Source organism: Luteimonas huabeiensis HB2 (assembly GCF_000559025.1).
Lineage (GTDB): Bacteria > Pseudomonadota > Gammaproteobacteria > Xanthomonadales > Xanthomonadaceae > Luteimonas > Luteimonas huabeiensis.
Window position 1 is genome coordinate 54,912 of the sequence record NZ_JAAN01000019.1, and the last position, 56,725, is coordinate 111,636.

General features: G+C 65.5%; 49 protein-coding genes and 1 pseudogene (2 of these 50 only partly in view). 11 read left to right on the top strand and 39 right to left on the bottom strand.

Annotated elements, in window-relative coordinates; translation table 11 throughout:
• From Z164_RS0107280 to Z164_RS0107390, 24 genes and pseudogenes are all read right to left on the bottom strand, one after another.
• On the bottom strand, window positions 1-639 hold the 5' portion of the coding sequence (locus tag Z164_RS0107280; RefSeq protein WP_043689563.1) for a LysR family transcriptional regulator. Its footprint begins 252 nt before the window's first position; the window shows 639 of its 891 coding nt (coding positions 1-639); it begins with the start codon at window positions 637-639; its stop codon lies beyond the left edge, outside the window.
• A gap of 190 nt (window positions 640-829) precedes the next feature.
• Window positions 830-2,350, bottom strand: a complete 1,521-nt coding sequence (locus tag Z164_RS0107285; RefSeq protein ID WP_024890049.1) for a thymidine phosphorylase — start codon at window positions 2,348-2,350, stop codon at window positions 830-832.
• Window positions 2,347-3,705, bottom strand: a complete 1,359-nt coding sequence (locus tag Z164_RS0107290) for an MBL fold metallo-hydrolase (RefSeq protein ID WP_024890050.1) — start codon at window positions 3,703-3,705, stop codon at window positions 2,347-2,349. The genes Z164_RS0107285 and Z164_RS0107290 overlap by 4 nt, the downstream gene beginning before the upstream one ends.
• Window positions 3,706-3,761: 56 nt before the next feature.
• Window positions 3,762-6,104 (bottom strand): phosphoketolase family protein, encoded by a 2,343-nt coding sequence (locus Z164_RS0107295; RefSeq protein WP_024890051.1) that lies wholly within the window; start codon window positions 6,102-6,104, stop codon window positions 3,762-3,764.
• Window positions 6,104-7,042 (bottom strand): ribose-phosphate pyrophosphokinase, encoded by a 939-nt coding sequence (locus tag Z164_RS0107300; RefSeq protein WP_236621769.1) that lies wholly within the window; start codon window positions 7,040-7,042, stop codon window positions 6,104-6,106. Before Z164_RS0107300 ends, Z164_RS0107295 begins: the two co-directional genes overlap by 1 nt.
• A gap of 37 nt (window positions 7,043-7,079) precedes the next feature.
• A complete protein-coding gene (gene gltS, locus Z164_RS0107305) occupies window positions 7,080-8,285 on the bottom strand; it encodes a sodium/glutamate symporter (RefSeq protein ID WP_024890053.1) in 1,206 nt (401 codons plus the stop codon).
• Window positions 8,285-9,304 (bottom strand): lipid A deacylase LpxR family protein, encoded by a 1,020-nt coding sequence (locus Z164_RS0107310; protein ID WP_052338384.1) that lies wholly within the window; start codon window positions 9,302-9,304, stop codon window positions 8,285-8,287. The genes gltS and Z164_RS0107310 overlap by 1 nt, the downstream gene beginning before the upstream one ends.
• An 82-nt stretch (window positions 9,305-9,386) precedes the next feature.
• Window positions 9,387-9,869: a universal stress protein gene (locus tag Z164_RS0107315; protein WP_024890055.1), complete on the bottom strand. Its 483-nt coding sequence runs from the start codon at window positions 9,867-9,869 to the stop codon at window positions 9,387-9,389.
• Window positions 9,870-10,214: 345 nt separating this feature from the next.
• A complete protein-coding gene (locus tag Z164_RS23300) occupies window positions 10,215-11,165 on the bottom strand; it encodes a PHA/PHB synthase family protein (protein WP_236621773.1) in 951 nt (316 codons plus the stop codon).
• 208 nt (window positions 11,166-11,373) lie between these two features.
• Window positions 11,374-12,093 (bottom strand): annotated as a pseudogene (locus Z164_RS23305) (poly-beta-hydroxybutyrate polymerase N-terminal domain-containing protein); the annotation flags it as partial.
• A gap of 163 nt (window positions 12,094-12,256) precedes the next feature.
• Window positions 12,257-13,474, bottom strand: coding sequence for an acetate/propionate family kinase (locus Z164_RS0107325; RefSeq protein ID WP_024890056.1), 1,218 nt, complete (start codon window positions 13,472-13,474; stop codon window positions 12,257-12,259).
• Window positions 13,471-14,037 carry an HdeD family acid-resistance protein gene (locus tag Z164_RS0107330; protein ID WP_024890057.1) on the bottom strand — a complete coding sequence of 189 codons (567 nt, stop codon included), beginning with the start codon at window positions 14,035-14,037 and terminating at the stop codon, window positions 13,471-13,473. The genes Z164_RS0107325 and Z164_RS0107330 overlap by 4 nt, the downstream gene beginning before the upstream one ends.
• Window positions 14,038-14,064: 27 nt before the next feature.
• Window positions 14,065-14,817: an SDR family NAD(P)-dependent oxidoreductase gene (locus Z164_RS0107335; protein ID WP_024890058.1), complete on the bottom strand. Its 753-nt coding sequence runs from the start codon at window positions 14,815-14,817 to the stop codon at window positions 14,065-14,067.
• Between the two features lie 61 nt (window positions 14,818-14,878).
• Window positions 14,879-16,324, bottom strand: coding sequence for a bifunctional enoyl-CoA hydratase/phosphate acetyltransferase (locus Z164_RS0107340; RefSeq protein WP_236621770.1), 1,446 nt, complete (start codon window positions 16,322-16,324; stop codon window positions 14,879-14,881).
• Window positions 16,325-16,406: 82 nt separating this feature from the next.
• A complete protein-coding gene (locus Z164_RS0107345; protein ID WP_024890060.1) occupies window positions 16,407-18,782 on the bottom strand; it encodes a DUF3141 domain-containing protein in 2,376 nt (791 codons plus the stop codon).
• A gap of 30 nt (window positions 18,783-18,812) precedes the next feature.
• Window positions 18,813-19,991, bottom strand: a complete 1,179-nt coding sequence (locus tag Z164_RS0107350; RefSeq protein ID WP_024890061.1) for an acetyl-CoA C-acetyltransferase — start codon at window positions 19,989-19,991, stop codon at window positions 18,813-18,815.
• A 68-nt stretch (window positions 19,992-20,059) separates the two neighbouring features.
• Complete coding sequence (gene phbB, locus Z164_RS0107355; protein WP_024890062.1) at window positions 20,060-20,812, bottom strand: acetoacetyl-CoA reductase; 753 nt, start codon at window positions 20,810-20,812, stop codon at window positions 20,060-20,062.
• The gene (locus tag Z164_RS0107360) at window positions 20,809-21,270 is read right to left on the bottom strand and encodes a phasin family protein (protein WP_024890063.1); all 462 of its coding nucleotides are present in this window, start codon (window positions 21,268-21,270) and stop codon (window positions 20,809-20,811) included. Before Z164_RS0107360 ends, phbB begins: the two co-directional genes overlap by 4 nt.
• A 44-nt stretch (window positions 21,271-21,314) precedes the next feature.
• The gene (locus tag Z164_RS0107365) at window positions 21,315-22,439 is read right to left on the bottom strand and encodes an ABC transporter permease (RefSeq protein ID WP_024890064.1); all 1,125 of its coding nucleotides are present in this window, start codon (window positions 22,437-22,439) and stop codon (window positions 21,315-21,317) included.
• A 1-nt stretch (window position 22,440) separates the two neighbouring features.
• On the bottom strand, window positions 22,441-25,188 hold the full coding sequence (gene rbbA, locus Z164_RS0107370) for a ribosome-associated ATPase/putative transporter RbbA (protein ID WP_024890065.1): 2,748 nt from the start codon (window positions 25,186-25,188) through the stop codon (window positions 22,441-22,443).
• Window positions 25,189-25,191: 3 nt separating this feature from the next.
• Window positions 25,192-26,271 (bottom strand): HlyD family secretion protein, encoded by a 1,080-nt coding sequence (locus Z164_RS0107375; RefSeq protein WP_024890066.1) that lies wholly within the window; start codon window positions 26,269-26,271, stop codon window positions 25,192-25,194.
• A 16-nt stretch (window positions 26,272-26,287) separates the two neighbouring features.
• Window positions 26,288-27,724, bottom strand: coding sequence for an efflux transporter outer membrane subunit (locus tag Z164_RS0107380; RefSeq protein ID WP_024890067.1), 1,437 nt, complete (start codon window positions 27,722-27,724; stop codon window positions 26,288-26,290).
• A gap of 36 nt (window positions 27,725-27,760) precedes the next feature.
• Entirely contained in the window at window positions 27,761-28,525 is a 765-nt protein-coding gene (gene fabI, locus Z164_RS0107385) for an enoyl-ACP reductase FabI (RefSeq protein WP_024890068.1), read from the bottom strand.
• A gap of 1 nt (window position 28,526) precedes the next feature.
• Entirely contained in the window at window positions 28,527-30,236 is a 1,710-nt protein-coding gene (locus Z164_RS0107390; protein ID WP_236621771.1) for a PHA/PHB synthase family protein, read from the bottom strand.
• Between the two features lie 471 nt (window positions 30,237-30,707).
• Here Z164_RS0107390 and Z164_RS0107395 point away from each other — a divergent pair, with 471 nt between their 5' ends.
• The 4 genes from Z164_RS0107395 to Z164_RS0107410 all read left to right on the top strand — a co-directional run bounded on the left by Z164_RS0107395 (window position 30,708) and on the right by Z164_RS0107410 (window position 34,514).
• Complete coding sequence (locus tag Z164_RS0107395; RefSeq protein WP_024890070.1) at window positions 30,708-31,352, top strand: TetR/AcrR family transcriptional regulator; 645 nt, start codon at window positions 30,708-30,710, stop codon at window positions 31,350-31,352.
• Between the two features lie 62 nt (window positions 31,353-31,414).
• The gene (locus tag Z164_RS0107400; RefSeq protein ID WP_024890071.1) at window positions 31,415-33,403 is read left to right on the top strand and encodes an esterase/lipase family protein; all 1,989 of its coding nucleotides are present in this window, start codon (window positions 31,415-31,417) and stop codon (window positions 33,401-33,403) included.
• Window positions 33,400-33,564: a hypothetical protein gene (locus Z164_RS22765; protein WP_160170684.1), complete on the top strand. Its 165-nt coding sequence runs from the start codon at window positions 33,400-33,402 to the stop codon at window positions 33,562-33,564. Before Z164_RS0107400 ends, Z164_RS22765 begins: the two co-directional genes overlap by 4 nt.
• Window positions 33,565-33,794: 230 nt before the next feature.
• On the top strand, window positions 33,795-34,514 hold the full coding sequence (locus Z164_RS0107410) for a Crp/Fnr family transcriptional regulator (RefSeq protein WP_024890072.1): 720 nt from the start codon (window positions 33,795-33,797) through the stop codon (window positions 34,512-34,514).
• Window positions 34,515-34,807: 293 nt separating this feature from the next.
• On the opposite strand, the gene Z164_RS0107415 is transcribed toward Z164_RS0107410, so the two are convergent.
• The gene (locus tag Z164_RS0107415) at window positions 34,808-35,875 is read right to left on the bottom strand and encodes an AraC family transcriptional regulator (protein WP_024890073.1); all 1,068 of its coding nucleotides are present in this window, start codon (window positions 35,873-35,875) and stop codon (window positions 34,808-34,810) included.
• A gap of 106 nt (window positions 35,876-35,981) precedes the next feature.
• On the opposite strand from Z164_RS0107415, the gene Z164_RS0107420 reads away from it, so the two are divergent.
• The 4 genes from Z164_RS0107420 (at window position 35,982) to Z164_RS0107435 (ending at window position 40,676) form a co-directional block, all read left to right on the top strand.
• The gene (locus tag Z164_RS0107420) at window positions 35,982-36,800 is read left to right on the top strand and encodes an SDR family NAD(P)-dependent oxidoreductase (RefSeq protein WP_024890074.1); all 819 of its coding nucleotides are present in this window, start codon (window positions 35,982-35,984) and stop codon (window positions 36,798-36,800) included.
• A 55-nt stretch (window positions 36,801-36,855) separates the two neighbouring features.
• On the top strand, window positions 36,856-38,328 hold the full coding sequence (locus Z164_RS0107425) for a flavin-containing monooxygenase (RefSeq protein ID WP_024890075.1): 1,473 nt from the start codon (window positions 36,856-36,858) through the stop codon (window positions 38,326-38,328).
• On the top strand, window positions 38,325-39,143 hold the full coding sequence (locus tag Z164_RS0107430) for an SDR family NAD(P)-dependent oxidoreductase (protein ID WP_024890076.1): 819 nt from the start codon (window positions 38,325-38,327) through the stop codon (window positions 39,141-39,143). The genes Z164_RS0107425 and Z164_RS0107430 overlap by 4 nt, the downstream gene beginning before the upstream one ends.
• 150 nt (window positions 39,144-39,293) lie before the next feature.
• Window positions 39,294-40,676, top strand: a complete 1,383-nt coding sequence (locus Z164_RS0107435) for an outer membrane protein transport protein (protein WP_043689566.1) — start codon at window positions 39,294-39,296, stop codon at window positions 40,674-40,676.
• Between the two features lie 194 nt (window positions 40,677-40,870).
• Here Z164_RS0107435 and mobH read toward each other — a convergent pair whose 3' ends face one another.
• Window positions 40,871-42,742: a MobH family relaxase gene (mobH, locus tag Z164_RS0107440; RefSeq protein ID WP_024890078.1), complete on the bottom strand. Its 1,872-nt coding sequence runs from the start codon at window positions 42,740-42,742 to the stop codon at window positions 40,871-40,873.
• 300 nt (window positions 42,743-43,042) lie between these two features.
• Between mobH and Z164_RS0107445 the strand changes: the two genes are divergently transcribed.
• From Z164_RS0107445 to Z164_RS0107455, 3 genes are read left to right on the top strand one after another with little or no spacing between them, the layout of a single operon-like run.
• The gene (locus tag Z164_RS0107445) at window positions 43,043-43,360 is read left to right on the top strand and encodes a type II toxin-antitoxin system PrlF family antitoxin (protein ID WP_024890079.1); all 318 of its coding nucleotides are present in this window, start codon (window positions 43,043-43,045) and stop codon (window positions 43,358-43,360) included.
• Window positions 43,360-43,818, top strand: a complete 459-nt coding sequence (locus tag Z164_RS0107450) for a type II toxin-antitoxin system YhaV family toxin (RefSeq protein WP_024890080.1) — start codon at window positions 43,360-43,362, stop codon at window positions 43,816-43,818. The genes Z164_RS0107445 and Z164_RS0107450 overlap by 1 nt, the downstream gene beginning before the upstream one ends.
• Before the next feature lie 28 nt (window positions 43,819-43,846).
• A complete protein-coding gene (locus Z164_RS0107455) occupies window positions 43,847-44,212 on the top strand; it encodes a DUF3742 family protein (protein WP_024890081.1) in 366 nt (121 codons plus the stop codon).
• An 11-nt stretch (window positions 44,213-44,223) separates the two neighbouring features.
• Here Z164_RS0107455 and Z164_RS0107460 read toward each other — a convergent pair whose 3' ends face one another.
• The 13 genes from Z164_RS0107460 to Z164_RS0107520 form a co-directional block, all read right to left on the bottom strand.
• The gene (locus Z164_RS0107460) at window positions 44,224-45,744 is read right to left on the bottom strand and encodes a conjugal transfer protein TraG N-terminal domain-containing protein (protein ID WP_024890082.1); all 1,521 of its coding nucleotides are present in this window, start codon (window positions 45,742-45,744) and stop codon (window positions 44,224-44,226) included.
• Window positions 45,745-45,759: 15 nt separating this feature from the next.
• Complete coding sequence (locus Z164_RS0107465; RefSeq protein ID WP_024890083.1) at window positions 45,760-46,107, bottom strand: hypothetical protein; 348 nt, start codon at window positions 46,105-46,107, stop codon at window positions 45,760-45,762.
• Window positions 46,104-47,498 carry an integrating conjugative element protein gene (locus Z164_RS0107470; RefSeq protein WP_024890084.1) on the bottom strand — a complete coding sequence of 465 codons (1,395 nt, stop codon included), beginning with the start codon at window positions 47,496-47,498 and terminating at the stop codon, window positions 46,104-46,106. The genes Z164_RS0107465 and Z164_RS0107470 overlap by 4 nt, the downstream gene beginning before the upstream one ends.
• Before the next feature lie 10 nt (window positions 47,499-47,508).
• Window positions 47,509-48,456 carry a TIGR03756 family integrating conjugative element protein gene (locus tag Z164_RS0107475; protein WP_024890085.1) on the bottom strand — a complete coding sequence of 316 codons (948 nt, stop codon included), beginning with the start codon at window positions 48,454-48,456 and terminating at the stop codon, window positions 47,509-47,511.
• The gene (locus Z164_RS0107480; RefSeq protein ID WP_024890086.1) at window positions 48,453-48,899 is read right to left on the bottom strand and encodes a TIGR03757 family integrating conjugative element protein; all 447 of its coding nucleotides are present in this window, start codon (window positions 48,897-48,899) and stop codon (window positions 48,453-48,455) included. Before Z164_RS0107480 ends, Z164_RS0107475 begins: the two co-directional genes overlap by 4 nt.
• Window positions 48,900-49,080: 181 nt before the next feature.
• Window positions 49,081-49,842, bottom strand: a complete 762-nt coding sequence (locus tag Z164_RS0107485; protein ID WP_024890087.1) for a DsbA family protein — start codon at window positions 49,840-49,842, stop codon at window positions 49,081-49,083.
• Window positions 49,843-49,855: 13 nt separating this feature from the next.
• A complete protein-coding gene (locus tag Z164_RS0107490; RefSeq protein ID WP_024890088.1) occupies window positions 49,856-52,723 on the bottom strand; it encodes a conjugative transfer ATPase in 2,868 nt (955 codons plus the stop codon).
• Window positions 52,723-53,163, bottom strand: a complete 441-nt coding sequence (locus Z164_RS0107495) for a TIGR03751 family conjugal transfer lipoprotein (RefSeq protein WP_024890089.1) — start codon at window positions 53,161-53,163, stop codon at window positions 52,723-52,725. Before Z164_RS0107495 ends, Z164_RS0107490 begins: the two co-directional genes overlap by 1 nt.
• Window positions 53,144-54,553 carry a TIGR03752 family integrating conjugative element protein gene (locus Z164_RS0107500; protein ID WP_024890090.1) on the bottom strand — a complete coding sequence of 470 codons (1,410 nt, stop codon included), beginning with the start codon at window positions 54,551-54,553 and terminating at the stop codon, window positions 53,144-53,146. The genes Z164_RS0107495 and Z164_RS0107500 overlap by 20 nt, the downstream gene beginning before the upstream one ends.
• Complete coding sequence (locus Z164_RS0107505; protein WP_024890091.1) at window positions 54,543-55,454, bottom strand: TIGR03749 family integrating conjugative element protein; 912 nt, start codon at window positions 55,452-55,454, stop codon at window positions 54,543-54,545. Before Z164_RS0107505 ends, Z164_RS0107500 begins: the two co-directional genes overlap by 11 nt.
• Entirely contained in the window at window positions 55,451-56,146 is a 696-nt protein-coding gene (locus tag Z164_RS0107510) for a PFL_4703 family integrating conjugative element protein (protein WP_024890092.1), read from the bottom strand. The genes Z164_RS0107505 and Z164_RS0107510 overlap by 4 nt, the downstream gene beginning before the upstream one ends.
• Complete coding sequence (locus Z164_RS0107515; RefSeq protein WP_024890093.1) at window positions 56,143-56,541, bottom strand: TIGR03750 family conjugal transfer protein; 399 nt, start codon at window positions 56,539-56,541, stop codon at window positions 56,143-56,145. Before Z164_RS0107515 ends, Z164_RS0107510 begins: the two co-directional genes overlap by 4 nt.
• A gap of 13 nt (window positions 56,542-56,554) precedes the next feature.
• On the bottom strand, window positions 56,555-56,725 hold the 3' portion of the coding sequence (locus Z164_RS0107520; protein WP_024890094.1) for a TIGR03745 family integrating conjugative element membrane protein. It continues 189 nt past the right edge of the window; 171 of the gene's 360 nt are visible here — the last part of the coding sequence; the start codon falls outside the window, past its right edge; its stop codon occupies window positions 56,555-56,557.

The window sequence follows — 56,725 nt, forward strand, 5'->3', positions numbered from 1 at the left end:
CAGCACCTGTAGGAGCCGGGTCAGCTCACGGCAATAACCCTCGCACACCTGCGGATCGCACAAGACAAGCGGGTGGCCCCGGAGTTCGTGAAGTGGAACCTTCTTGTGGGCAAGCAGTGCGTGCCGGGCTGGTACTGCGATTACCAGGGGGTCTCGCCAGACGGGTTCGGCAACAATGCCATCACCAACATCGGCCGTGTGTGCGAACCCGATCATGAAGTCGCCCGACCGCAAGCCGCGAACTTGCTCGGCTAACGGTACTTCGGACAGGCGTATTTCGATCTCCGGCTCTTCTGCGCGACAACGCGCCAAGAATGCCGATAGCCGAGGATCAATCGCGCCATCGGACACCGCGATCCGCAGGCTGCCTCGCAAGCCCGATGCGACGGCTTTGGCGTTCTCCCTGGCCTGCTCCAGGACGGTGAACAGTCGACGGGTATCCTGCAAGAAGGCAGTACCGGCAGCGGTTAGCCGGGTGCCCCTGCGATCTCGATCGAAGAGCACAACCCCCAGTTCGTCTTCCAACTCTTTGATCGCGCGTGATAGAGGTGGTTGTTCAATATGCAGGCGCTCGGCAGCTCGCGTGAAATGCAGTTCCTCGGCCAGAACCACAAAGCAGCGAAGGTGTCGCAGTTCCATCGGTTATTTTCCCCAGTGAAGCTGGAAGTGCGAGCCGGCAATATCGATGGCTTGCTCGATGGCGTTGACCTCCGATGAGGATGCGCGGATGGATGCGGCATGCGCACTGCCCCGCGTGGTCTCGGAAGAACGTTTCATCCACTGGTGCAAGTAGTGCGGTGGTGTAGGAAGCAGAGTGCGCATGCGGTGCTCAGGCCTCGATATGGACGATTGGGCCGGCGTCGACCGCGTACTGCAGGGCGTAGGCCATCTCGCCCGGCGTCTGGGCATGCAGTTCCATCAAGGTCTGTCCCTGAGAGACGACATCTCCCAGGCGCAGTTGCAGGTGGACACCCGCCGCTTTTCGCTCAGGGGCGCCGGCGAGTTTGGCCAGCCTGGATAACTTGCGGTTGTCGATATGCACGATACGCCCGGAGCACTCGGCTGCCAGCGGACGGACATGAGCAGCGCGGGGCGGTTCGCGCAGGCCCCCCTGGGCGGTGCAGATTCGCTCGAAGCGGTGCCAGGCACGGCCATCTCGGAGGGTTTCCAGAGCCAGTCGCATTCCATCGCCATCAGTCGCGACCCCGCCTAGCTCCAGCACTGCGCCTGCAACCATCGCCGCACGTTCGCGCAGGTCTTCCGGCGCGTCAGGGGTGTTGCGTAGTACTGCCAGCACGTCGCGCGCCTCCAGTGCTGGGCCTATGCCGTGTCCAATCGGCTGACTGCCATCGGTGATAAGACAGCGTAGGGTCAGACCGAAGTGCTCGGCGGTGGCTGTGAGACGTGCCGCGAGGTGCTGGGCCACTTCCGGGCTACGCACCTTGGCCGTGGGGCCGACGGGGATGTCGATGACGACATGGGTGGCACCGGCGGCGATCTTCTTGGACAACACCGAGGCAATGAGTTGCCCCTCAGTGTCGATGTCAAGTTCGCGCTCGATACGCACGAAGATGTCGTCGGCCGGCGAGAGGTGCATTGCACCACCCCAGGCCAGACAGCCACCCTCTGCCTCGACCACGCGGCGAAGACTACCGAGATCCAGTTCCACGGGGGCTAGAGTCTCCATCGTGTCGGCAGTGCCGGCTGGAGAAGTGATCGCGCGTGAGGAGGTTTTGGGCATCACCAAGCCATTGGCAGCGGCGATGGCTACCACGATGGGTGTGGTGCGGTTGCCAGGCAGGCCGCCGACGCAGTGCTTGTCCACCACTACCGGAGACGGCCAGGACAGTCGCTCGCCCACCTCGACCATGGCGCGGGTGAGGTGTGTTGTCTCCTGCTCATCCAGCGGCAGCGTGGCGGTGGCTGTAAGGAAGGCGGACAACTGCACGTCGGTGAATCTGCCGTGGACAACGTCGTGGACGATCGCGGCCAGTCCCGGACCGTCCAGGCGCTGGCCATGGATACGGCGGCGCACGCCGGCCAGTGAATGCAGCACGGGCGCGTGGCGTACCAGCACGGTGTCCCCGTCCTCAATGCCCAGAGCTTGCCAGGCAGCTTCAGAAAGCACCACGCGATCCAGTGCGAAGAGCGGGCTATTGGTCTGATAAAGCAGCGCCTGAACTTCGCGGTTGCCCCCGGTCACCAGCACCTGCGATCGTGACGCCAGCCCCTCCGAATGACAGACATGGCAATCGACATGCATGAGCACGATAGCCTGGTTTTGCGTGTGCAACTGCATGCGCATCGCGCGCAGAGCTGGCGAAGCTGTGGGGGTAGGTACACCGCTCATAGCTCGAATACCTGCCCTTGCAGCGGAACCGAGGCCGACCAGTTCAGCTCGCGCTTCACCCGCTCGCGCAGGGCCTCTGATGCCTCGGGCTCTCCATGTACGATGAATACCCGCTTGGGCGGCTGCTGAAAACCCGATAGCCAGTGCAGCAATTCGTCGCTGTCCGCATGGGCCGACAGCATGGGTAGTTCCGTGACCTCGGCGTTGACCGGTATCCATTGCCCGTAGGCCTTGACCTCGCGCGCGCCCTCCAGCAGCTTTCGCCCCCGTGTGCCTGCGGCCTGGAAACCCGAGAAGAGCAGCGTATTGCGATGATCGGGCGCGAAAGCGGCAATGTGGTGCAGCACCCGGCCGCCCGTGGCCATGCCGCTGGCCGAGATGATCACCTTCGGGTAGCGGTTGGCCGACAGGGCCTTGGACTCCTCGACTTCGCGCACGTAGGTGACGTCAGCGAATGCCGACTCGAAATCGTGCGAAGCGAGCCTGTGGTCCTGGTGATGCTTGTGCAGGAGTGCGGTCGCATTGGTCGCCATCGGGCTGTCGAGGTAGACCGGCACGTTGCGCAGGCCGCCGCTTTGGCGCAATAGCCAGAGATCATGGATTAGGGACTGTGCCCGCCCCACTGCGAAGGCGGGGATCACTACGGTACCGCCGCGCAGGACGGTTCTGTTGATGATCTTGCCGAGCGCCTCGACGGCATCTCCACGATCATGGCGCCGGTTGCCATAGGTCGATTCGGTCACGACGTAGTCCGCCTCGGGTACCGGCTCCGGGTCGTACATCACCGGATCGTCATAACGCCCGAGGTCGCCAGAGAAAACGATGCGCACGCCGCCGATGTCGATCTGCGCGGTGGACGCACCGAGGATGTGCCCGGCGCGGCGCAACAGCAGCCGCGCACCGCCCGGCAGTTCGACGTCGCGGTGCAAGGGCACCGGGTGGAACTGCCGCAAAACACGCTCCGCGTCGCGCACCCTGTACAGCGGCATGGCGGGCTTGTGCTTGGAGAAGCCTTTGCGGTTAGCGAACTCGGCGTCCTTTTCCTGTAGCCAGGCGCTGTCGAGCAGGATCAACTCGGCCACGTCGCGCGTCGCATGGGTGCAGAACACCTTGCCCTTGAAGCCATCGAGCATCAGGCGTGGGAGATAGCCGCAATGGTCCAGGTGGGCGTGGGTGAGCACCACGGCGTCGATCTGCGCGGGATCGACCTCCAGACGCTGCCAGTTGAGTTCGCGCAGGTTCTTGAACCCTTGAAACAGTCCGCAGTCGACGAGAATCCGGGTGTTGCCGTGGGTGAGAAGGTGTTTGGAGCCGGTGACGGTGCCTGCACCGCCAAGGCTGGTCAATGAAGCCATTGGGTCGCTGTCCTTGTGTTGTTTGTGTTCTTGATCGTTCGAGGCACAGCGTGACCTCACGTGCTCTGGCGCCGTCGCACCTTGGATGAGGGGCTGCTCGTATCGCTCCAGCCGGTGACGTCGGCGGCGGCATTGATCGCATCCCGCCAGAAACAGCGGTTGGCGCGCAGCATGCCGGTCACGTCGAGCGTGCCGCCGCGGTTGATGTAGCCCAGCGCCCGCATCTTGGCGTGGCCTCCATCGATGCGCCGCAAGACACCGAGCATCGGCTCCGGTCGGGTGTGGCAGAGCAGCACACGGGGCAGTTCCGGCGGGAAAAGCGCCCTCAGTGCTTCGTCACCGAGCACGAAGGCGGCCTCCAAGTCGTCGCGCGGGACACGCAGGCGGCCCGGCTCGATCACGGCCGTCACGCAGGTCGCAAAACCATGCCGTTCAAGAAAGGCATGGGCCTGGAGCGCCTGTTCCAACTGATACGCACCGACGGCGACGAATTGCATGCCGGCTGTCGAGACATCTCCCGCGATGTGCGCCGCACCGTCGCGCACCAACGCCTGGGCACGATCTGCGTCGAAGCGGATGGGCATGTCGCGCTTGGAGACCACGATGCAGGCCAGTTGCCCGCGCCCGGCGTATGCCTCGCGCAAGGCGGCCACCGCTGTATTGCCATCCACCGGAAACAGCACGCGCGCGGTGTCGGACATCTCGCCCAGCAAGGCCTCTGCGATGGTCGGATCCTGGTGCGATTGCTCGTTCTTGCTGTTTTCCCAGGTGTGGGAGGTGACGATCAAGGGCACCGGCAGCCAGCCCGGCGTTTGTCCGAGCTCCTTTTGCCGGCGCGCGAAGATGATCTCCTGGCGGAGCAGGCCCAGCATCTTCACGGCGAAGGCTTCGTAGCTCACGATCAGGTTCAGCCCCGCCTTGTTGCCCAACGCTGCTGCCGCCACGGCTTCCTCGTTGAGCGCAGTGATCACTGCGCCGTGCAGGTCTTCCGGGACACCGGGCTCAGGCGCGTTGACGCGGTGCTTGAGCAGCGCCAGCGTGCCCCCCATCTTGTTGCTTGCCAGTTCATCCGGGTTGCCGACCCGCACGCGCAGATCCGGGTTGGCCCGGACCAGATCGACGAACCAGCGGTCGAGCGCCGCCATCGCGCTGCCGCTCTCGCCCTCGGCTTGCCAGACCGGCTCGGGCAGCACAGGGGCGTTGGGACGGCGATGCGCCATCGGGTGGCCACTTTCCAGCGGGCGTTGCTGGCCGGCATGCGTGGCCAAGGCGGCCAGCGCCGCGTCGAGTTCGGATGGCGGCACATGCAAGGCGGCGGCGCTGGCGTTGAATGCCTCGCGCGCGGCAGCATCGTTGTGCGGATTGCCCGACAGGGGCAAGTTGTGCGCGGCATTGGTGCCCGCGCCGGCAAAGCCGAAGCCCTTTTCGGTCTCCGCGATCACGTAGGGCAGGCGCATCGGATAGCGGCGATCCGGGTCCGCCGCGAACCGTTGCAGGGCCTGTTCCGCCGAGATGATGCCCCAGGCGATGGCGGCCGGATCGCGGCCATCGACGGTCATGGGATCGAATCCGTTGTGGCGCAGGTCTTCGGCCAGCCATGGCGCGCCACCTTCCTGGACGATCTGGGTGCGCTGCTCGATGCGGCGGCCATTGAGGATCATCACGGGTATCGCGTAGCCGCAGTCCTCGGCACGCCACCAGCGGGGAGCCCAGTCCGAGCCACGCTGTTCCTCGAAGGCGCCATCGCTCAGGAAGGCCACCAGGCTTTCGCCGGGCAGGGGCATGTGCACGTATTGCAGGCCGGCGAAGCCGAGGTAGCCGCCTTCCGACACCGCGCCTGCGGTGTTTGGGCCGGCGTGGCTGCCCAGCGGCACGGCGGGGCGGCCCTGTGGATCGATGGCGTAGGAGTAGAAATCGGCGCACAGCCGCGACAGGCCGGCTTCGCTGCGGTCGTAGCGACCGCGCTGCGCCGGTGAGACGTCGCCCGTGAGCGCATTGATGGCTTCGATGGCGGCAACGCAATGCCCTTGCCCCATCAGCCATCCGCGCGTGTGCCCCGTCAGGGCGTTGGCGAGCAGGTAGCCCACGAAAGCCGGCACCATGTTCAGCGAGCCACCGGTATGGCCTTCGGGCGTGGCCTTGAAGTCGTCGGCGGCCAGGAAGGTACCGGACAGGTCGATGCGCTGGGCGTAGGTCATGTGCGCGACCACGTTCATCCCCACGCAAGTCAGGCGATCGGCCGCGGCCAGCAATTCGTAGGCCTTCGTGCGATCGACAAGACCCTGGCTCACCAGGTCGGAAATCGTCGCGTCGATGCGCTTGGCGGTCATGTCGCTGTGCTGGATGGGCCCCAGGCCGATGCGCCATTCGTAATATGTGTCTGCGTCGCTTGCGTTCATCACGATGTTGCTCCTGTCGTTCTTCTGCTCGGGCCGCCACGGTCGTCGTCGACTTGACGGCTCTTCAATGCGCTGGCGACCAAATGGGCTAGTGCAATGCGGTTGCTCGGGTGGGGAACCGCGTCGGTCGAGGTGATGCGCGAGAACAGCGGCGCCAGTTCAGTCCAGGCGTCATCGGCGAACAGCGCGTGCACCACCACGCACTCGGGCCGCGGTAATCCTTGAGCGGCGATGCCGCGTGCGGCCTGCATCAAGGTCCGGCCGGACGATGCGATGTCATCGACCAGCACGGGCGTGCGCTCGCGCCAGGCCGACAGATCGGGCACGGCGATCTCGACGCGGCGGTCGCCGTACCGGGTCTTGGTGAGCACGACGCACGGCGCACCGATGCGCGTCGCGATGTCGCCTGCCCATTGCTCGCTTTCTTCGTCAGGCCCCACGATCAACGGCCGCTCGGTGTTGGCCGCGATCCAGTCGGCCAACAAGGGGGCGGCCTGCAAGGTCGCGGTCGGCAGGGTGTAGATCGATGCCAGGGTCGGGTGGCGGTGCAGGTGGGGATCCACCGTGACCAGCTTGTCGAAGGTGGAGGAGATCAAGCGCGCAAAAGACAGCGAGGTGACGCTCTCTCCCTCGTGGAAGCGCTTGTCCTGCCGCATGTAGGCCAGGTAGGGGCTGACCAGGTTGACCTCGCTTGCGCCCAGGTCGCGGGCCGCGTCGGCCGCGAACACCAGGGGCAGGAACTGCGCGTCGGGCCGGGCCAGCGTGCAGACCAAATCCACGGCGCGTCCGGCCGGATCGCCATGCAGCCGCACGTAGCTTTCGCCGTCGGGGAAGTGGCGGGTTTCGAGCCGCCCGAGCTTACTGCTCAGCGCCTTCGAGAGCTGGGCGGCGAAGGCCTCGTTGCCGGGCAATGCCAAGGTCAGTCTTTGCAGGGTCATTCTTCTGTATCCTTTGTTCTCTTTTTTTCTTCACGGCTCACCTCGCCAGCCAGCCGATGACGATGGCGTTGACCAGGTCGATCGAGAAGCCGCACACCAGCGGCACGACGATGAACGCTTGGCGCGCCGCGCCGAACTCCCTGGTCACGGCGGTCATGTTGGCAACAGCCGTCGCGGTCGAACCCAGCGCAATGCCGCCGAACCCCGCGCACACGACGGTGGCCTCATAGTCGCGCCCCATGGCACGGAACACCACCAGCAGCACGTAGGCGACGGTCAGAGTGATCTGCACGAGCATGGCGACCGTGATGAACACCAGAACCGGCTCCAGCTCCCAGAGCCTCAGCCCCATCAGCGCCAGGGTCAAAAACAGTCCCAGGCAGATATCCGAGATCAGCGCCAGGCCCGGCTGCATGCTCGGGAAGTTCCAGAGCCGACCCCTGCCGTTGGTGGTCAACAGATCCGCAGCGGCCCGCAGCACGATGCCGGCCAGCAGGCATCCCACGAAGCTCGGCAGCTTCAAGGGCGACAAAGCCGCCAACTGCGTAATGCCGTGTCCCAGCATCAGGGTGCAGTTGAGCCAGAAAACCGCCAGCAAGGCGCCGTGGTAGTCCAGGTGCGCGCGCGCTTCATCGCGGTGCAGCACGCCTACTTCCAGTTCGGTTTCACCCGAAGGCCTGACGTGGTGGCGGCGCATCAGAAAGGCGGCAAGGGGGCCGCCGATCATGCACGCGGCGATGAGCCCGATCGTGTTCGCGGCCAGACCCAGCTCCTGGGCGTTGCCGATGCCCAGGTGCTCCGAGAAGTGGCCCGACCAGGCGACGGTGGTGCCCACGCCGCCGGTGAGCGAGATGGAGCCGACCATCAGCCCGGCGCGGGGGTCCATCCCGAAGGCACTGGCCAGCCCCATCCCGGTGGCGTTCTGCAGGAGGATGAAGACGACCGCCAGCGCCGTCAGGACCAGGAAGGAGCGCCCCCCCGCGGCCAGCGTGCGCAGGTCGCTGTTCAGCCCGATGGCGGCAAAGAAGTACAGCAGCAGGACATCGCGGGTGCTCTGATCGAAGGCAACGGTGATGTCGGCGCCGTAGTGGAGTGCGCACACGACCAGAGCCCCGAGCACGCCGCCAACCAGCGCTTCGGGAATGCTGTAGCGACGCAGCCAGCCCACGCGGGCGATCAGGCCCTTGCCGCCGAACAGCAGCAGGATCGCCAGCGTCACTCCAAGGAAGGCATCGACCTGCATCAGAAGTGCCTCCCGATGGTGACGGTGCCGTAGACCGGGATGTCGCGCTGGCCCCGGAACTCACGCGTGCGGTGGTAGCGCGCTAAGGCGAGCCGCCATTGACCGACGTACATGGCGACGCCATAGCCGATGTCGGCCACGAAGGGGCGCTTGTCGACACTGTGGCTTGATTTGAACGTGTTGCCATCCAGGGTGATGTCGTGCAGCACCCAGCGCGCATCGAGCGCAACGAACAAGTGCCCGTTCCAGGCTCCGTCGGGCCGCAGGCGCACCGGCGAGGTGTTCTCCCCGGCAGGTCGCAAAGGGGCCGTGCCGAAGTCATCGGGCAGGCGCAGGCCGAAGCGCCACTCGCCACCCACGTTGGCATAGGTCGCGAAGTTGCCCAGGCTGGCGCCCCAATGCCGCGTGAGGTCCCACCCCCAGCCATCGACATCCTCGCGCCGTGCGACACGCGTGCGCCGTTCATGGATCACCTGCAGCACGGGTTCATTGCGCAACTGGTGGTGCCAGCCATGGAATCGGTCGACATCGATGACGTCGTGCCACCAGCTTTGGGTCTGCTTCGCGTACGCGGCGGGGCCGACGATGCCGAAGCGGATCTGCGACGTGCGCAGTTGGTCACCCTTGCGTGCGTTGTAGCCCATGCTGAACATCAACGCCCCGGCATAGGGGCGGTCGTCGGTGATGAGGTCGGTGCGGAGATGGTCGGTGGGCGTGTACATCACCTGCCCCAATCCGATCGTCATGTTCTGCTCGTCGAAGCCGTCGGGACGCAGCCAGGCCAGATAGTGGTTCAGGTTGCGGGCCAGGCGCGGCAGGCAGGGATCGTCCACATAGTCCACCAGATTCGGAGACACCCAACTGAGCAGGAACCCGTTGGTGTAGCCCTGGTCCTGCTCCACACCGCCGAACATGTCGTTGTCGACACGCAGGTTCAAGGTGCCTGTCGAGCGCAGCGGATCGCTCCCGCTGCACCTGGCATCCTGTGCCACTGCGTGCGTCGCCGGTGCGAGCAGCATGACCCACCAGGCACAGGCCCATGCGGAGCGGCGCAAGCGCTCCCACGACGGAGAAGGTGCACGTCGGGGCGGCGTCGGCATCTCAGGTCGCCGCGGTCGCAGAGGACGGCGGGTTGGCCTGCTTCTGGCGCACCAGCATGACGGGCACCGGTGCGATGCGTGCCACCTGTTCGGCATCGCTGCCCAGCAGCAGCCGGTCCACGCCCCGGCGCCCATGGGTTCCCAGCACCACCAGATCGCATTGGCTGGCCTCGGCTTGTTTCGCAATGAGTTCCGACACGCGATCACCCTTGCTTTCCAGTAGAACGGTTTCGACCGGAACGCCCCGCTGACGCAGCTCCGCCGCGGCCTCGTCCAGCAGCGCCTGTCCGGCTGCCAGAAAGCGGGGCCGGACTTCCTGGATGTAGACCATGGGGCGCTCGAAGCCGTTGCTGTGCCTCATCTCCTCGATGATGTTGAGCAGCACGATGGTCGCTCCGCTCATACCGGACAGATGTGACGCATGGTCCAGCGCCAGACGTGCTGTGGCGCTGCCATCGAGTGGAACCAGAACGCGTGCGTACATACCGTATCTCCTCAAGTCATGAAATCGTGGAAGGGGCTGTGCTCAGCAGATGCCGCGCGTCCCGCGCGGCGATCCACTCCTCGTTGGTCGGCTCGACGCCCCCCAGCCGCGGCTTGGGGGCGTGGAGACGGCATAAGCGTTGGTGGCCCGCGCCAATTCGATATGGAAGCGGCGTGACACGCGCGGGCTGAAGCCGCGCACCTGGCCACGCCACACCGGTGCGTGTTGCAGGGACTCGGCACCCACGTCGGGCACCGCCGCTCTGATGCTCGAAAAGCGATAGTCAAGCAAGCCGAGAAGAGCTCCGGCACCATGGCTGAAGAAGATCCAGGCTCGACCATGACTTCACTGGCACCGGGCTCCAGGCTCAGTGACAGACTGACTGCCAGCGTCTGCTGGCAGCGGGGTGTCCGTGCACGTGCCCAAAGATGGGTTCTTCGTGGGAACGGCATCCTGTTCGGAGCCGCCCGGTTGCCTGACGTACGCCCCGGGCGCATCGCAGACCGGACGCAGCCCTTTTCTGGCGTTGCCCATCCTGGGCGCAGCAACCATCTTGGACGAGCGTGCCCGCAGCCACTCGAACCAAGCGGTCCACCAGGAGCCTTCCTGCCGGGGCGCCGAGGCCTGCCACTCGTCCGGACCCATGTAATTTTCACCCGTTGCGCGGGTGCGCAGTTGGTAGTGCCGCCGGGGATGCCCAGGTTCGCTGACGATCCCGGCGTTGTGTCCGCCGTTGGTCAGGACGAAGGTGATCTCGGCCGGCGAGAACAGGTGCAGTTTGAACACTGAGCGCCAGGGGGCGACGTGGTCCGTGGTGGTACCCACGCAGAAAATCGGCAGCGTGAGATCGCCCAGCGACGTCGGACGGCCGCCGACTGGGTAGAGGCCGGCGCTGAAGTCGTTGTTCAGGTACAGCCGCCGCAGGTACTGCGAATGCATCTTGGCGGGCATGTGCGTGCCATCCGCGTTCCAGGCCATCAGGTCGTTCATCGGCTTGCGTTCGCCAAGCAGATATTCGTTGACCAGACGCGACCACACCATGTCGTAGGGGCGCAGCATCTTGAAAGCGCCGCTCATTTGTTCGGCGGTGAGATAGCCGGTCTCGTCCATCAACGCTTCGAGCATCGACACCTGGCTTTCGTTGATGAACAAGCCAAGTTCGCCCGGTTCGCTGAAGTCCGTCTGCGCGGCCAGCAACGTCAGCGACGCCAGGCGCTGGTCGCCGTCGCGCGCCATCGCGCTGGCGCCAATCGCCAGCAGCGTGCCGCCCAGGCAGTATCCGGTTGCATGTTGCATGGATTTTGTGCCCGGGGACGATCGCATTGACGGCATCGAGCGCGGCATGCAGTCCGAATCGCAGGTACTCGTTCATGCCCAGGTCGCGGTCTTCTCTGCCTGGGTTCTTCCACGAGATGCAGAAGACCGTATGGCCCTGGTCGACCAGATGCCGGATGAGGGAATTCTGCGGCGACAGGTCGAGGATGTAGTACTTCATGATCCAGGCAGGCACGATCAGGATCGGTTCGGCATGAACTTTTTCTGTCGTGGGCGCGTACTGGATGAGTTCGATCAGATCGTTCCTGAGAACGACCTTCCCGGGCGTCGTGGCAAGATTGCGCCCGACCTCGAAACGTTCGGCACCCGCCGGCGGCCGGCCAGACCACTGGCGGAAAAGGTCATCCAGGAAGTACTCGAAACCCCGCGCGAGATTTGCGCCATTCTCTGCCTGGGTCTGCCGCAACACGACGGGATTGAGCGCGGCCACATTGGCCGGCGAAAGCATCTCCAGCCACTGCCTGGCGCAGAACTCCACCAGGCGCCGATGCTTCGGATCCACGCCCCAGACCCCTCGTGTAGCCTGTTCCCACCATTGGCTCTGCAACTGGTAGCCGCGGCGCCACAGGTTGTAGGGCCAGGCATCCCAAGAGGCATCGTTGAAGCGCCGGTCACCCGATGGCGGCAACACGGGCAGTTCCCGGCCTTCGGTCATCGCCTCGATCCCATCACGGAGGAGGTCCAGGCACTGCTCTAACTGCGCCCGGGCCAGATCGGACAAGGCTGCCCGCTTGCCCGGGCTGGTAGCCAGATGAGTGAGCCAGTCCATCCAGGCCAGCATCGGTGACTCGGGCGACAGCGAGGACCAGACTCTTGCCCAAGCCGCATGAACCTCGGTATCGAGCGCTTCGATCGACTCGGGAGATGGTTGACTTTCTTCGTTGCTCATCGGGATAAAGCGCCTCCTGACGCCAGCGCTGTTGTGTGTAGTGGTGGGTTGGCGGGGCACGCACGCCGCGACGCTCGGGCCAGTAGCCACCCGGGAGCGCGTTTCCCGCTCGGCTTCGCGCGTGTGCACAACCGGTTCAGATGCAAAGGCCGGCAGATCTCATTCATGCCTCGACGCCAGTCCGGCACAGGGTCAGTGCGGCCCGCGCCGCGACCCATTCCTCGTTCGTCGGCTCGACGCCGACGATGACTTCGCTGTCGGCGGCGGATATGACGGGCGCGTTGGCCAGATTGGCGGGCGGGTCGAGCCGCAATGGCAGGAAGCCCAGGGACTCGCAGACGCGGCGGCGTATCTCGGGACTGTGTTCGCCAACGCCGGCGGTGAAGACCAGCAGGTCCAGTCCGCCCAGCACGGCGACCAACGCGCCGATTTCACGGACGATGCGGCGCACGTAAAGCGAGAGCGCGTCACGCGCGCGGGCGGCGTCTTCGTCGTTGCCGGTTTCCTTCTGCAGCAGCACACGCGGCTCGGCCGAGATGCCGGACACGCCGAGCAGCCCCGATTCGTGGTACAGGATGTGCGCCACTTGCTCCAGGCTCAGCTTCTCGATCTCCATCAGGTAGATCACGGCGCCCGGATCGAGCGCGCCGGTGCGGGTGCCCATCATCAGGCCGTCGAGGGCGGAGAAGCCCATGGTCGTCGCAACGCTGTGCAAGCCACGCATCGCGCACAGGCTGGCGCCGCTGCCGAGATGGGCGACGATGACCCGGCCGCTGGCCAGGTCTCCGTGGCGTTCGGGCAGCGCGGCCGCCATGTATTCGTAGGACAGCCCGTGGAATCCGTAGCGGCGCAATCCGCGCGCCCAGGCGGCGTGCGGCAGGGGCAGTAGCTGCTCCACCTTCGGCAACGTACGGTGGAAGGCGGTATCGAAGCAGGCAACCTGGACGATGTCCGGGTGTTCGCGCAACAGGATGTCCATGGCCTCCAGCGCAAACGGCTGATGCAGCGGGGCCAGCGGGACGTAGCTGCGCAGGTCGGCCAGCGTCTGCGCATCGACGCGGGTGGGCGCCGAGTACTTGGTGCCGCCGTGCACCACGCGGTGCGCTACCGCAACCACACGCCGCCCGTTCAAGCGCGTCCGGATGCGCTCGCGGATGACCTGGAGCGCCGCGGAATGTGGATGCCCTGCGTCCAGTTCGACGCGGTGCGGGGCAACGCCGGTTTCGCCGAAGTCCGGCGCCGGTCCGCCGATGCCCTGCACCTTGCCATTCCACAACGGCGTGCGCGCAAGCGGGTGTACATCGGCTGCGAACAGCGCGAACTTGATGCTTGACGAACCGCAGTTCAGCACCAGGATCAAGCTTTCGGTCGGCTCGGTCATGCTTTGCCCAACCTGCGCAAGCGGAAAGCGGCCACGACTTGCAACACACCGTAGATCAGCGCCGACGCGCCGATCCACAGCGTGGTGACCACCAGACCAGACAGCGGGTAGAGCGCGAACAGTACGCCCATCAGCACCGCAAGTAGGCCACTGAGAATCAGCAGCCATTCGTGTCGCGCGCGCTTACGCACGCGGATCGCGAACACGATGCGGTAGATACCGCTGATCGCCAGCCACACCGCGACGAGCAATAGCAAGGTGCCGGCCATGTTCAGCGGGTCGAGCGTGGCCATGATGCCGAATGCCAAGGACACCAGCGCATAGAACACCGCCCAGCCGCGCGAGACCGGCGCCGAGCCCCGGATGGCCCCGGCCAGAACCACGACCCCTTCAGCGATGGCCAGCACGCCCAACCACAACGTCAGCACGGCTGCTGCGCCAAGGGGTGACAACAGTGCCAGCAAGCCAAACATGATCGCCAATAGGCCCAGCAGAAGCAGCACCCACCAGTTGCGCGACAAAATGCCGGAAAGCGTGTCGGCGAGATCAGGTTTGTCGTTCATGGGCGTTCTCATTCGGTTGGCGGGAGGTCATTGGGCGGTGTAGCCGCCATCGGCGGTCAATGCCGCGCCGGTAATGAAGCTGGCGCCGTCGGACAGGAGAAAGGCCGTTGCGTGCGCGATTTCCTCGGCGTTGCCGAGACGGCCGATGGGGTGCAGCCCGACCAATTCGGTGCGCACCGAGGCGTCCAGGTTATCGAGGATGGGTGTGTCCACGTAACCTGGATGCAACGAATTCACGCGCACGCCCTTTGCCGAGTAGGCCAGCGCGGCGGAACGGGTCAGCCCGGTAACGGCATGTTTGGCGGCGTTGTAGGCCGGCGCGGTTGCGATACCTACCAAGCCGAGGATCGAGGACATGTTGACGACCGCCCCGCCGCCGGCGGCGAGGATGGCCGGGATCTGGTAGCGCAGGCCGTAGGCCACGCCGTTCAGGTTGACGTCGACCACTTGTTGCCACGCATCCAACGACATTTCGCCGACGGCCCCGGCCTGGCCGCCGATCCCGGCGTTGTTGACCGCGTAGTGCAGCCCGCCGAAACGTTGCACTGCCGTTTCGACGGCAGCCTGCACCTGATCGGCCTTGGACACGTCGCATAGATTGGCGATGGCCGTACCGCCGGCGGCGGTGATCGCGGCGACTACGCGCTGCACGCTTTCAGGATGGATGTCGGAGACGACCACTGACAGGCCGTTGGCAGCCAATAGCCGGGCGGTGGCTTCGCCGATGCCCGACGCGGCGCCGGTGACGAGGACGGATTGGCCGGAGAAAGTGTATTTCATGACAGTGGTTCCTCTGATTGGGTTGGGTGGGCGGCTCGCCTGCAACGTGGATGCGACCGCGTCACGGTGGAGCGGTCCGATAGCGGTGCGCCAGCATCAGTGCAATGGCGCAGGAGGCGATGCGCGATTGCCGCGAATCGGCACGACTGGTCAGAATGACCGGCACCTTGGCTCCCAGCACAATGCCGGCGCTGGCGGCCTCGCCCATGTACATGATCTGCTTGGCCAGCATGTTGCCGCTCTCCAGATCCGGTACCACGAGGATGTCGGCCTGCCCGGCCACTTTCGAGTTGATGCCCTTGGTGCGCGCAGCGGCGATCGACACAGCATTGTCAAAGGCCAGCGGTCCGTCGAGTACGCCGCCTGCGATCTGACCGCGATCGGCCATCTTGCACAGTGCTGCGGCATCCAGCGTGGCCGGCATCGTCGGATTGACCGTCTCCACCGCCGCCAGGATGGCCACCTTGGGCTCGGCCACGCCAATGGCATGGGCCAGGTCGATCGCGTTACGGATGATGTCGGCCTTCTGTTCCAAGCCGGGCGCAAGGTTGATGGCGGCATCGGTAACGATGAATGGACGCGGGTAATGCGGGGTTTGCAGCACGAAGCAATGGCTGATCCGGCGCTTGGTACGCAGGCCAGCGGCGCGATCCACCACCGCAGCCATCAGTTCATCGGTGTGCAGACTGCCCTTCATCAGCGCCTCCACCTCGCCGGACGCCGCCAGCTCAGCCGCCTGCCGTGCGGCATCATGGCTGTGGGCGGCATCGATGATGGCGATGTCCGCCAGATTCAGGCCCGCCTCAGCCGCGACCGCCTCCAGTCGACCCCGTGGTGCGATCAGAATCGGCTCGATCAGACCGGCCTGGCGCGCCTCCAAGGCGGCAGAAAGGCTCACGGCATCGCATGGATGGACCACCGCCACCCGGATCGCGCCAAGCGGCGCGACGTGCGCCAGCAGGCGCTGCAGGCCGGCGTCCCCCTGCACGCCCATGCGGATCTCCGGTAGCGCGGCGCGCTCGCATTCGATCCGCTCGGCCGGCGCGACGACCTCCGCCCGGCCTTCGATGACGTCCTCGCCCTGCTGGTTGACGCAACGGCAAGCGAACACGACGTGCTGCGTCTGCGCGTGCTTTTCCGTGACCTGCACCTGGACGGCCAGCGTATCGCCCACCTTGACCGGCCGCAGAAAACGCAGGTCCTGGCTGACATAGACGGTGCCTGGCCCCGGAAGCTGGCTGCTCAAAACCGCGGAAATCAGCGACCCGCCCCACATGCCGTGGGCGATTACGCCAAGCAATGGACTGGCGGCAGCAGACTGCGCGTCGACCTGCTGCGGCTTGAAGCCGACAGATTGCAGCATGAACAGCTGCATGTCCTGCGGGGTCAGCGTGCGCTGGATGCCCGCCGTGTCGCCGACGGCGATTTCGTCGAACGTGCGATTGCGCAGCACCGCCAGTGCGGCACTGGCGGGCGATACGGCAGAACCCGCATGTTGTGTCATCATTGGTGGTTCCTCGAAAGACTGCTCAGGCGCCAGAAATGCCCGTACAGGCGCACCGCCGTGCGCGATTGGCGTCGGTGCAGACTCATGGGCGCCGCCTGCCGCGCGGATTCGGCGTGGCCGAGGGCGCGCTCGGTACCTTGCGCGAGGAACTGGCCTTGGCCGGGTTCGGAGGAGCCGATTTCGGCGAAACCGTGTGCCGAGGGCTGCTCGCTGACGGCGCCGATGGCGGCTGCGCGGCCTGCGCCGCAGCCTCGGTCGAAGGCTGTGCCTGCCGCGCGGCCCGTTCGTACAGATCGAGCATCTGCTGCAGACGGGCCTGCTCGTCTTGCGACAGTGGATCGCCGGCGGTGACCACGTCGACGATCGCCTTGGCCGCCTGGCGTATCTCGTCGGCGGAGGCATCCCTGAGAAGGTAGGGGATGGCCGCCAGCGCCGCCTGGCTGTCGAGCCGCATCAGCAGCACTTGCTGGCGGCCAAGCTGGCGGAAGGCCTGGACGTCGATTTCGACGCGGCGCTCGGGCGGGACGAGTTCGGCGGCGTGGCGGAAATGCCGCTCGTCCGCCTCGCCGCGCGCGCTGAAGATGTGCGTGAGCGCGCGCATGGCCGCCTCCGGCGCGCCACCGACGAGAAAGCTTTCCTTCAGCTCCGCCAGCTTGTCGGCCATGAACTTTCGGTGTTCGGGCGTGTCGCCCGGGTGCTGGCGCGGCGAGCGCTCGTCGCGCATGTTCTGGCCGGTCAATGCTTGAACCCAAGGCAAGCTGTAGAGCGTGTCGAAGATCGTCGCGTAGATCTGGTCGCGGCTGTCGCGGTACTGATCGAGCATCGAGACCACCGCGTCCGACAGCGCCTGCTGCGCCTGGAGGAAAGGATTGTCGGCGGTGGCCGACTGGCGCTGCCCGCGGACCTGTGCCGCCGCCTCGCGGACAAAGCCGGCTAGCGGATGGTCATCCGACCACCACTCATAGGCCATGCGTGCCGGATGCAGCCGCTGCATCCACTGCGCGCAAAAAGGCGTGGAAAACGCGCGCACCCAGGGTTGCAGGTAGCTCTGGTACAGCGCCAGGTTGATCTCCGACACGTGCGCGGCCGCGGCAAAGCGCCGCTCGCTGCGCGGATCGGGCTTGACGATCGCGCGTACTTGCTCGACGCTGCTCAGGCTCAGCCTGAGCAAGAACGGGTCTTGGCTGGCGTCGGGCGGGCCGTCCTGCTGCGGCACGTCGCCGATCTCTGCCTTGAACACCCCGGCGGGCAACTGGTCGATGATGTCGATGTTGGCCGTGAACTTGCGGTGTTCCTTGCGGCCGACGCTACCGGAGACGAAGATGCCCAGGTGGCCAATGCTGTCGTGCGTGGCGTAGACGATGGTCTGGTCGTGGCCGAGGACGTCGTTGTCGTCGCGGTACAGGTCGGTGATCCAGCCCAGCGCCTGCGGCGGCGGGGTGATGTTGTCGCCGTAGGAGCAGAACACCACGATCGGCGAGCGGATGTTGCGCAGGTCGATGCGCACGCCGTCGGAGGTGACCAGTTTGGCGGTGGCCAGCTTGTTGCCGATGAACAGGTTGTCGACGATGTACTGCATCTCGACATCGTTGAGGAAGACGTGGCCGCCCCAGTATTTCTCGAACCCGAGATAGCGCGGCCCCTCGGTATCGACCTGGCTGTAGAGCTGGTACTGCTTCTTCCACAGCGTGTTGGCCGGATCGAGATTCTCGAAGTTCTTCACCAGCCAGGCGCCATCGAAGCGGCCGGCGCCGAGGTCGCTGGTCAGCGAGGTCAGCCAGCTTCCGCCGGTCAGACCACCGCCGTAGCGCATCGGGTTGTCGCCGGCCCAGTAGGACAGCGGCGCGCCGGCAACGATGATCGGGCCGAACAGATCGGGCCATACTGCCGCTGTCATCAGGATCTGCCAGCCCGCCTGGCAGTTGCCGATCACCGCCGGTTTGCCTACGCTTTGCGGATGCAGTTCGGCGACCTTGCGCATGAACGCTGCTTCGGCATGCATGACGTCCTCGATGGTCTGACCCGGAATGGGATCAGGAGAGAAGCCGACGAAATAGCAGGGATGCCCTGCGGCCAGTGCCGCGCCGATTTCGCTTTCAGGCTTGAAGCCGCCGATACCCGGCCCGTGGCCGGCACGGGGATCGACCACCACGAACGGGCGCTTAAGGGGGTCGACCGGTTGGTCGGCCAACGGCAGGATGCGCACCAGACCGTAGTTGACCGGGCGGGGAAGATCGGTGCCCTTCATCACCAGCTCGGCGGGGAAATCGAGGACGTTCGGTACTGCTTCCCGCAAGTGGGCCTGGTACTGGTTGCCGCGCTGGCGCTGTATGTCCGCATACAGCGCCAGACGCTGCCAGGTGTCGGTCGCATACTCGGTGGCCGCGCGGGCAAGGCCGATCGGGTCCTGCAGCAGCTGCCCCAGTGTCGGCCGATCTGAAGTTGCACTCTGGTTCATGGCTTCGGTCTCCCTTCGCGGCAATCTCGTTCAGCGCTCGATAGCCAGCGCAACGCCCTGACCGCCGCCGATGCACAGCGTTGCCAAGCCCTTCTTGCCATCCCGGCGAATCAGCTCATGGATCAGGCTGACCAGAATGCGCGCGCCGGAAGCGCCGATCGGGTGGCCGAGCGCGATCGCGCCGCCGTTGACGTTGACCTTGTCCATGTCCCAACCGAGGTCCTTCGATACCGCCAGCGACTGCGCCGCGAAGGCTTCGTTGGCCTCGATCAGGTCCAGCTCATCCAGGCTCCAGCCGGCCTTTTCCAGCGTCTTGCGCGTGGCCGGCACCGGGCCGATGCCCATGATCGCCGGATCGACGCCGGCGCTGGCCCAGGCCTTGATCCAGGCCAGCACCGGCAGGCCCAGGGCCTTAACCTTCTCGGCACTGGCCAGCAGCAGCACTGCGGCGCCATCGTTGATCGTGGAGGCGTTGCCGGCGGTGACCGTGCCGTCCTTCTTGAAGGCGGGCCTGAGCTTGGCGAGCGATTCGAGGGTGGTTCCGGCGCGCGGCTGTTCGTCGGTGTCGAACACCAGGGGGTCGCCCTTGCGCTGGGGAATCGAGACCGGCGTGATCTCGTCGCGGAAGCGGCCGCTGGCGACCGCGTTGATCGCCTTTTCCTGCGAGGCGGCGGCGAAGGCGTCCTGCTGCTCGCGGCTCAGGCCGTACTTCTCGGCCAGGTTCTCGGCGGTGATGCCCATGTGGTAGTCGTTGAAGGCGTCGGTCAGGCCGTCGCGGATCAGGCTGTCCTCCAATTGCGCGTGGCCCAGGCGCAGACCGGTGCGTGCCTTGGGCAGCACGTAGGGGGCCAGGCTCATGCTCTCCTGGCCCCCGGCGAGGATCAGGTCCGCGTCGCCCAGGGCGATGGCCTGCGCGGCCAGGTGCACGGCCTTGAGGCCGGAACCGCAGAGTTTGTTGATCGTCATCGACGGCACATCGAACGGCAGCCCCGCCTGCACGGCGGCCTGGCGGGCCGGGTTCTGGCCGCTGCCGGCGGTGAGGATCTGGCCGAGAATCACTTCGTCGACCTGCTCGGGGACAACGCCGGTGCCTCCAAGGATGCCGCGGATCAGGTGTGCGCCCAGTTCGGGGGCGGGCAGGCCGGACAGGCTGCCCTGGAAGGCGCCGATCGCGGTACGGGTAGCCGCAACGATGGCAATGTCGCGCATGGTGTGTCCTTGTGTGTGCGTGGGAGACGGGAAAAAGGGCACCGGACCGGGGCGATCCGGCGATTGCATCAGTACATGTGCTGGCCGCCGTTCATCGACACGTTGCTGCCGGTCATGAACGCGGCGGCATCGCTGGCGATGAAGGCGACCAGTGCCGCGATCTCGTCGGGCCGGCCCAGGCGCCCCACCGGAATGCCGGAGACGACCTGCTTGACGACGTCTTCGGGCATCTGCGTGACCATGCTCGTGGCCAGGTAGCCGGGCGACACGGTATTCACCGTCACGCCCTTGCGCGCGACTTCCTGCGCCAGCGCCTTGGTGAAGCCGTGGATACCGGCCTTGGCGGCGGAGTAGTTGGTCTGCCCGAACTGCCCCTTGCTGCCGTTGATCGAAGAGATGTTGATGACCCGCCCCCAGGCGCGTTCGAGCATGCCGTCGATGAAAGGCTTGGTCACGTGAAACATCGAATCGAGGTTCACGCGCAGCACGGAATCCCAGTTCTCCTTGCTGAGCTTGCGGAACGTCGCATCGCGGGTGATGCCGGCGTTGTTGACGAGGATGTCCACGCGATGGCCATCGGCATGGATGCGTTCGGCCATGCGCTGGCACGACGTCCAGTCCGCGACGTCCACGTCGTAGGAATGGAAGGTGTAGCCGCCCTCAAGTTCCTTCTGAAGCCAGGCATTGGCGGCTTCGTCGGTGCGCGAGTGGGTGACCAGCACCCTGTGGCCTGCGTCATGAAGAGCCCGAGCGATGGCTTCACCCAGCCCCCCCATGCCGCCGGTCACCAGGGCCGTGCGTTGTTGGGCTGTTGCGTTCATGCCTTCTTCTCGCTTGTGTTGCTGCCGCCGCTGGCCATTGACGCGGCAGCCGTCCAGCTATCGGTCCACTGCTTGAAGAAGTCCTGCACCGGCAGTCCATTGCCAAGGTTGCCGACCGTCTCGCCCACCGACTTCTGCCAGGCTTGCAGCGCCTGCTGCAGGCCGCTCGCGAACGAGGTCTGGTTCTTCAGGGCGATCTGGTTGACCAGTTGCATGTCGCCCGTGCGCTTCTGGAACAGGCGCCAGAACGACTCGCTGGGTAGCGTGACGAGCGCCTGCCAGTTGCCCGCGCGCATCAGCCCCTCGATCTCGGCGGTGGTTTCGGCGATGTTTTCAGCGCTGGCGCGCTGCACGGCTTCCAGCCATTGGTGGCCGGACTCCTGCAACAGGCGGGTGATGCGCAATTGCAGTTCGACGTTGGCCTTGTACAGATCCAGGGATAGCGTTTCGGTGCTCACGTGATTTCCTTTTGAGTGATGAAAACCCCGGTGCGGGGCAGTACCTATGCCATCTGACCGATAGCCTTGCGAAAGCGCCGAAGCGACAGCACGAACAGCACCGTGCCGATCACGAACAACGCCAGAAAGGGTTTCCAGACCACATCCAGGCCCGCCCCGCGAAATAGGATGGCCTGGCCGAGATCGACGAAATGGGTGGTCGGCGTGAGCAGCATCAGGTTTTGCACGAGCTCGGGCATGCTCTCGCGCGGCGTGGAGCCACCGGAAAGCATGTTCATGGGCATCAGCGTCAGCATCAGCAGCAGCCCGAACTGCGGCATGCTGCGCGCGAGCGTGGCCATGTAGATGCCCAGCGAGGTCATGGCGAACAGGCACAGAACGGCGCCGCACAGAAACAGCGTGATGGAGCCTTCGATGGGGACGTGAAGAAGGCCACGGATCACCAGGTGGATCGACATGGCGGTGGCCAGCAGCACCACCAGGCTCATCGACCAGATCTTGGAAATCATGATCTCGCCGGGCGTGACCGGCATGACCAGCAGATGTTCGATCGTGCCGTGTTCGCGCTCGCGGATCAGGGCGGCGCCGGTCAGGATGATCGAGAGCATGGCCACTGAGTTGATGATCTCGGCGATGCCACCGAACCAGGACTTCTCCAGCGTGGGGTTGAAGCGCGCGCGCAGCGCCAGATCGACGGGCAGCGTCTGCGCAGGGCGGTAGCGCTGCACGAACTCGTTGATCTCGCCCATCACCACCTGCTGGATGTGGCCGTTGCCGGAGAACGCCTGGCTCATGCGCGTGGCGTCGATGTTCAGTTGGAACTCGGGATTGCGCCCGGCCAGCACGTCGCGCTGGAAGTTCGGCGGGATGTTCAGCACGAAGGTGTATTCGCCGCTGTCCATGCCCGCATCCATCTCGCCGAGCGTGATCATCTTCGGGCGCACGAACTCGGGTGGATAGAAGGCCGACGCGATGCGCGCCGACAGCGGCGACTGGTCCTCGTCGACGATCGCAATCGAGGCGTTGTGCAGGGTTTCGGGCAGCGCCGTGGCGGCGGTGTAGATCGACGCGGTGAAGACGTAGACGATCAGCACGAGCATGATCGGGTCGCGCGCCAAGCTCCACAATTCCTTGCGGCCCAGGCGCAGAATGTTCTTGATCCTGCGCATCTCAACGCTCCTGCTTCTTGAGCAGCGCCACTGCGGCGGCCAGGATGACCGGTACGGCCGCCAGCATGGGCCACAGCGCGCTTTGCAGATCGGAGAAATCCAGAGCCTTGCTGAAGACGCCGCGGCTGATGTTGAACATGTGCGTGGCCGGATAGATCTCGCCGACGACGCGCGCGGTGCCTTCCATGGACGACACGGGGTTGATCAGGCCCGCCAACTGGATGGCTGGAAGCATGGTGCCGATCATGGTGAAGAACATCGCCGCGATCTGACTGCGCGTAATCGTCGAAGCAAGCAGCCCCATGCCGGTGGCGATGATGCAGAAGAAGAACGTCGCCAGCGACAGCGTCATGAAGCTGCCGGTGATGGGCACGCCAAATACCGTGACCGCCAACAGGCTCATGCTCAGAAAATTGATCATCGCCAGCAAGACGTAGGGCAACTGCTTGCCGAGCAGGAACTCGGTGCGGGTGACTGGCGTGACGTACAGGTTGATGATCGAGCCCAGTTCCTTCTCGCGCACGACGGCCAGCGCGGTCAGCATCGCCGGCAGCATCAGCAGCAGCAACGGCACGACCGCGGGGACCATGGCCTTGAGGCTTTCGATGTCTGGGTTGTAGCGGTACCGCGGCTGGGCGGTTGCCGGCCCGGAGGTATCGGCGCCCAGCCGGATTCTCGCCTGTTCGGCCAGCCAATGCTGGTGCATGCCCTGCACGTAGCCCTGAATGGTCTCGGCGCGCGTGGGCATGGACCCGTCGATCCATGCGCCGACTTCGGCGTCGCGCCCTCGCAGGACGTCACGCCCGAAGCCCGGCGGAATCTCGACCGCCAGGGAGATCTCGCCGCGCCGCATGCGCCGGTCCAGGTCTTCGTAATCGGCCAGCGGGGGTTGCTCCAGGAAGTACCGGGAACCGGCCAGGTTGAGCGTGTAGTTCTGGCTGATGCTGCTTTGATCTCGGTCGAGCACGGCATAGCGCAGGTCCTCGACGTCCATGGAGATACCGAAGCCGATCACGAACATCAGGATCAGCGAACCGGCGAGCGCCAGCGTGGCGCGCACCGGGTCGCGTCGCAGTTCGAGCGCTTCGCGCCAGCTATAGCTCAGCAGCCGTTGCAGACTGAACGCGCGGCGCCTGCCTGGGTGCGGCGCGGCCGGCGCGGGCGCGGGTTCAGACACGGGTGCGGGCGTCGCTGCGTCGGACTGGCCGCCGCTGGCCTCGACCAGATAGCCGATGAAGGCTTCTTCGAGCGTCCTGGCGCCGCGCTTTTCCACCAGTCTGGCCGGCGCGTCGCTATCGAGCACCTTGCCGGCGTGCATCATCGACATGCGGTCGCAGCGCGCAGCCTCGTTCATGAAATGGGTCGAGATGAAGATGGTGACCTTGTCGCGCCGCGACAGCTCGACCAGCAGGCGCCAGAAGTTATCGCGCGCGACGGGATCCACGCCGGAGGTCGGTTCATCCAGAATCAGCAGATCGGGCTTGTGCACCATCGCCACGGCCAGCGACAGGCGCTGGCGCATGCCCAGCGGAATGGCATCGGGCAGGCGATCCACCACGTCGCCCAGCCCGAAACGCTCGACCATCTCGTCCACTCGCGCCTGGACTTCGCTTTCCGGCACGTGGAACAGCTGCGCATGCAGCACCAGGTTCTGCCGGACGGTCAGCTCGCCATACAGCGAGAAAGCCTGTGACATGTAGCCGACGCGGCGGCGCGTGTCGATGTCCTTGGGGTCCACTTCATGGCCGAACAGCCAGGCCCGACCTTCGGTGGCGGGCAGCAGGCCCGTCAGCATCTTCATCGTGGTCGACTTGCCGCAGCCATTGGAGCCGAGAAAGCCGAAGATTTCGCCACGGCGGATGCGGAAGGACACGTGATCCACCGCAGTGAAATCGCCAAAGCGCATGGTCAGGCCCTGCGCCTCGATGGCGATGTCGTCCTCGTCGGCTTGCAGCGGCGGGATCGTCACCGGCTCATGCCCGCGCGTCTTTTCCGACGGCAACAAGCGGATGAAGGCCTGTTCCAGGTCGGCGCTGTCGGTACGTTCCAGCAGTTCGGCGGGCGTTCCCGTGGCCAGCACTTTGCCGTCGTCCATCGCCACCAGCCAGTCGAAGCGCTGGGCCTCGTCCATATAAGCCGTGGCCACCAGCACGCTCATGTTGGGACGATCGATGCGGATGCGGTCGATCAGATCCCAGAACTGCGCCCGCGCCAGCGGATCGACGCCGGTGGTCGGCTCGTCGAGCAGCAGGAAATCTGGGTCGTGGATCAGGGCGCAACACAGGCCGAGCTTCTGCTTCATGCCGCCGGAGAGCTTGCCGGCGGGACGATCGAGGAAGGGATGCAGGCCGGTGCTGCGGGTCAGATCGTCGATGCGCCGGCGCCGTTCGGCCGCGCCGTGGCCGAACAGGCGCGCGAAGAACTGCAGGTTCTCCTCGACCGACAGCGTGGGATAAAGGTTCTTGCCCAGCCCCTGCGGCATGTAGGCGATGCGGGGGCAGACGTCGTCGCGGTGCGACTTCTGCGACATGTCCCCACCCAAGACTTCGATGCGTCCCTCCTGCATGGCGCGCGCTCCCGCCAGCAGCGACATCAGGCTGGACTTGCCCACGCCGTCAGGACCGATCAGACCCACCATGCAGCCGGCGGGCACGTCCAGACTCAGATCCTCGATCGCCACGGTCTTGCCGTAGCGCAGCGTCACGCTGGATATCTGTGCGACAGGCTCGGTGGCTTGAGGGGGCGTCATGGACTACTCCGCCAGCCGGGTCGTCAGCGCCGCGGGCCAAGGCGCTTGCGGATCGAGCTTGACCCATGCCACGCCGGGCAGGCCGGTCTTGACCTGCTCCAGATGCTCGCGCAGCAATTCCGGCGGAATCTGTGCCCTGATGCGAAACATCAGCTTCTGGCGTTCCGAGGCCGTCTCGACCGTCTTGGGGGTGAACTGCGCGACGCTGGAGACGAACGAGACCTTGGCCGGAATCGGCAGCTCGGGTGCTGCATCCAGCACGATGCGCACCTCATTGCCCAGGGCGACGCGACCGGCGAACTCGCTGGGCAGGAAGAACGTCATGTAGACGTCGGACAGGTCGATGACATTCAGCACACGGCCACCCGCCCCAAGGACTTCGCCGGGTTGCGCCACACGAAACTGCACGCGCCCATCGCGTGGGCTCTTGAGTTCGCTGTCGCGGATGTCGGCCTCAATGCGGGCCACTGTCGCCGTGGCCGCCTCGACTGCCGATCGAGCGCCCACCAGTTGCGCCTTGGCGGCATTGACAGCGGCCAGCGCCGCATTGGCCTGGGCCCGGGTCGCGGCCAGGGCGGCTTGTGCGCCACGCACGGCAGCGCGGTCGTCGTCCAGTTCCTGGATCGAGGCCGCCCCCTCGCTGGACAGCGTCTCCGAACGTGCCCGCCGTCGTTGCGCCGCATCCAGTTCGGATTCGCGTTGGCCGACCAGGGCCTGGGCAGCGACGGCGTCGCTCTCGCGTAGGGCAACCTGCGCCTCGGCCGCGGCCACGTTGTTCTCCGCCTGGCGCAGCGCCGCCACGACCTCGTCGCGCTGTGCGCGAAGGGAGTCCAGCTGCATCGTGACCAGCGGCGTGCCGGCGGCGACGAAGTCGCCTTCGCGCACCAGGATGTCCTCTATGCGGCCCGGCAGTTTGGTGGCTACGTCGATTTCGGTGGCCTCGATGCGGCCGTTGCCACTGACGAAGCCGTCGCCTGGGCCGTTGTCCGACAGCGTCTGCCATGCCCACCAGGCCAGCAGGGCGACACCGACGACCGCGGCAGCGATCAGGAGCTTCTTCTTCAGGGAGGGGGAGATATCCATGTGCGATCCGGGACGATCAGGGAGTGGGGACGGAAGTGCCGCCGCCGAGGGCGGCATATAGCGCGACTTGACTGGATAGCAGTGCGCGCCGCGCCTGCACCAGTTGCTGTTCGGCCGCGAGCAGGTCGCGCTGGGCGTCCAGCACTTCCAGATAGGCGGCCGATCCGTTGTCGTAGCGCAGCTGCGCCAGCCGCGCGCGCTCGGCCTGCGCGTCCAGGGCGGTGCGCGCGGTCTGCAGCTGTTCACCCAGCCAGCGGCGCGCGGCCAGCGCGTCGGCCACCTCGCGGAATGCGGTCTGGATATTCTTCTCGTACTCGGCCACGGCGATGTCGCGGCGGATCTGGCTCAGATCGAGGTTGGCGCGGCGGCGGCCGCCGTCGAAGATCGGCAGCGACAGCACCGGCGCGAAGGTCCAGGCGCGGCTGCCGGACTCGAACAGGCCGTCGAGTTCGGCGCTGGCACTGCCCCAGGTGCCGGTCAGCGCGATGCGCGGGAAGAACGCCGCGCGCGCGGCGCCGATGTTGGCGTGGGCGCCGCGCAACGCATGCTCGGCGGCGGCGATGTCCGGCCGCGCCACCAGCAGGGTCGAGGGCAGGCCGGGTGCCAGTTCGGCCAGAACCAGGGTTTCGTCGAAGGGGGCCGCCTCCGGCAACGGCCCCGGATGCGCGCCGATCAATTGTCCCAGCGCGTGAAGCTGGCTGGCGCGCGCCAGTTCCAGTTGCGCCAGCAGCGCCTGCGCCTGGGTCAGCAGGGTTTGCACCTGGGTCAGTTCCAGCTTCGAGGTTGCGCCGACCTCGTGGCGGCGGCTGAAGATGCGGTAGGACTCCTGGCGCGTTTCGACCGTGTGCCGGGCCAAAGCGACGCGCTCGTCCAGTTCGCGCAGGCCGTGGTAGCCGTCGGCGACCTGGGCGACCAGCGCCAGTTCGACCGCGCGGCGCCCGGCATCGGTGGCGAGCCACGCCTGCAGGGCCGATTCCTTCAGGCTGCGCACGCGTCCCCACAGATCCAGTTCCCAACTGCTCAGGCCGACTTCGGCGCGGTACTCGCCGCTGACCACCGATTGGCCGGTGAGGTTGAGGTCGCCCGGTACGCGCGCACGCGCGCCCTGGGCGCCGATCCCGATCCCGGGGAACTGGTCGGCGCGCTGGATGCGGAACGCCGCGCGCGCCTCCTCCGTGCGCAGCGCGGCGATGCGCAGGTCGCGGTTGTTGGCCAGCGCGGTCTCGATCAGGCGCTGCAGCGCCGGGTCGCGGAAATAGTCGCGCCAGGGCAGCGTGGTGGCGTCGACGCCCGGGGCATCGGCCGCGACGTAGCCGAGCCATGCGTCGGGCACGGGAAGCGGTGGCGTTTCGTAGCGCGGCGCCATTGAGGCGCAACCGGCCAGCGCCGCGGCGAGAAGACCCGCACAGGCCCGGGGCAGCAGGGGGGTCGTCCGGGGGGGGGAAGAGGTCATGGTCGGTATCGGCTCGGCACGTGCGAAAGGGGCTGGCTAGTTGAGGATGTGGTAGCCGCCATCCACGTACAGCGTGGAGCCGGTGATGGCGCGGGCGCCGTCGCTGGCGAGGAAGGCGCACAGCGGGCCGACGTCGTCGGTGGACAGGGTTCCGCGCATCGGCGCCCGTGCCGCGCTGTCGGCGACCAGGGCATCGAAGGCGCTCAACCCGGAGGCGGCCCGGGTCGGGATGGGGCCGGGCGAGATGGCGTTGACGCGAATGCCGGCGGGGCCGAGTTCGGCGGCGAGATAGCGCGTGGCCGATTCCAGCGCGGCCTTCACCGGCCCCATGATCCCGTAGTGCGGAATCACCTCGGCGCCGCCCAGGTAGCTCATCGTGATCAGGCTGCCGCCGTCGGGCATCAGCGGTTCGGCCAGGCGCGCCAGGCGAACGAAGGAATGGCAGGAGACGTCCATCGCCAAGCCGAACCCCTCGCGCGAGCTGTCGGTCACGCGGCCGTGCAGATCCGGCTTCGGCGCGAAGGCGATGGAATGGAGCACGAAGTCAAGCCCCCCCCAGCGCTCGGCGACCTCTTCGAACAGGGCCTGCATTTGGCCGTCGTCCTGCACGTCGAGAGGGCGGCGGATCTCCGCGCCCAGCGCATCGAGCAGGGGCTCGACATGCGGCCGCGACTTGTCGGAGTGCCAGGTGCCGCCGAGCGTGGCGCCGGCCGCATCCATCGACTTGGCGCACGACCAGGCGATGCTGTGGTGGTTGGCGATGCCGATGATCAGGCCCTTCTTGCCGTCGAGGATGCCCACGTCACTTCTCCATGACGTAGCGACCGGGGGCGTCGTCCACGGCCTTGTAGCCTTTGGCCGGTGCGCCGGTGGCCGGTGGCTTGACGGGTTCACCCGAGCGCTTCCGCAGCCAGGCGACCCATTCCGGCCACCACGAGCCCTCCTGCACCTGGGTGGTCTGCACCCATTCCTCGGGAGACTGGTAATGGTTGCCGCCGGCCGGGCGGGTGCGCGCGCGGTAGCGGCGGTTCGGGCGGCCCGGCTCGCTGACGATGCCGGCGTTGTGCCCGCCGCTGGTCAGCACGAAGGTGATCTCCGCCGGCGACAGGTTGTGCAACTTGTAGACCGAGCGCCACGGCGCAACGTGGTCGGTCTCGGTGCCGACGCAGAACGTCGGCAGGGTGATGCCGCCCAGCGACACCGGCCGCCCGTCCACCGGGTAGCGGCCTTCGCTGAGGTCGTCATTGAGGAACAGCCGGCGCAGGTATTGCGAATGCATCTTGGCCGGCATCCGCGTGGCGTCGGCGTTCCAGGCCATCAGGTCGTTCATCGGCCGGCGCTCGCCAAGCAGGTAGACGTTGACCAGCTTCGACCACAGCAGGTCGTAGGAGCGCAGCATCTGGAACGCGCCGGCCATTTGCTCGGCGCGCAGGTAGCCTTTTTCCTGCATCTGCGCTTCAAGCAGGGTCACTTGGCTTTCGTCGATGAACAGCGCCAGTTCGCCGGGCTCGCTGAAGTCGGTCTGCGCGGTGAACAGGCTCAGTGAAGCCAGGCGCTCGTCGCCGTCGCGCGCCATCGCCGCCGCGGCGATCGACAGCAGCGTGCCGCCGAGGCAGTAGCCGGTGGCGTGGATCTTGCGTTTGGGCACGATCGCGTTGATCGCGTCCAGCGCGGCGCGGAAGCCCAGGTCGAGGTATTCGTCCATGCCCAGGTCGCGGTCGCCGGCGTCGGGGTTCTTCCACGAGATGCAGAACACCGTGTGGCCCTGGTCGACCAGGTACTTGATCAGCGAGTTGTGCGGCGACAGGTCGAGGATGTAGTACTTCATGATCCACGCCGGGACGATCAGGATCGGTTCCGGATGCACCTTTCCGGTGGTCGGCGCGTACTGGATCAGTTCGATCAGCCGGTTGCGCAGCACCACCTTGCCCGGGGTGATCGCGACATCGCGGCCGGGCACGAATGCCTCCGTGCCGGCGGGCGGTCGGCCGGCCAGCCGGCGCTCGATGTCGTCCGACAGATACGCCAAACCGCGCAGCAGGTTGGCCCCGCCTTCTTCCACGGTCCGCTTGAGCGCCACCGGGTTGCTGGCCAGTTGGTTGCCGGGCGAGAACATGTCCAGCCATTGCCGCGCGGCGAAGGCGGCCACGTTCTCGTGGTGGCGGTCCACGCCGGCGACGCCGCGGGTGGCGCCCTCCCACCAGCGCTGGTTGAGCAGGAACGCCTGATGCCACAGGTTGAACGGCCATTGCCGCCATTCCGGCGCGGCGAAGCGGCGGTCCCGCGCCGGCGGCTCGACGCAGGCGCGCGCCTCGCCGGGGCCGGCCATCAGGCATTCGCGCAGGTATCCGGCCAGGGCCGAGGCCTGTTCGAGCGCCAGCGCCGCCAGTTCGGACTGCTTGCCGGGCGAGGCGGCCAGATGCGAGGCCCAGTCCAGCCACGCCAGCAGCGCCGACTGCGGCGAGACCGAGGCGAAGGCGTTGGCCATCGCGGCGCGCGCCTTGATGTCCATTGCGCTGGGGTCCAACGGTGCAGGGGGCATGCTCGGTTCAGACCAGTTCATGTTGTGGTGCAGCAATCATGAGGGCTTCGGAGGGGAGGAGCATTGATCCAAATCAAAAAACAACCTGATGGTCGGATGTTTCAATGGCAGGCAGGCCTCGACGCGAAATTCCCCGGTATCCCCCGCGTGGCTTGGACGGCATGGAAGGAGCGCCGCAAGCATGAAACAACTATTTGGTCGTTTTGTGTAGTATAGCACTCCCTTCTCACGACCTGATGATCGATTTCATGTCGACTCGTCCCGTGGACGGCTGCGAGGAGTGGGGTTCCGTCTCCCGGCCGGCCAAGAAGCGCCGTCCCGACAGCGGATGCCTGGGCGGGCCTGTCCAATGCCACCAGCAACCCTCCCGTCGGCAGCCTGCCGTTAACATGCTGTGTTTTGGCGACGCGAAGGCGCGTCGCGTCATCGAGAGGAAGCGCCTTGACCACCGCAGTCCGCCGGAAAACCCCAACGAGCAAGCGCCGTCGTCGCTACCTGCCGTCCGCCGAGCGCAAGCCGGAGATCCTCGATGCGGCGTTCGTCGAGTTCTCGAACCGGGGTTACACGTCCACCACGGTCGAGGCCATCGCCGCCCGTGCCGGGCTGTCGAAGGCGGGGATCTATGCGCACTACAAGAGCAAGGAAGATATCTTCGAAGACCTGCTGATGACGGTGTTGGTTCCGTCCGAACGGGGCGAAATCTCCCTGGACAGGGACAACGCGCTGGAATCGATCGTCGAATCCTATCTCGATGGCGTTTATCTCGCGCTGGAACAGCCGAAGACTCTGGCGACCTTCCGGCTGCTCGTGCTCGAAAGCCGGCGCATCCCTGCCGCCCTGCTCCGGCGCTGGCACGACAGGATCATGGCGTGCCAGTTGCTGAACGACCGGGCCCTCCTCGACGAGTGCATCCGGCGTGGCATCATCCGCCGCGGGGTGATGACGGACAGCCGGTTGCTGGTCGGTACCCCGGCCGTGAGCTGGATATGCCATCACCTGCTGTTCGGGGAAGACACGTTCATACCGCTGGCGGAGATGCGCCAGGATCACAAGCGCATGCTGATGGAGTTGCTGTCGCCGAGATAGTCGGCCACCGGCTCGCTGGCAATGGTGCCCGGGCGTCGCGCGGATGGATCCTGCGATCGGCCATGTTGGCGCTGGCGTCGCTGCTGCTGAGCGGTTGCGCGATCCTGCGCGAGCTCGGCCCGGCGGTCGAGATCGAACCGATGACGCCCGGCGAATACATCGCCCTCAAGCGCGGCGACATCCTCACCAGCGGCAAGTTCAGTGCCGCCACCCTGGAGACGATCCGCGTCGCGGGCCTGGATGGCGATGGCGAAGCCTGCACCAGGCCCGAAGCCGTGGCCTGCATCCAGACCCTAGCCGACGCGGCCGGCCTGTCCGACGAACGGCGACATTCGGCCCTGTCCGAACTGTGGTTGCGACAAGCCCAGTCTTTGCCCGCGGCCACGAAAGGCGTGGTGCCCGATGCCGGCGACGCGCGCATCGGCGCGTGGCTGGAGGTCGCCCGGCATGCCTACGCCTACCTGTTCTTCAGCGAACGCACACCCGGATCCCGCGCGTTCGAGGACCGCCAGACGCAGGTGCGGGACTACTACAACCTGGCGGTGCAGGAGGCGTCGTCGTTGTTGTTTGCCCGCCTGGAGCGAGGCGACAGAACCCCGGTCGACGGCGTACTGCGGCTGGGCGGATGGAACTTCCGCGCGGACCTGTCCGGCCTGCGCCTGCCGGGCCAGGGTGCGCAGTTGCAGGACCTGCTGCCGGCTTCGTCGCTGGGATTCGCCGGGTTGCGCAGCACCTACCGACGCGACGGTTTCGGTGCCGAACTGGTGGCGGTGATGGCCGACGACCCGGTCGCGTCCGTGTCGGGCGCCGATGCAGCGGGCGCCGGACGGCCTGCGCGGCCACCGGTCCCGCTATGGAGCGAAATACCGGAAACGGCGGTCACCGCGCTGCTGCGTTTCCCGGGCGAGAATCTCGCCCAGGTGTTGTCCACGCACGACGCCCAGCTCTCCGCCCACGATCCGTATCGCGAGGAAAAGATCGAACTGCACGGCCAGGATGTGCCCTTGGCGGCCAACTTCACTGCCGGTTATGGACTGTGGCTGGCGCGTTCCGGTTTTGCCCGCCAGTCGCTGCGGAGCCTGCTCGGCAAGGACCAGGGCATCGACCGCCCGCGCCTGTTCCTGATGCAGCCCTACGACCCCCAGCGTCGGGTGATCCTCATGGTCCACGGGCTGGCGAGCAGTCCGGAAGCCTGGGTCAACCTGGCCAACGAGTTGATGGGCGACAAACAGATCCGCCAGCACTTCCAGATCTGGCAGTTCTACTACCCGACCAACATGCCGATCCCGGTCAGCCATCATGCGATCCGCCAAACCCTGGCGGACGTGCTGAAGTATTTCGACCCGCAGGGCACGGCCCCGGCCTCGCGCGACATGGTGCTGGTCGGACACAGCATGGGCGGCGTCATCGCTCGGTTGATGGTGTCCTCGACCGTGGGGGATGGGTTGTGGAACCGGCTGTTCGACGGCCGCGCGCTCGATGACGGCAGGATGCAGCGTTTGCGTGAGCGAATCGGCCCGATGCTGCATTTCGAACCGGAGCCCGAGGTGGACCGGGCCATCTTCATCGCCAGCCCGCATCGCGGCACCGACGTTGCCGGCAGTCGCCTGGGCCGCTGGATCGGCGGTTTCGTGCGCCTGCCGCTCACCTTGCTGGAAGGCTTTGGCGACGTGATCCAGGATCTGGCGCATGCCGGCCAGGCGCAGGCCGCGCAGCCGCAGCCGAAGATCCCCAACAGCATCGACAATCTCGACAAATCCGATCCGTTCGTCCAGGCGGCTGCCGATTTGCCGATCTCCCCATGCGTGCATTACCACTCGATCATCGGTCACTACGACCCCGAGAAGCCGCTGGCCGAGTCCGACGATGGCGTGGTGCCCTACTGGAGTTCGCACCTGGACGGCGCCGAATCCGAAAAAGTCATCCGCTCCTTCCATAGCGTGCAGGAGACCGCGGCGGCGATTATCGAGATCCGCCGCATCCTGCACGAAGACGTCCTGGAGCACGGCAGCGCCCCGGCTGCGGCCGAAGCGGGGGTGGGATGCCGATGACGGTGAAGATCGATGCCTTCGTCGGCTTCACGCTGGCGATCCTGCTGCTGTACTTCTTCGCCGCTCTCGGCCTCAATACTGACATGCGCATGCTGGCACGCGGCGGGTGCCCGTTGCTGGGTGCCGTCGGCGCCGACGGGGAGGACGCTTCGGCGATCTAGCCCTCAATTCCGGCGAGCCGTAGAATTATCCAAAGACGGCCACTTCGCGTGGTCGTCTCCATCCCGGGTCAGTTTCAAATCGGCGCCGGCACGTGCAGCCCAGTTGCGGCCTCTGGGCCACATCAGCCCCTGCGCGCGCCACGGACCGTGATGGCGGGGACTTTTCGCAGGCCAAACGCCACATACTTAGGGCGACGTTCGCGGGAAAATATGTCGACAGAAAACCGATCATGGCAATGACCGCCCCTGGCACGACTTCGCCAGCAATTTCCTCCAGCCAAGACACCGACCTGGACCACTTGGACCACCTGCTGACGCCAAAGCAGCGCGCACGCCTGGAAAGCATTGCTTCGGCATTGAAGTACACATGCCGCGACCAGATCGTGTATCACCAGGGGCAGGTCGCCGACGCGCTCTATTTCCTTGATCTGGGCATGGTCGAACTCACCACCTACCAGAAGAGCGACGGCGACCGGCACATTGTCGCATTCTTGTATCCCGGCGACCTGTTCGGACTGTCCGAAGATGGACGCTACCTCAACACCGTGCGCACGCTGGCGCCAACCAAGTTGTACCGGCTGCCACTGGACGATCTGCAGCGCCTGCTGGTGCAGGACGCCCGGCTGCAACTGCTTTTCCTCGCCAAGGCCGCCCAGGAGCTACGCAAGGCACAACGCCAGAAGATCGTCCTCGGCCAGCGCGACCCATGCCGCCGCCTGGCTTCGTTTTTGCTCGAGTTCCTGCGCAGTAACCAGTACTACGATCCGGAAACCCGGATCGTTTCCCTGCCAATGAACCGCCGGGACATCGCCGACTACCTGGCGTTGACCCATGAAAGCGTGTCCCGGGCCCTGGCCAAGCTGGAAACCGAGGGTATGGTCCAGCGCCAGTCGCCCCGGCTAGTCCGCCTGAAGGATATGCGCGCGTTGAACGACCTTGCCACGTACTGAAACATCCAGGGGCGCCCGGCGGCCTTTCGCCGCTCGGTTCGGCAGCACCTCAGCCCCGTCAGGGCGCCATGATCCCGATGACCAGCGCCGCATTCTTGTCAGACTTGCCGGGCTTTGGTCTGCCTGGGCAATGAGGACTTGCCCCATCAATGCCTCCTTACCAGCCGCAACCCCCCCCCTTCGATGGTGAAGTTCGCGCGCGACTGACTGCTCCGCGCTCCTTTGACGGTGCAATAGATCGTCGCAACATCGAACTGGCGCCGCGGCGAATTGACGGCATCACCGGAAATCAACTATTTCCTGGCATCGGAATCTGCCTTGGTGGGGCGATGTGCATGTGATTGTTCTGTCCTTGTCGCGTGCAGCCTTTTCCATTGCAACGGAGATGTACCGTGGTATTCCCGAAAGGCCTTGGAGAACGCGGCCAAGTTTCGATACCCGAGCATGCCAGAAAGTCGCGTGATGTCGATGGACGAAGCCTGCAAATGCCAGCAGGCTGTCTGCATCTTCACCTCGTTGAGCAATTGCTTGAAATTCAGATGCTCGTCCTGCAGCCTGCGTTGCAGCGTGCGCGGGTGCATTTCCAGGAGTGCCGCGATATGTGGCAGTGAGTGCCGACGTGCGCCGATGGTTTGCAGGATGAGGCTGCGTACCTGCAGTTCGAGACTGTCCCGACAGCGTGCCAGGTGCTCGCGCAGGTAAGCGTCGATGCATTCGTCGTCTGCACGTGACACCGGTTGTACCGGGCACGCCAGCCACTTCTCGTCATAGACCAGGCAATCCTGTTCCTGGTCGAACAGCACCTCGCAGCCAAAATGCCGTTGGTACACCTTCAGTGGCGCAACGGGGCTGTGGCTGATCTCCACCCGCAGCGGCCACACACCTGGCCCGCCCAGTTCCTGTGCCAGCCGGGCGAAAGTCGCCAAGGCCATCTCCCGGTGCTGTTGCGCGCGCAGCGCTGGTGCGTGGAAGTGCTCGATCAGACGGATATGGGCCTGCTTGCCGTGGCACTGCATGCGCCAATGCTCGGCGGTGTGGTGCAAGGTGATGAAGTGCTGCGTGGTGACGAAGGCAGCGCCCAGGTTCGGCTCGCTCGCCAGCAGCTTGCCCAGCAGCCCGAGCATGACGATGCCTTGGTGCGAAGCGACGCGCATGCCGAAATCGGCACACTCCAGTTGCCGGGCAGCGTTGTCCAGCACGCGGATGACGCGACTCAGATCGACCAGGCAATCGCCCTCGTGCAGTGCAGCAAGTGACAGTCCGACTTCGTCCAGCAAGGTTGCCGGATCGCCGCCCAAAGTTGCGACTTCTTCCTCGAAGCCTGTCAGACAAGCTATCCGCACTTGGTACGAAATACCCATTTGTCACCCCTCCCTATCGTCCAAGTCGATCCTGTTGCTTTTGTCGTGAAATGACAAGTCTCTGATGCCGGTTGCGCGTAGCTTCCCCCGTCGGAGGAGGGAGACAATGAGAGACTTCAAGGGCAAGGTTGCCGTCGTTACCGGCGGCGGCGGGACGGGCATCGGCAATGCCCTGGTCGTGGAACTGGCGCGCGCCGGCGCGCAGGTCGCGTTCTGCGACATCGCCCATCTCGACAAGACCGAGCGCGACATCGCCGGCTTCGATGCACCGCATTTTGCCGCGACGGTGGACATGGCAGAGCGCAGCCAGATCGACGCCTTCATCGCCGAGGTGATCGCGCGTTTCGGCCATATCGACCTGCTCGTCAACAATGCCGGCATCGCCCTCGGCGACCGCGTGTTCGACGAACTCGGCGATGCCGATTTCGACAGGATCACCGACATCAATTACTGGGGCGTGGTGCATACCACCCGCCGTTGCTACCCGTCGCTGGTTCAGCGGCCCGAGGCGGCAATCGTTAATATCTCCAGTGCCCAGGGCATCCTCGCCTTGCCGTACCTCGTGCCCTATTGCACCACCAAGTTCGCGGTTCGCGGCTTCACCGATGCGCTGCGTGCAGAGCATCGCATCCGCGGCATCGGGAACGTGACCGTTCATACCGTACATCCGGGGCGCGTCGCCACCAACATCACGCTCAACGCCGACTATCAAGGTCCGTCATCGGGCAAGTTCCACGCCAATTTGCAGAAAGGTACACCGCCCGCGAAAGCCGCCAGGACGATCCTGCGCGGCGTCAGGCGCAACACGGCCCGCATCTTCATCAGCGACGGCATCGTCCATGACTGGCTCGCCCGCCTACTGCCCAATGCCTACATCCATCTGGTTCGCATGGAAATGCGACGTCAGGGCATCGCGCCGCGTTGATGCCGCCCCGTCGGCTCGGGACGGGAAAACAACCAATTTTGGGAGGGAAACGAGAATGATCGAATATGACGTCGTGATCGTCGGCGCCGGTTTGTCCGGCATCGGCATGGCGTGCCATCTGGCGCGCGAAGCGCCGGGCATCCGTTTCGGACTGCTCGAACGCCGGCAGCGCATCGGCGGTACCTGGGATCTATTCCGCTATCCGGGCATCCGCTCGGATTCGGACATGTTTACCTTCGGCTATGCCTTCCGCCTGTGGAAAAGCGACAAGACCCTGGCCGACGCCAACGCCATCCGCCAGTACGTCGAGGACACCGCCGCCGAATACGGGGTGCAGGACAAGATCCGCTTTGGCCTGCGCGTGACGAAGGCGAGCTGGTCGAGCGAACGCAATCAATGGACGCTGCATGCCCTGGAGGAGGCCTCCGGCCAAACGCACGAGATCTGCGCCCCTTTCGTCATCTTCTGCACCGGCTACTACAGCCATGACGCCGGCTACCAGCCTGAGTTTCCGGGCCGCGAGCGGTTCAGCGGCGAGTTCATTCATCCGCAGCATTGGCCGGAAGAACTCGACTACCGCGGCAAGCGCGCGATCATCGTCGGCAGTGGCGCCACCGCCGTGACCCTGGTGCCGGCGATGGTGCGCGACGGCGCCGGCCACGTGACCATGCTGCAACGTTCGCCCAGCTACATCATGACGATCCCGAGCGAAGACGCTCTGGTGCGGCTGATGCGTCGCTTCCTGCCGGAAGAGCGCGTGCTGGCACAGGCACGCACGCGCAGCCTCTGGATCCAGCGAATGATCTACAAAGTGTCGCGGCGCTGGCCAAAACTGATGCGCAAGTTCCTGCTGCGCAACGTACGCAAGCAGGTTGGGCCGAATGTGGACATGCGCCACTTCACACCGGACTACCAACCCTGGGACCAACGCCTGTGCCTAGTGCCGAACGGTGATTTGTTCCAGGTATTGCGCGAAGGCAAGGCCTCCATCGTCACCGACCGGATCGAAACCTTCACCGAACACGGCATCCGCCTGCAATCCGGCACGGAACTGGAAGCGGACATCATCATTTCCGCCACCGGCCTGCGCCTGGAAATCTTCGGCGGCACCGCGGTGGAAGTAGATGGAACGCCCGTCCAGATCCGTGATCGCGTTACCTACAAGGGTGTGCTGGCCGAAGGCGTGCCCAATGCCGGTTTCGTGTTCGGCTACACCAATTTGCCGTGGACGCTGCGCGCCGATCTGGTTTCCAGCTACCTGTGCCGGCTGTTGAACCACATGCGGGCGAACGGCTTTGCCCGCGTCACCCCGAATGCGCCGGCGCAGGTTCGGCTGGGGAGCAGCATCCTGGATTCGATGCAATCCGGCTATGTGCAGCGCGGCGATGCGGTGTTGCCACGCCAGGGCCGCGACGCGCCCTGGCGGGTGGTCATGGACTACAACTTCGACGGGGCCATGCTCGGCCAGCCGATCGAAGATGACGCACTGTCCTTCCAGGCGGAAGCCACCACGGAGACGACACGATGAACGCCTGGAACCACGCCATCGTCACCGGCGGCGGCAGCGGGCTTGGCCTGGGCTTCGCCCTGCGCCTGCTGCGTCGCGGTTGCAAGGTCAGCGTATTCGACCGCAACTTGTCGCAACCCGTGCGTGAACAACTGCTGCAAGCCGCGCAAAGCGGCAATGCCAAATTGCAGGATTTCAGTGTCGATGTCAGCGACTGGAACGGCGTCGAAACGGTGGTCAACGCCACCATCGAAACCTTCGGCAGCCCGGATTTGGTCATCCACTGCGCCGGCATCACCTTCAACCGAGATTTGAGCAAGACCGGCGCGGAGGATTTTCGCGAGGTGGTCGACATCAACCTGAAAGGAAGCTTCCACATTGCCAAGGCAGTGTTGCCGCACATGCAACCCGGCAGCCGGCTGGCATTGGTTGCCTCGATGGCGGGCCTGACCGGCAATTACGGCCTGAGCGCCTATGGTTCGTCCAAGTTCGGCGTGGTCGGACTGGCGGCGACGCTGCGCTACGAATACGAACCACGCGGCATCGGCATCAGCTGCATCTGCCCGCCGGAGGTGCGCACGCCGATGGTGGCGATGGAGCGCTCGCCTGGAAACCACGACGAAATCTCGTTGATTCTCAAGGATATGGCCGGATCGTTGGAGATCGATGAAGCCGTGGACGAGATGTTCGCGCGGCTTGGGCGCGGGCAGTGGATGATCATTCCCGGACGTAAAGCGAAGCTGGTTGCGCTGCTTTTCCGGTATTTCCCTGCATTGCACTTCGCTTCCGCCAAGTGGCTGGTGAAGCGGGCGATGTGCAGGCTTCAAGGCACATGACCCGGCCACGGAGTCACTGGCTAGGAGGATTTCGACCTGCAATGCGCGGGATAGATTCGCGCCGGCGCGACGGGAATTTCACGAGAGGAGGCGTCATCACAATCAGTTAGTTTGTTTCAATTTTCCATCCATACAAATGGCGGAGGGGCCATGAACATGTGGACGATAAAGAATGCGCTGGCCATGTCGGTTGGCGTGGCATGTGCGGCAGCGGGCGGTGTGGCTTATGGCTCGGCGCTCGATCGCTCGGGGCAGTCGCTGTTGGGATTCCTGGAACGGGGAAACTACTTCGAATTCGGCGGCTCGCTGCTCGACGCAAGCGTGAAAGGCGTGGACATGAGCGGCAATCCCACTGGCAATGTCGCCAACGCCTACAATTTTGTTGGGGCAACCATCAAGTTTCAGCCGTTCGACAAGGTATCGGTTGGGTTCATTTATGACGAGCCCTTCGGTGCCGCAGCCGAATACGAGGGGGAGAATGATTTCGTTACCAGTCCGACCGATGCGGTATTTGCGGGGCTGCCCGTGGTCACCGGCCCGAGCATCGTGTCGGACGGGCAGTTGGCGGCCTACGGACTGGACGCCGGGATTTCCGGAGGCACCAAGGTCGAGGTGGAAACCAGCACCCTTTCCGCAATCGTTGGGTATCAGCCGACGGAGAACTGGAACATTTACGGCGGCGCGGTGTACCAGAAAGTCGAAGGGAGCGTGAGATTGCGCGGATCGACGTATTCCATGTTCAACGGCTACGACATGAGCCTGCCTTCCACACACGAATGGGGCTGGCTGGCCGGTGTCGCCTACGAAATCCCCGACATTGCATTGAAAATTTCGTTGACCTATCGATCCGAGATCGACTACGACGCCAACATGCGGGAATCCTTGCCATTGGTCGCAGCGGTCGGCGCAAACAGCGCAGAACTTGGCGGACTGATCCAGCAATTGGTCCTGAACGGAAGCATCCCGGCGGAAACCGGGCAGGCCATCGGCGCTGCCCTCGGTAATTTGGCGGGGGGCTTTGCCGCTGGCACCACGAAGGTGGTCACGCCACAGTCGGTGAACCTCGATTTTCAGACTGGCATCATGGCCGACACGCTCCTGTTCGGCAACGTCCGCTGGGTGCAGTGGTCGAAATTTTCGATCCAGCCGGCGATGTTCGGTCAACTGGCGAAGGCGGTCGGCCCGGTGATCGGCAGGCCGGACGGCTTCAATCTCGACGATTATTCCAAGGATCAGTGGTCCGCCGACCTTGGCTTGGCACGCAGGTTCAATCAGGCCATTGTCGGTTCGGTGTCGGTCGGCTGGGATGGTGGTGCCGGCAATCCCGTTTCCTCGCTTGGCCCGGTCGAGGGGTATTGGAATGTCGGGCTGGGCGTTCGTTACAGCCTGACCCCGAAGGTCGAACTGTCCGGTGGCGTGAAGTACTTCTGGTTTGGCGACGCGGAGGCCCAAACCGGTGCGCACAGCTACGCGGGCGAGTTCAAGGACAACAACGCCGTGGCCGCGGGCGTGAAGCTGGGGGTACATTTCTAGGGGGCATCTTTGTTGCGGCCATTGGCGATCTTTGTACGCTGTTGTGCAGCCTTGGAGAAACTGGTGCAGTTCAAGCTCGAACTTGATTGGTCGAGAAAGTCAGTGGCGCCATTCCCGCGAAAGCGGGAATGGCGAGAAATCAGGGCTTCGTGGACGCGTCTGGAGCCTTGCTTGGCTGTTGCTACCTTCGGTGTCTAATTTTTGAGGGGAATAGGACTCAGAACGAGATACGGATTATTGGGAGGCATGTCTTGAAAAAGTACACCGGTATCGTCCAGAAGATAGCCATGCAGTCGCCGAGTCTTGCGTGGGCCGGTGACTTCACAGGTCCAGATGTTCAATCCGTTGGGTTGTTTGCGATGTAGCTGTAGCCGCTCGAAACGCTTCTGCACCCACTGCCAATCCTGCTGGCTCTCTTGCTTGGCCAGCGTCGCCACCTGCAGGTGTTCTTGTGCGTAGCGCTGGAACAGTCCTGGACTGACCAAGTATGCGGTATCGCTCACGGTATGCACGAGCGCCTTCGCATCGTTGATGATGAGCCGGCGCGAGGCGACTCCCTGTTTCAGCCACGCCATGAAATGCTCGCCGGATGGCTGCGCCGTCGAGGACGATGGTGCGGGTGCGAGTGCGGGCGACGGGGATGGAAATACCGCCATCGATGGCATGGGCGTTTCAGGGTGCGCGACAGGCACCACGTCCGCGGTGGCCAGCGCATCCTGCTGGGTGGCGGACGAATCGCCCATTCCCACCATCGCCAGCAGATCCTCCATGACGTCGGGCATGGCCTGGGCCAGGGGTGTAGGAATCGGGTCAGCAGTGCTGCCGCTTTCCCATGGCGGGGATTCCTGCTCTCCCGCGGTCGATTTCGCCACGACCTCCGGCGAGGATGCCGCAGCGGTATCCTTCTCGGCAGGTGATGTGTCGATCACTACCGTGCCCGCGAACGGCGTCGGCCGCTCGCCAGCCTCCCAGATCAGCGCGGGAGCGAGGCGCAGCAGCGTGAATAAGTGGGACCAGCCGGTGTTGCTGGTCACGGTCGCCCGCCAGACCGCCTTGCCGTCCAGTGTGGGCTGCAACATGCCGTGGTCCTGCAGCACGTTGAAGACGGCGGTGTTGTTCGCAGGAATGCCATCGATGCCCTGCGACAGCAGGTGGGCGCGCAGCTTGTCGGAGACCGTCTTGCTCACCAGCCACAGTGCGTCCTCGGTGAGCCAGCCATCGGAGGCCTCGGGCTGATTGAGTTTCAACTCTTCCTTGAGCAGATAGCGCAACCCGTCAAGCAGCTTGCGTTGCAGCGCGTGTTTCGGCGCAGCCATGGCGCGGGCCAGATCGCCGCCCAGTTCCTGGGCCACGGAAGCGCGGTCGGCCTGCACGACCAGTTCGCCCAGGACGCCGGCGTGCTCGTATTGCCCGGCCAGGACGTAGAGCAGCGGTGCCCACAGGGACGGATAGCCGCTGAGCCAGTCCAGGATGTGGCGATCGAGCAGTTGACGGTAGAGCAACCCCGTCGCGGCGCTGTGCAGCCGATACTCGCGGTCGTCGCGATAGCGGAATCGGTATGGCTGGAGCAGCGGGCCATGCCACGGATGCCACACAGAGCCGTCGGCCAGCTCGACGTGCAGATCGACGGCGATCTTGCCGATGTCATGGAGCAGCGCGGCATAGGCGACGGCGGCGGTCCAGGCCTCGGACTGCGCCGCCTGGTCTTCGGGACTGGCACCAATGGGCAGCAGATGGGACTGCCGCAGCTTCAGGCTGTAGGCGACGATTTCCAAGCCGTGGTCCAGCATGCCGCCGGGATAAGCGTGATGATGCGCCTCGGAAGCCGGGAAGGCCTGAACCAGCTCGGCGTAGCGTTCCAGCGGCGCCCCGTACAAGGTGGCGAACTGCTTGCGTGAGAGCGACGTACGCTGCCAGATGTGTTCCAGCAGCTTCTGTCGGCGCGGCGTAGCCAGCAGCGATGCGGCCGACTCGGGCCGCATCAACCCTTTCGGGAGGTCTGTGGCGGGTGTTGCCGACGGTGTGGAAGCGGCCGGGGGCCGTTTCCACTGAAACAGGGAGAGCATGTGGGCATCCTGGTGGCGGGCCGGCCGGGAGGCCTTTTTGCCTTTTCGAGGTAGGGCCTTTCCCCTTGCACCCCATTCCCTTGCCATTTCGGCCCTTTACAGCCTTTGGGTATAGGGCGACGGGTGCTGACCGTCCACCGCCAAAGCGGGTTGCGGCAGGGCCGGATTGATACAGGAAGGCGGGCTGTTCACGCCCTACGATGGCCCGATTCTTGGACTCGGGAGGACGCCATGGGAGCTTACCTTGACGAAGTAAGGGATTTTCCTTACGATACAGGCATCGCTTTCAGGAGAGCCACCATGTCTGTCATTCATGAAGTTGCCACACTGACTTCCAAGGGCCAAATCACGCTGCCCAAGTCCATCCGGCAGGCGCTGGGGGTGGATACCGGCGGCAAGGTCGCCTTCGACCTGCGTGACGGCGAAGTCGTCGTTACACGTGCCGATGCCGAGCACGAAGACCCCGCTATCGGGGCGTTCCTGAACCTGCTTGCCCGTGATATCGAAGCTGGCCGGAACATCCGTGGTCTGCCTGAGGAGCTGGCTCGCACGATGCTGGAACATGCGGGTCACAAGGTGGCCTTGGGCGATGACTTCGATGAGGACGTGGAAATCTGATGCAGCAGCATGGCTGGACACTGCTATTCCACGACAACCTGATTGAGCAGATGATGAAGCTGCGCGCAGCCGTGCTACGCGCGCAGGAGAACGACCCGGAGGGCTTTGAGTCCAACGCCAATGTCAAGTTCTTCCGGACCTTGATCCAGTTGATGCAAGACGTGGTGCCGGGCGATCCGGCGCGCGACGAATATCGTCAGGGCAACACGATGGGATCTGCCTACCGCCACTGGCGGCGGGCCAAGCTCGGAAGACGATACCGGCTGTTCTTCCGGTACGACTCGAAGGCGAAGGTCATCGTGTACGCCTGGGTCAACGATGAACAGACCCTGCGGTCTTCGGGTAGCAAATCGGACCCGTATGTCGTGTTCGAGAAAATGCTCGGGCGCGGAAATCCGCCAGACGATTGGAACGCGCTGGTGCAGGCAAGCAAGCAGGATTGGAACAAACTGGAGTAGGCAATTCCTCATGTAGCAGGAGACGACCATGAACACGGCGACTCGTATCAGCACCGCAGAACGCCTCGGCCGCAGCTTCGGTCGTGGATGGCGCGCCTACGCGCGGGGCGAACGGCGGGTGTCGAACTGGTTGGCATCCAAGGGGATGCCGGTGGCTGGGGCCACCGCGCTGCTGTGGGGGATCAAGCTGGCTGCGCTGGGACTACTGCTCTACGTTGCTTTTTGGATCGCACTCGTGTTGCTGGCCTTGGCGGCGGCGGGATGGGCTGCTGCTGCCAATACCTCGGATGAAGATGAGTGGCCTTTCACCGACCTCACCGAGCTGCGCAAGACGCCGGGCTACGATCCCAATCTGTACAACGACACGTCGCACGAGTTGTACAACGACGACTGATCGGCCTCGTGCTACTTCAGCTTGCCTCCGGTGAGCGCCCCGGCGCCCTTGCCGCCAGCTTGGCCGGCGCTCTTGCTGCCATCGGAAAGCCCCTGGATGACGTGCCCGGCACGAATCCCAACCCAGGTGAGGCTCGCCAGCCAGAATCCCGGCAGGACCAGGAACATCGTGCCCATGACGAACATCAGGAGCATGTCGCCGAAGGCATTGTTCAATCCCACCAGCGGGTCGAAGTTCGTGTGCGGCCGGTTCCAGCCGAACCCCCAGCCATAAAGCGCATCCAAGATCGTCGAATCGACCCAGCGTGCGAGCTGGAACCAGAAGTCCGTGAAGAACAGCGCGAACTGCACAACGCTGACGGTGATGACCGTCTTCAGGTCATAGGTGCCAACGACCAACACGAGCGGGATGCAGATGACCAGCGCCATCTTGAGCAAGGCAAGCACCATCGGCAGGGCCTGTCGAACGACGTCCATGGCGGGAAACGCGGCAATGGCGCCGACTGCCATCCCAACATCGCCCGTGGCCCGCGTCACGATGTTCGGCAGCGTCTTGTCGATCTGGCCGCCGTAGTCGGTATAGACGCTGCCCTGGTTTAATTTCTGCTGCCGTGGTGACGCGATGACGCGGATCACCGAGTCGTCCACCTCGGCCCGGGTCAAGAATCCGGCCCAGCCCGCCAGGCGATTCAACAGGCTGGGGTCCACCTGGCCCAGCAGCCGCGCCCGCAGGCCGTTGCTGCCATCGGCCCACCACTGCCTGCAGGTCGGATAGCCTCCACCGCTGGCCACCTGCGCCAGCCCCGCGTCGCGGTTACTGTCGTAGGGCCAGTCATCGCGCGGCGTGCTGGAACGGTACGTGTCGTAGTAGCCACCCGTGTCCGTGAAAAACCTCGATCCGATCCAAGTGACGTCGTGCATCTGCTGCTCATCGAGATCCGGGCGCTGCATGAACAGCTTGGCGCGCGCCGGTCCGTAGCAGTCGCGCGAGAAATCCGCCACCTCCTGCGCCAGCACCGGGTCGTCAATGCGGGTAGAGTCAATCTCCATGCGCATCTGCCGCAGGTCTGTTCCACACGGAATCGCGGCAACCGAGGCGCCCGTGACGGCGCGCGAAAGCGCGTGCATGAAACCCCACCATACCGGCACCTTCGCCGACTGGTTGTTGAGCGTGCTGAACGACTGCGACCAGCCGGTGTCCGTGGGCTGCGGCACGCTGACCTGGCACTGGGCCGAGCGCGAGCTGTCGTATTGGATGGTGCTGAGGTCCACGTCGATGAACGGAATTCCGGCGAACATCACCACCACGATGGCGACGAACACCCGGTTCTCGATGCGCGCCGCCGAAAGCACGCCCTTGTTGCCTTCGTCGGCGCCTTCCGCACGGGCCTTCAGCCACTCCTGCACGATGACGGCGACGAAAGGCAGCGCGAATACCCCGCTGGATACCAGCACGGCCCAGATGCCGTTATTGACGATCCAGGACACCAGCGTCAGGTAGTACTCCAGGTAGTCGGTCGTGAAAAGCGTCATGACCCGAATCTCCTATCAGCCCTGCAACAGCAGGCTGGCCTCCAGCGCCACGATGGCGACGGCACCGGCGATCTCGCTGCGCACCAGGCGGCGACGCGCCTGCGCGTCGGTCTCGCGCGCCAGCAGCCGGCGGCGCATCCACAACCATCCGTAGGCCGTCGCCCCGTACAGGCACAGCCGCCACAGCAGGAAGTAGCCAGCCGCGGCCGCCAGCCACCGTTCCCAGCCGGCAACACTGCCGACCAGGTAGATGCCGGCGACGTTGGCGCCCACGGCCGCGGCGGCGATTGCCACCGTCCACAGCAGTGCCTTCGCGGCGCGCCGGCTGAACAGCCAGCGCGGACGCAGCCAGGTCGCGCTCATGGCCGACTCCCCGGATTGCCCTTCTGCAACTGGTCGAGACGGTCGGGCACCGGATCGCCCTCGTAGATGCCGCGCGATCCAGCCGCGCGCGTGCTGTGACGCTGGATGATGGCCATGGGCGAGTTGTTGGCCAGCTCACGACGCAGTTCCAACTCGGTCTTGAGGTTGCGGATTTCCTGATCGAGGGTGTCGCTCTCGTGGTTCACTGCCTCGACCGCCAACTGGTTCGCCGCGACGTTGGGTTCCTTCTTGCCGGTCAGCAGGGTCCGCTGGAGAAGCAATGCCTTCTCCAGAACCGACGACAGCGCGACCTCGGACGCCAGGCGCCGCGCCAGCAGGTCCTGGTCCGGCTCGTCGCGCAGCGCCTCGATGACGCCGCGCGTGATGGGCAGTGAGGTGCTGCCGGCTGCACGCAGGTTCTCGAACGTCGTGTTGCGCGTTCCCGAGATCAGCTCCTGCAAGGCTTCCAGCTTCGTCTCGTATTCCTCCTGGATCAGCGGCGTCAGTCCGACGCCGGGCACCGTCTCGGTCTTGGTGCAGGAATCGCAGGTGCGCTGCTCCTGCTCGCCGAGAACCCGCGTCGCCCATTCGATCGCTTGCTGCGGCGAGGTCCAGGTCTGGCAGGACAGGCTCGCACAACTGGCGGGCGTGATGGAGGACGTATCCGTCACGCCGCGGCCGTTGACCAGGTTGTAGCCCGCGCGGGTGACATCGCCGACCACCCGGATCGCGGGCTGGCCAGCGCCGCCGGCATTGCTGCCGCCGACCCAGGGCACGCCGTCGTTGCCGCGGCGCGTCTCGGCCTGCTCGATCGCCGAAACGGCATCCGTGCTCGACACGGCATCGCGCAAGGCCATGCCTTCGGCCATCTGGCTCCAGCCCAACTGTCCGCCCGCCATGTCGGCCATCCTCTCGGCCATGGCGCGGCACGTCAGCTTGGAGCGGTCGAAGTCCATCCGCGCTTGCAGCACGCCGTTGGTGAGCAGGTTGTAGAGGCCCGGATCGGCGCGTTGAATGATCAGCGCAGGCAGGGACGCCACGGCACTCGTCGCGCTCTGGATCACGTTGCCCATGATCTGTTGGAAGCCGTTCGTGATGCCGTTGAGCTGATTGCGCAGCGTGGTCTGGATGCTCATGTCGCCGCAGATGAGGTTGCTGTTCCAGCCCACGCCGACGCCGATCGAGCGCATGCCGGCCGCACGTCCCATCGACACCGCACTGCCGCCACCGATGGAGTACATCACCTCATCACCGATGACGGGGCCGCTGGTCTGGAAGCCGGTCTGCGCCCACGCGAGCCCGCAGCCCAGAGCAAGCGAGCCGGCCAGTGTGGTCGGGCGCAGCAGGCGGCGCGCCTTGGTCGAAAGGTTCATCAGTTCAGGACGCTTCATCGCCGTACCCTCAATTGAAATCGACACTGCCGAGGAACACCTGGCCGCGGCGCTCGCAGCACGAATACGGCCGCCACAGCGCCCAGGCGTAGTCGCCCTGCTGGGCCTGGGTCAGGAAGCCGGTGCGCGGGAAAACCGAGCAGGACGAGGACAGGACTGGCGTGAGTTCCTGCCACTTGCCGGTCGAGGCATCGCCCTCCATCAGCGCGCCGGCCGGCCAGTAGCCGTCGCTGGAGTTGGCGAGTAGCGGTTGATAGACGTGGATCTGCCCGCGGCGCGTGACGACATCGCCCGCGCGCTGGGCCACCACGGCGCCGGCCTTGTGGTCGTCGGTCTGGTGCAGGAAACCGCCGCGGGGATACACATTGCCCCAGAGGTTCAGGGTGGTACGCCCGCCGACCTCGCGCATGCCCGGAATCAGCGCTTCCGGGTAGGCCATCTCGGGCACGTTGTAGCGCCAGGCCAGCGTATCCAGAGTGCTGAGCAGATACGGCATGAATGCCGTGCCCGCGCCTTCGCAGAAGTAGCCGGAAGACGAGACGAACTGGTTGAACACCTCCACGCCGGGGTGACCGATGACGTCCGCGTTCTTGAACTTCGCGAGATTGTTTTCGTGGTCTTCGTTCGTGGTTCCGTCCCCGCCGGCCTGGGCCGAAGGATTGGGCGTGCTCATGGCGCGCACCTCAACCCAGGGGTTCTCGCCGGTGTTCGAGTACGACGACACCACCGCATCGGGGATGTAGTGGCGCACCTTGACGGAGGTGCGCACCGTGCAGCCCGTCCACGTGCAGAAGAGCCAGTAGCAGATGCCTACCACGCGGTACTCAAGGCAGTCTGGCGACGCCACCGAACCTACGATGCTCGCGGTATTCACGGCGTAGCTGCTCGTGGCGCCGAGCAGCAGAACGGAGGCGACTACCCCGCGCAGACGGCGCAGAAGATCGAATGGGCGGATCACGGTTCGGTCCTCCGATGCTGTTCGATGCGCGCGACGGCGCGAGCCACGTCCGGCTCGCCATAGACCACGTAGCGCAGGTCAACCACGACGGCCGGGATGCTGGTGATGCCCAGGCTCCATGCGTCGGTGACGCCCTGGTAAGCGGAAGCGATGCGACGCTGGAGGTCGGCACCGCCGCTGCCGAGCCGGCGCTTGACGATGGCCGTCGCCTGTTTGGGGTCGGCAGGCAGTTCCGCAGAAAGCTCAGCTTCGATCCGGGGCGCTGCGTCCAACTCGATCAGCCGTTCGCCGCCCATGGTCTTGACTGGGTGATGGCTGTCGGTGACGACCAGCACGTCGGCGGCGAAGGCGGCCGGGCCGAGGATGGCAAGAGAAGCCGGCAGCGCAAAGGCCAGGACGAGGGTTCGCCAGCCCGATGCGAACCTGGAAATGGATGCTGGCATGTCGCGTGCCCCGGAAGTGGATCAGGGCCGTAGTCAAACGCGAACCCGGTGCTGTCCCAACAAACAATGCGCATCGCGGACTGCCCGCATACCTGCTTGTCTTGCGCCAATGAAGAAGCGGAGGCCGAGGCCTCCGCAGCAACCGATGAAGTGACGGAGCCGAAGCCCTACGGGCGACGGGCTACCTTGGCGCTTCGGAAGCGTCGGCTGGAGTCCCGGTGCTGGGTACGTCGGCCGTGTCGTCGGTCGCGAGCATGTCCATGGCCGACAGCAAGGCATCGCCCTCGATCGGCCCCTGCAGCAGAATCGCCTGGCCGGTCTGGCGATCGTGCAGGCGCAGCGACGGCGTGGCGGTCACGCCGCTCTTGGTGGCTTCCACGGCCTGGGCGCGGATGACCGTATCGGCCCGCTCGGTTGCCAAGCACTGTTCGATGGCCGGCGTCGATTCGGGATAGCGAAGGCCATCGGGCAGGCCCTGACCGTCGCTGCGCGTGTGGGCATAGACCCACTCGACGGCTTGCCAGAACGCGGCATGCCCGCCCGCTTCGGCGGCGCACTCGGTCAGGCGTGCCTCGGCCAACGCGGCCGGCTCGTGCGCGGCCAGCGGCAGGTGGTGCCATTGCAGGGCCACGTCGGCGTTGTTCCCGACCCACCGCTTGAGCTGCGGAAAGTACTCTTTGCAGAACGGGCATTCCAGGTCGGCATAGAACGTAAGCGTGAAACGGCTCTCCGAGCTTCCCATCAACCACGGCGGCCCGTCAGTTCCTGTGCTGGCGACCGTGGAGGCAGGCTGCGGCGAGGACTCACCTGGCGGCCGGAGCACGAGCCAGATCAGCAGCAGGGCGCCCAACCCAGCGGCGACGGCCCAAGGCCAGCGAGGCCGCGGGCGCCGACGACGGAACGCCTGCACCTGGATAGGAATGGAGGGACGATTCTGTTCCATGACGGTCTCCGGCTTACGCCAATTCCAGGGCCGGCGACTCGATGCCGCGTGCCTGGTCGATCTTCTCGGCCACCTTGAAAGCCGCTTCCAGTTCGGTGCAGCCGTACTGCTGCATGAGCTGGTAACGGTCGGCCTTCTCCTCGGGTTCGGTTTGCGCCAACGCCAAGAAGAGACTTGGAGGCACAGCCCGGAAAAGCACTTCCATGCTCTTGGAGAGGATGACGCCCTCGGTGAACTTGCCGGCCTCTTTGCGTGCCGACAGCATCAGCGCCTTCTGCGCTGGCGAAAGTTCGCGGAACCGCGCGATCTTCTCCACCTCGTCTGGCGGCATCGACAGGCAGATCCACCACTCGATCATGTTGAGCATGGGCTCCGCGGCGCGCGGCAGGTCGTCGATATTTTGTGTGGCGAGCCAGAACCAGGCCCCCAACTTGCGCCACATTTTCGTGATCTTCACGACGTAGGGCGCGAGCAGCGGATTTTTCGTGATGATGTGACCTTCATCGGTCACGTTGATGATTGGCCGCCCCAGGAACTGATCGCGTTCGGCAATGTTGTTGACCGTGCTGATGAGGCTGATGTACGCGATCGATAGCTGCGCGTTGTAGCCCTCGCGAGCATAGGTCGCCAGATCGACCAGCGTGATGTCGGCCTCGGGCCACGGTGTGCCGTCGCGGTCGAACATCTCGCCGTCCGTCCCTTGACAGAACATGTCCATTGCATCCGCCATTTCCAGCAGCCGCACGCGCCGCATCTCAGGCAACGTCGAATCCTGGCCGCGGGCACGCAGCGCATTGCGCACGTCGCGCGTCAGCACCGTGCGCTTCTCGGCAACGCAGCGTTCGGCCGCATCGAGGATGCACTGGCGGATCAGCGAGCGATCGGCTCGTGTCATCCGAGCCTCTTCCTTGTCTTCGCCACCAGTGATCATCAGGCGCGCCGTGATCTCCAGTTCGCCCAGCACGTCGCGCTGCTCGTCGGCCTCCATCGCCGAGGCGTCCGGCGGCAGGTCCTCGTCCAGCGCATCGGCGTCGAGGGTTTGCACGTCGCTCGGTGTTTCGATCAGCCGGCGCGCGTCTGCGAATGGCGCGAGGCTGATGCCCGACCCTGGAGCCAGCTTCACCCGATTCACGGTGAGGCCAAGGCGCCGGGCGAAGTCGCTGAACAGACCGAAGCTGTTGCCTGCTTCCACGATGAACAGCCGCGGCCGGTAGATGGCCGTGACCTGGTTCAGCAGGTTATTGAGCGTGGCGCTCTTGCCGGAGCCGGTGGGGCCGAACAGGAACAGATGAGCGTTCATCTGCCGGTCCAGGCGGTTGAGCGGGTCGAAAGTGATCGGGCCGCCGCCGCGATTGAAGAAGGTGTTGCCCGGATGGCCGGTGCCCTGGCTGCGGCCCCAGGTCGGGGAGAGATTTGCCACATGCTGGGCGAACATCAGTTGGGTGAACCAGTTCCGCCGATCCTGCGCTGGGTTGTAGCTGCACGGCAGCCAGCGCAGGTAGCTGTTCAATGGTGCAACTTCATCGTCCTCGCGCACGGGCTGCAGGCCCGCGTTGAGCATCACGTTGGCGAGATCCAGGCCGCGCCGGTCGAGTTCGGCTTCGTCGCGTCCGCGCAAGTAGAAGACCAAGGTGCCTCGATAGAGCTTGTGCGCACTGCCAATGAGCGAGCGGGCCTCCTGCACATCCTTCAGCGTCTGCTCCGATGCCAGCGTTTCCCCGACGGCCTTCTTCGCGAGGTGGTTGAGGTGCGATTCGAGGATGTCCTGGGGCGTCGCCACCATCGTCAGACACATGGTCGTGTCCTCGGGCATCTGGTCGAACAGCGTGTTGATTGCATCGCCCTTGCGGGTTTCGCCGGTCAGGTGCCCCGTACCGGGCGGCATGCGCAGCCGGTCGGTTACCAGCACGCGATGCGGCATGCCATCGAAGTACCAGGTGCCGTGCCCGGCATCGGATCGAGGCTGGCCGAAGAACAGCCGTTGGCTGAAATCCCGCCCGCTCGCCAGTTCGATCTCGCCTTCCTCCACCTCGTCGGGATAGCGGGCCAGCGCATAGAAGCGTTCCCGATCCTCAGCATCGGACCCGAGCATCGTGGGACGTGGGTTGAACCACCGCAGCAGCCAGTTGTGAACGTCGGCCGCGCCCATGCGCCGGGCCTGGATGCCGGCGTTCGCCAGCCCGCCGCACAGGCGGTCGCAGACGATGTTCAGCATCTGCTCGGGGGTCTGTCCGCGGCGGTTCGCCTGGCCGGTGGCCCGGCGATAGACCACCATGCGCACGCGCCGCGTCTGGCCGCGCCAGCGCAGCCGCGTGACCACCGTGTCCTCGAACAGGCCTCCGGGCTTGGCCACCGCGCGCAGGTGGTGGCCGAAGAAGCGAAGGTAGAACTCGGTGAAGGCCGTGCCACGGGCGCGCGGCTGCACGTAGTCGCGCAGGGTCTGCATGTACTGGTCGAAGCTGGGCTCGTCCTGCGCGTAGAGCTGTAGCACCCAGGGGTTCTCGTCCAGTTCGTCAAACGAGTCCTGGAGCGCGTTTTCGAGCGCATCGCGGGCATGCGCGAGCCAGCCGGGCTCCCGGCCCTCGGTTCCCAGCGGCACCAACTCGTAGAACGCCGCGACCGATTGCCCGTCCTCCAGTAGCATGGACTTCGACTGCGGCAGGAACTCCACCCACGGCAGCAGTTCCGCGAACGACGGCGCGACGTCGTACAGTGCTTGCTCGTCCGCCATGGTCGCCGGCCTGTGGCCCTGGACAGCCGTTCCAGGTTCGGGGATGCCGGCCTGGCGCAAGGCATCGACGTGTCGCTGCCAGCCGTCCGGCTGCTCGTCATCGCCACCACCGGATGCGGCCAGCTTCGGCCAGGGGAGTTTCCAGCGCATCAGTAGTCCTCCACGCGCTCGCCCGGCATGGCGTACTGCACGCGCTGGTACAGGGGGAAGACCGTCGTGTAGCCCGGAACCGGCACGGGGTCCGTACCCGCCAGGTGCGGGTACACATACATGACGAGATCGGGGTTGGGCAGGCGCTGGAACTGGCGATAGACCTCGTTGCGCGCGGTGCGCGTGTAGCGCATCTGCTCGGCGGGCGCGGCCTGCACATCGGCCTCGGTCAGCGGCCGGCGCAGGCCCTGGCGTGCGTCGAGCAGTTGCCTGCGCGCCACCTGGCCGGCGCCACCGCCGCCGTCACCGGCGTTCTGCTGCCAGATGTCCATCATCGTGCTGTCGCCGTGGGGCAGCAGCTTTTCCTTGCTGGTGGCGCAGCCGCCGAGCGCCGCGACGGCGAGGGCCAGCGCCAGGCCCTTAGTCAAGTTCGAGAGCATGGCTTTCTCCTGCGCGGTGATCGACCTTGCGGCCTTCGGGATCGAAGTCGATGGCGAGCGGCTTTTCGAGGTGGACGGCGACCTTGGCGCCCGGCTGCACATAGACGGCGGCGAACGCCTGGCCGTACAGCTTGTTCACCCAATCAGCCATGTCGCGCACGCCGCCGGCGAGGATGCGGCCCATCGCCTCGTTGCCCGAGATGCCGACGCTGCCGATGGAGCCATCGGCGCCCACGTAGGAGACCTGGCCGCTGTCGCTGTCGATGAGCGAGGCCACGCCGGCGCCCGCCGCGGTGATCAGCGCCTGCGAGCCGAGGTACTGCTGGGCATTGCTGCGACGCTCACCGCTGACGCAGGGGATGCCGTAGGGATCGCTGATCCAGCCCAGCCCATCGCGCTGCTGCTCGCTCTGCTGGTTGCCGTCGCGGTCCTCGGGAATGGTGCGGATCGTGCCGTCGTGGAAAACGAAGGTGATGCTGCGCACCTGGCCGCGCACGCACGAGAGCGTCCAGTCGCCGGAGGCGGTGCCGGAGAACACGGCGCCGGCTACATCGGGGATGTCGATGCCATTGGCGGTCAGGTTGTCCGCGCCGACAAGAACTTTGAACGGATACGGATCGTTGACCGTTCCGTCGATCGGCACGCGGCCGATCAGCGCCGTCATCGCCACGGAGCCCATCAGCGTCGAGTTGGTCGGCACGGTATAGACCGGCTTGGCGCTCTTCACGCCTGCGGCGCGGGCGCCAGCGTTCACCACGGATTCCGCCGTTGCCTCCAGCGTGCTCTGCGCCGGACCGAAGCTCGTGGGAAAGCTCAGGCTGCCGCTGGACGAGCCGCGCCCTTCAGCCTTCTTCGCGTCGTCCGGTTCCACCCAGCGCGTGCCGCCTTCCATGCCCGCCTCGTCGCCGTCGCGCAGACCCAGGCCTACGGGCAGATCGGCATGGCCACCACCGCGTCCGCCGATGCTGTCCAGGCGTCGCTGCAGGTCGGCGAGCAGCCCCTCGGTCTGCTGGCGCTCGGCGGCCGACTGTTGCTGGTCGCGGCGCAGATTGGAGCGTTCGGCCTCCAGCGCGGAGGTGATGCGCTGGTCGATGGAGTTCTCGCGCTGGCGCAGCCGTTGGTTCTCTTCGCGCTGCGACTTGTTGTCCGAGAGCGCGGTCTGAAGCTCGGTGCGCAGTTGCTTCACCTGCGCAACGAGTGTCGCCACGGTGTCGCGGGGCGTATCGCCCTCGATGCCCAGTGCTTTCATCTCCTCGGGGGTGAGCTGGGCGCTCGCGTCGGTCCGCGTCGGCGCCGTCTCCCCGCCACCGGAGAAGAGCCGGATGCCGACGAACAGCACCAGGACGGCCACGGGGATCATCAGCCACTTGAGGAGGCCGTTACTGCGCATGGCGGACCTCCTTGCTGTCCGGTGCCTCGGCGTCCGGTTGCGGGAGGTGCGCGGTTGGATCGAAGCGATGGATGGCGGGAAGCAGAGACTGCGCGAGGCCGCGCCCGCGCGTCACCAGGTACAGAACCGTCGTGTCCTCGGGCGTCCCACGTGGGCCTAGCACATCGTGCTGGAAGGTCGCGGTGAGGAAATCGCCTTGCAGCACGCGCGGATCGAGACTGATCCAGCCGCTGCTGCTGTTGGTGAGACGCACGGCGGTGACCCACTGGTCTTCCAGACGCCACGAGGCGAGCGCAAGCGCGCGCACTGGCATCGTCGGCATCAGCGTGCCGAGGTTCAGGTCGCGGCGCAGGTTGACTCGCATGACGCCAGGCAGCGGTTCGACCGTGCGCAGCGGCGCATAGAGGTTCTGCGCGGCGAAGCGCGTCAGTACGACCGGCACCGGGGTTTCGCGTTGCGCCGACCGCGCTCCTGCCCGGGAACGCATCGCAGCCTCGTCGTCGCTGTCCGACAGGTCGCCATAGCGCGCCTGCGTGTTTGCGCCTTCGACGATGCGGACGGGCTCCAGCGCAGGTTCACCGTCCTTCGCGGGTTCGGCTGCGATGTCCAGCAGGATCAGGGCGCCGGTGTCCGCGTCTTGCAGTTGCAGCCGCGTGGGTTCGATCGGCTCGCTGGCACGGAGGTACACGGCACCGCCCGCACTCTGTACGCGCAGACGCTCGCCGACGCCCGCGGGTACGCCAACCCGGACGTTCCTGTCGATGAACACGATGCGCTCCTGTCCGACCTTCAGCGGCACGGCCAGCGGCATGCGTTCCCAGTGCAGAATCTCCACCGCCTGGGCAACGGGTGCCGCGACCACGATCAGCAGCCCCAGCAGAGCGAGTACAGGGTGCTTCATGGGGTTTCTCCTTGAGACGCTTGCGGAGCCAGGCCGCCCTGGGCGGGCGCGGGGCGCGCCGGCTCGGGCGTGCCGATGCGCTGAGGCGTCCCGTCGTAGCAGTCGAGCGCCAGCCCGAACGGATTGCGGGCGGGGTCGATGTCCACCTTGGTGACCTTGATGGGGTAGCGCACCAGGGCGCGCTTGACCTGCTCGGCGCCGTAGTACTCGTCGGCGCTGATGTCCAGCGTCACCACCCAGTCACGATCGGAGACGATGCGCACGCGCGCCGTGGGATCGTCGCCGTAGCCGCGGCCGGGGATTTCATAGATGCCGCGCACGCGCTGCCGCAACTCACCCGTGCTGCGGCGGTAGTCGTAATCGGCCTTGAGGAACGCCTGGCAGGATGGCGTGAGGTATGCCGAGAGTGCGTACAGGTTGCGCGGATAGTCTTCCTCGCCGTTCGTGGGCCAGCGGTTGAGCGTCTGGAATACGTAGAAAGTGAAGGCATAGACCGACTCGGGCGGAACCTCCCACCACTTCCTTGTGCTGCCGGAACGCAGATCGGGGGGCACATGGATGGTCAGGTCGCGCGGGGCGCTCCACCAGCCGCCGCCCATGACCAGGGCGACGATCACCAACGCACCGGCGCCAAGGCGCAGCGTCTTGATGTGCGCCTGCAGATGGGTGATCTCGTTCTTGAAACGGCTCATCGAGTGCTCCTGCGTGTGGTCCAGAAGCCCGAGCGCGAGATCAGCACATGGCCGCCCACCCAGCCGGCCATCAACGGATGGCGGGTGGCAATGCGCCACTGAAGCTGGCGATACAGCCAGGTATCGGGCCGGCCGCGTTTGAGCCGACGCAGGATGCCGCCGCCCACGAACACGCCGAGGGCCACGCCCAGGACGACGAACGTGGGTGCGATCGCGATCGTGCGGAATACCCATGACAGTGGCGCGCCGACCAGCAGGCCGGCGCCACCCGAAAGGCCGCAGCAAATCCACAGCTCGTCGGCGGTGAGGCCGCGCACCACCACCGGGTGGCGATTCAAGCGATGCGGAAGGAACGTCACCGTTCCGTCCGCACGGACGTGCTGGTGTTCGGACATGGCCTGTCCTCGCTCAGAGGATGCCGGTGGCTTCGGTGAGCAGCCAGATGCCGATCACGAGCAGGACGGCGCCGATCGCCACGGTCAAGCCGAACTGGCCCCAGGTCTTGCGGCCGGTATGGATCTCGGCATATGTCCCGTAGGCGTGGTAGCAGACGCCCACGAACATGGAGGCCACCACCAG

What these genes read in the sequence shown, in the direction of transcription:
- Z164_RS0107390 (WP_236621771.1), bottom strand. Translation starts at nt 30,236, where the DNA reads ATGGACATCAAGGCGCGCGCCGCGATGGCCAACGCCTTCGCCTCGGTC.
- Z164_RS0107285 (WP_024890049.1), bottom strand. Translation starts at nt 2,350, where the DNA reads ATGAGCGGTGTACCTACCCCCACAGCTTCGCCAGCTCTGCGCGCGATG.
- Z164_RS0107290 (WP_024890050.1), bottom strand. Translation starts at nt 3,705, where the DNA reads ATGGCTTCATTGACCAGCCTTGGCGGTGCAGGCACCGTCACCGGCTCC.
- Z164_RS0107380 (WP_024890067.1), bottom strand. Translation starts at nt 27,724, where the DNA reads ATGACCTCTTCCCCCCCCCGGACGACCCCCCTGCTGCCCCGGGCCTGT.
- Z164_RS0107350 (WP_024890061.1), bottom strand. Translation starts at nt 19,991, where the DNA reads ATGCGCGACATTGCCATCGTTGCGGCTACCCGTACCGCGATCGGCGCC.
- Z164_RS0107505 (WP_024890091.1), bottom strand. Translation starts at nt 55,454, where the DNA reads ATGAAGCACCCTGTACTCGCTCTGCTGGGGCTGCTGATCGTGGTCGCG.
- rbbA (WP_024890065.1), bottom strand. Translation starts at nt 25,188, where the DNA reads ATGACGCCCCCTCAAGCCACCGAGCCTGTCGCACAGATATCCAGCGTG.
- phbB (WP_024890062.1), bottom strand. Translation starts at nt 20,812, where the DNA reads ATGAACGCAACAGCCCAACAACGCACGGCCCTGGTGACCGGCGGCATG.
- Z164_RS0107295 (WP_024890051.1), bottom strand. Translation starts at nt 6,104, where the DNA reads ATGAACGCAAGCGACGCAGACACATATTACGAATGGCGCATCGGCCTG.
- Z164_RS0107460 (WP_024890082.1), bottom strand. Translation starts at nt 45,744, where the DNA reads ATGACGCTTTTCACGACCGACTACCTGGAGTACTACCTGACGCTGGTG.
- Z164_RS0107490 (WP_024890088.1), bottom strand. Translation starts at nt 52,723, where the DNA reads ATGCGCTGGAAACTCCCCTGGCCGAAGCTGGCCGCATCCGGTGGTGGC.
- Z164_RS0107500 (WP_024890090.1), bottom strand. Translation starts at nt 54,553, where the DNA reads ATGCGCAGTAACGGCCTCCTCAAGTGGCTGATGATCCCCGTGGCCGTC.
- Z164_RS0107420 (WP_024890074.1), top strand. Translation starts at nt 35,982, where the DNA reads ATGAGAGACTTCAAGGGCAAGGTTGCCGTCGTTACCGGCGGCGGCGGG.
- Z164_RS0107445 (WP_024890079.1), top strand. Translation starts at nt 43,043, where the DNA reads ATGTCTGTCATTCATGAAGTTGCCACACTGACTTCCAAGGGCCAAATC.
- gltS (WP_024890053.1), bottom strand. Translation starts at nt 8,285, where the DNA reads ATGCAGGTCGATGCCTTCCTTGGAGTGACGCTGGCGATCCTGCTGCTG.
- Z164_RS0107340 (WP_236621770.1), bottom strand. Translation starts at nt 16,324, where the DNA reads ATGATGACACAACATGCGGGTTCTGCCGTATCGCCCGCCAGTGCCGCA.
- Z164_RS0107515 (WP_024890093.1), bottom strand. Translation starts at nt 56,541, where the DNA reads ATGTCCGAACACCAGCACGTCCGTGCGGACGGAACGGTGACGTTCCTT.
- Z164_RS0107495 (WP_024890089.1), bottom strand. Translation starts at nt 53,163, where the DNA reads ATGCTCTCGAACTTGACTAAGGGCCTGGCGCTGGCCCTCGCCGTCGCG.
- Z164_RS0107345 (WP_024890060.1), bottom strand. Translation starts at nt 18,782, where the DNA reads ATGAACCAGAGTGCAACTTCAGATCGGCCGACACTGGGGCAGCTGCTG.
- Z164_RS0107315 (WP_024890055.1), bottom strand. Translation starts at nt 9,869, where the DNA reads ATGTACGCACGCGTTCTGGTTCCACTCGATGGCAGCGCCACAGCACGT.
- Z164_RS0107410 (WP_024890072.1), top strand. Translation starts at nt 33,795, where the DNA reads ATGGCAATGACCGCCCCTGGCACGACTTCGCCAGCAATTTCCTCCAGC.
- Z164_RS0107330 (WP_024890057.1), bottom strand. Translation starts at nt 14,037, where the DNA reads ATGAACGACAAACCTGATCTCGCCGACACGCTTTCCGGCATTTTGTCG.
- Z164_RS0107375 (WP_024890066.1), bottom strand. Translation starts at nt 26,271, where the DNA reads ATGGATATCTCCCCCTCCCTGAAGAAGAAGCTCCTGATCGCTGCCGCG.
- Z164_RS0107435 (WP_043689566.1), top strand. Translation starts at nt 39,294, where the DNA reads ATGAACATGTGGACGATAAAGAATGCGCTGGCCATGTCGGTTGGCGTG.
- Z164_RS0107465 (WP_024890083.1), bottom strand. Translation starts at nt 46,107, where the DNA reads ATGAGCGCGACCTGGCTGCGTCCGCGCTGGCTGTTCAGCCGGCGCGCC.
- Z164_RS22765 (WP_160170684.1), top strand. Translation starts at nt 33,400, where the DNA reads ATGACGGTGAAGATCGATGCCTTCGTCGGCTTCACGCTGGCGATCCTG.
- Z164_RS0107470 (WP_024890084.1), bottom strand. Translation starts at nt 47,498, where the DNA reads ATGAAGCGTCCTGAACTGATGAACCTTTCGACCAAGGCGCGCCGCCTG.
- Z164_RS0107430 (WP_024890076.1), top strand. Translation starts at nt 38,325, where the DNA reads ATGAACGCCTGGAACCACGCCATCGTCACCGGCGGCGGCAGCGGGCTT.
- Z164_RS23300 (WP_236621773.1), bottom strand. Translation starts at nt 11,165, where the DNA reads ATGCAACATGCAACCGGATACTGCCTGGGCGGCACGCTGCTGGCGATT.
- Z164_RS0107425 (WP_024890075.1), top strand. Translation starts at nt 36,856, where the DNA reads ATGATCGAATATGACGTCGTGATCGTCGGCGCCGGTTTGTCCGGCATC.
- Z164_RS0107450 (WP_024890080.1), top strand. Translation starts at nt 43,360, where the DNA reads ATGCAGCAGCATGGCTGGACACTGCTATTCCACGACAACCTGATTGAG.
- Z164_RS0107325 (WP_024890056.1), bottom strand. Translation starts at nt 13,474, where the DNA reads ATGACCGAGCCGACCGAAAGCTTGATCCTGGTGCTGAACTGCGGTTCG.
- Z164_RS0107415 (WP_024890073.1), bottom strand. Translation starts at nt 35,875, where the DNA reads ATGGGTATTTCGTACCAAGTGCGGATAGCTTGTCTGACAGGCTTCGAG.
- Z164_RS0107485 (WP_024890087.1), bottom strand. Translation starts at nt 49,842, where the DNA reads ATGGAACAGAATCGTCCCTCCATTCCTATCCAGGTGCAGGCGTTCCGT.
- Z164_RS0107335 (WP_024890058.1), bottom strand. Translation starts at nt 14,817, where the DNA reads ATGAAATACACTTTCTCCGGCCAATCCGTCCTCGTCACCGGCGCCGCG.
- Z164_RS0107310 (WP_052338384.1), bottom strand. Translation starts at nt 9,304, where the DNA reads ATGCTGCTCGCACCGGCGACGCACGCAGTGGCACAGGATGCCAGGTGC.
- Z164_RS0107480 (WP_024890086.1), bottom strand. Translation starts at nt 48,899, where the DNA reads ATGCCAGCATCCATTTCCAGGTTCGCATCGGGCTGGCGAACCCTCGTC.
- Z164_RS0107455 (WP_024890081.1), top strand. Translation starts at nt 43,847, where the DNA reads ATGAACACGGCGACTCGTATCAGCACCGCAGAACGCCTCGGCCGCAGC.
- Z164_RS0107400 (WP_024890071.1), top strand. Translation starts at nt 31,415, where the DNA reads ATGTTGGCGCTGGCGTCGCTGCTGCTGAGCGGTTGCGCGATCCTGCGC.
- Z164_RS0107300 (WP_236621769.1), bottom strand. Translation starts at nt 7,042, where the DNA reads ATGACCCTGCAAAGACTGACCTTGGCATTGCCCGGCAACGAGGCCTTC.
- Z164_RS0107510 (WP_024890092.1), bottom strand. Translation starts at nt 56,146, where the DNA reads ATGAGCCGTTTCAAGAACGAGATCACCCATCTGCAGGCGCACATCAAG.
- mobH (WP_024890078.1), bottom strand. Translation starts at nt 42,742, where the DNA reads ATGCTCTCCCTGTTTCAGTGGAAACGGCCCCCGGCCGCTTCCACACCG.
- Z164_RS0107365 (WP_024890064.1), bottom strand. Translation starts at nt 22,439, where the DNA reads ATGCGCAGGATCAAGAACATTCTGCGCCTGGGCCGCAAGGAATTGTGG.